The sequence below is a fragment of the Amycolatopsis sp. NPDC034160 genome (assembly GCF_055575355.1).
On sequence record NZ_JBVISU010000036.1, the window covers coordinates 1 to 40424 of the forward strand.

General features: G+C 68.4%; 36 protein-coding genes and 1 pseudogene. 15 read left to right on the top strand and 22 right to left on the bottom strand.

Features of this window, described 5'->3' with window-relative positions:
* Nucleotides 1-413 precede the first annotated feature (413 nt).
* Complete coding sequence (locus ACZ54P_RS39095) at nucleotides 414-1631, top strand: glycosyltransferase (RefSeq protein WP_465466661.1); 1218 nt, start codon at nucleotides 414-416, stop codon at nucleotides 1629-1631.
* A gap of 182 nt (nucleotides 1632-1813) precedes the next feature.
* On the opposite strand, the gene ACZ54P_RS39100 is transcribed toward ACZ54P_RS39095, so the two are convergent.
* A complete protein-coding gene (locus ACZ54P_RS39100) occupies nucleotides 1814-2395 on the bottom strand; it encodes a TetR/AcrR family transcriptional regulator (RefSeq protein ID WP_465466662.1) in 582 nt (193 codons plus the stop codon).
* Nucleotides 2396-2481: 86 nt separating this feature from the next.
* Here ACZ54P_RS39100 and ACZ54P_RS39105 point away from each other — a divergent pair, with 86 nt between their 5' ends.
* Together ACZ54P_RS39105 and ACZ54P_RS39110 are read left to right on the top strand one after the other, a co-directional pair.
* Nucleotides 2482-4059 carry an MDR family MFS transporter gene (locus ACZ54P_RS39105; protein WP_465466663.1) on the top strand — a complete coding sequence of 526 codons (1578 nt, stop codon included), beginning with the start codon at nucleotides 2482-2484 and terminating at the stop codon, nucleotides 4057-4059.
* Between the two features lie 7 nt (nucleotides 4060-4066).
* Nucleotides 4067-4552, top strand: a complete 486-nt coding sequence (locus ACZ54P_RS39110; RefSeq protein ID WP_465466664.1) for a universal stress protein — start codon at nucleotides 4067-4069, stop codon at nucleotides 4550-4552.
* Between the two features lie 313 nt (nucleotides 4553-4865).
* Here the strand turns inward: ACZ54P_RS39110 and ACZ54P_RS39115 are convergent, their stop codons facing one another.
* On the bottom strand, nucleotides 4866-5990 hold the full coding sequence (locus ACZ54P_RS39115; protein WP_465466665.1) for a serine hydrolase domain-containing protein: 1125 nt from the start codon (nucleotides 5988-5990) through the stop codon (nucleotides 4866-4868).
* A gap of 121 nt (nucleotides 5991-6111) precedes the next feature.
* Between ACZ54P_RS39115 and ACZ54P_RS39120 the strand changes: the two genes are divergently transcribed.
* Nucleotides 6112-6552: a hypothetical protein gene (locus ACZ54P_RS39120; RefSeq protein WP_465466666.1), complete on the top strand. Its 441-nt coding sequence runs from the start codon at nucleotides 6112-6114 to the stop codon at nucleotides 6550-6552.
* Nucleotides 6553-6632: 80 nt separating this feature from the next.
* On the opposite strand, the gene ACZ54P_RS39125 is transcribed toward ACZ54P_RS39120, so the two are convergent.
* Nucleotides 6633-7514: a manganese catalase gene (locus ACZ54P_RS39125; RefSeq protein WP_465466667.1), complete on the bottom strand. Its 882-nt coding sequence runs from the start codon at nucleotides 7512-7514 to the stop codon at nucleotides 6633-6635.
* Nucleotides 7515-7684: 170 nt separating this feature from the next.
* Nucleotides 7685-8488, bottom strand: a pseudogene (locus ACZ54P_RS39130) (isocitrate/isopropylmalate family dehydrogenase).
* Between ACZ54P_RS39130 and ACZ54P_RS39135 the strand changes: the two are divergent.
* Nucleotides 8478-8966, top strand: a complete 489-nt coding sequence (locus ACZ54P_RS39135; RefSeq protein ID WP_465466668.1) for a GntT/GntP/DsdX family permease — start codon at nucleotides 8478-8480, stop codon at nucleotides 8964-8966. The pseudogene ACZ54P_RS39130 and the gene ACZ54P_RS39135 overlap by 11 nt on opposite strands.
* Nucleotides 8967-8970: 4 nt before the next feature.
* Here ACZ54P_RS39135 and ACZ54P_RS39140 read toward each other — a convergent pair whose 3' ends face one another.
* The 6 genes from ACZ54P_RS39140 to ACZ54P_RS39165 all read right to left on the bottom strand — a co-directional run bounded on the left by ACZ54P_RS39140 (nucleotide 8971) and on the right by ACZ54P_RS39165 (nucleotide 15357).
* Entirely contained in the window at nucleotides 8971-9372 is a 402-nt protein-coding gene (locus ACZ54P_RS39140; RefSeq protein WP_465466669.1) for a hypothetical protein, read from the bottom strand.
* 20 nt (nucleotides 9373-9392) lie between these two features.
* A complete protein-coding gene (locus ACZ54P_RS39145; protein ID WP_465466670.1) occupies nucleotides 9393-12236 on the bottom strand; it encodes a WXG100 family type VII secretion target in 2844 nt (947 codons plus the stop codon).
* Nucleotides 12236-12547, bottom strand: coding sequence for a hypothetical protein (locus tag ACZ54P_RS39150; protein ID WP_465466671.1), 312 nt, complete (start codon nucleotides 12545-12547; stop codon nucleotides 12236-12238). The genes ACZ54P_RS39145 and ACZ54P_RS39150 overlap by 1 nt, the downstream gene beginning before the upstream one ends.
* A 5-nt stretch (nucleotides 12548-12552) precedes the next feature.
* The gene (locus ACZ54P_RS39155; RefSeq protein WP_465466672.1) at nucleotides 12553-12816 is read right to left on the bottom strand and encodes an acyl carrier protein; all 264 of its coding nucleotides are present in this window, start codon (nucleotides 12814-12816) and stop codon (nucleotides 12553-12555) included.
* Nucleotides 12809-14443, bottom strand: coding sequence for a fatty acyl-AMP ligase (locus ACZ54P_RS39160; RefSeq protein ID WP_465466673.1), 1635 nt, complete (start codon nucleotides 14441-14443; stop codon nucleotides 12809-12811). The genes ACZ54P_RS39155 and ACZ54P_RS39160 overlap by 8 nt, the downstream gene beginning before the upstream one ends.
* Before the next feature lie 653 nt (nucleotides 14444-15096).
* Nucleotides 15097-15357 (bottom strand): hypothetical protein, encoded by a 261-nt coding sequence (locus ACZ54P_RS39165; RefSeq protein ID WP_465466674.1) that lies wholly within the window; start codon nucleotides 15355-15357, stop codon nucleotides 15097-15099.
* 814 nt (nucleotides 15358-16171) lie between these two features.
* On the opposite strand from ACZ54P_RS39165, the gene ACZ54P_RS39170 reads away from it, so the two are divergent.
* Together ACZ54P_RS39170 and ACZ54P_RS39175 are read left to right on the top strand one after the other, a co-directional pair.
* Nucleotides 16172-16522, top strand: coding sequence for a helix-turn-helix domain-containing protein (locus ACZ54P_RS39170; RefSeq protein ID WP_465466675.1), 351 nt, complete (start codon nucleotides 16172-16174; stop codon nucleotides 16520-16522).
* A 206-nt stretch (nucleotides 16523-16728) separates the two neighbouring features.
* Nucleotides 16729-17670, top strand: coding sequence for a hypothetical protein (locus tag ACZ54P_RS39175; protein ID WP_465466676.1), 942 nt, complete (start codon nucleotides 16729-16731; stop codon nucleotides 17668-17670).
* A 6-nt stretch (nucleotides 17671-17676) separates the two neighbouring features.
* On the opposite strand, the gene ACZ54P_RS39180 is transcribed toward ACZ54P_RS39175, so the two are convergent.
* Nucleotides 17677-17913 carry a hypothetical protein gene (locus tag ACZ54P_RS39180; protein ID WP_465466677.1) on the bottom strand — a complete coding sequence of 79 codons (237 nt, stop codon included), beginning with the start codon at nucleotides 17911-17913 and terminating at the stop codon, nucleotides 17677-17679.
* Nucleotides 17914-18119: 206 nt separating this feature from the next.
* Here ACZ54P_RS39180 and ACZ54P_RS39185 point away from each other — a divergent pair, with 206 nt between their 5' ends.
* Nucleotides 18120-18818 carry an esterase/lipase family protein gene (locus ACZ54P_RS39185; protein ID WP_465466678.1) on the top strand — a complete coding sequence of 233 codons (699 nt, stop codon included), beginning with the start codon at nucleotides 18120-18122 and terminating at the stop codon, nucleotides 18816-18818.
* Nucleotides 18819-18840: 22 nt separating this feature from the next.
* Here ACZ54P_RS39185 and ACZ54P_RS39190 read toward each other — a convergent pair whose 3' ends face one another.
* From ACZ54P_RS39190 to ACZ54P_RS39205, 4 genes are all read right to left on the bottom strand, one after another.
* Nucleotides 18841-21138 (bottom strand): ATP-binding protein, encoded by a 2298-nt coding sequence (locus ACZ54P_RS39190; RefSeq protein WP_465466679.1) that lies wholly within the window; start codon nucleotides 21136-21138, stop codon nucleotides 18841-18843.
* 6 nt (nucleotides 21139-21144) lie between these two features.
* Entirely contained in the window at nucleotides 21145-21771 is a 627-nt protein-coding gene (locus tag ACZ54P_RS39195) for a TetR/AcrR family transcriptional regulator (RefSeq protein ID WP_465466680.1), read from the bottom strand.
* 70 nt (nucleotides 21772-21841) lie between these two features.
* Nucleotides 21842-22693, bottom strand: a complete 852-nt coding sequence (locus ACZ54P_RS39200) for a poly(ethylene terephthalate) hydrolase family protein (RefSeq protein ID WP_465466681.1) — start codon at nucleotides 22691-22693, stop codon at nucleotides 21842-21844.
* 875 nt (nucleotides 22694-23568) lie between these two features.
* Nucleotides 23569-24330 carry an SAM-dependent methyltransferase gene (locus ACZ54P_RS39205; RefSeq protein WP_465466682.1) on the bottom strand — a complete coding sequence of 254 codons (762 nt, stop codon included), beginning with the start codon at nucleotides 24328-24330 and terminating at the stop codon, nucleotides 23569-23571.
* An 86-nt stretch (nucleotides 24331-24416) separates the two neighbouring features.
* Between ACZ54P_RS39205 and ACZ54P_RS39210 the strand changes: the two genes are divergently transcribed.
* Nucleotides 24417-24854, top strand: a complete 438-nt coding sequence (locus tag ACZ54P_RS39210; RefSeq protein WP_465466683.1) for a hypothetical protein — start codon at nucleotides 24417-24419, stop codon at nucleotides 24852-24854.
* Here the strand turns inward: ACZ54P_RS39210 and ACZ54P_RS39215 are convergent.
* Nucleotides 24779-25399: a TetR/AcrR family transcriptional regulator gene (locus tag ACZ54P_RS39215; protein ID WP_465466684.1), complete on the bottom strand. Its 621-nt coding sequence runs from the start codon at nucleotides 25397-25399 to the stop codon at nucleotides 24779-24781. The genes ACZ54P_RS39210 and ACZ54P_RS39215 overlap by 76 nt on opposite strands.
* A gap of 204 nt (nucleotides 25400-25603) precedes the next feature.
* The gene (locus ACZ54P_RS39220; RefSeq protein WP_465466685.1) at nucleotides 25604-26959 is read right to left on the bottom strand and encodes a type I glutamate--ammonia ligase; all 1356 of its coding nucleotides are present in this window, start codon (nucleotides 26957-26959) and stop codon (nucleotides 25604-25606) included.
* A 183-nt stretch (nucleotides 26960-27142) separates the two neighbouring features.
* Between ACZ54P_RS39220 and ACZ54P_RS39225 the strand changes: the two genes are divergently transcribed.
* Nucleotides 27143-27574: an Ohr family peroxiredoxin gene (locus tag ACZ54P_RS39225; RefSeq protein WP_465466686.1), complete on the top strand. Its 432-nt coding sequence runs from the start codon at nucleotides 27143-27145 to the stop codon at nucleotides 27572-27574.
* 143 nt (nucleotides 27575-27717) lie between these two features.
* Nucleotides 27718-29046, top strand: a complete 1329-nt coding sequence (locus ACZ54P_RS39230; RefSeq protein ID WP_465466687.1) for an aldehyde dehydrogenase — start codon at nucleotides 27718-27720, stop codon at nucleotides 29044-29046.
* A 53-nt stretch (nucleotides 29047-29099) separates the two neighbouring features.
* Here ACZ54P_RS39230 and ACZ54P_RS39235 read toward each other — a convergent pair whose 3' ends face one another.
* Nucleotides 29100-30137: an alpha/beta fold hydrolase gene (locus ACZ54P_RS39235; protein ID WP_465466688.1), complete on the bottom strand. Its 1038-nt coding sequence runs from the start codon at nucleotides 30135-30137 to the stop codon at nucleotides 29100-29102.
* Between the two features lie 216 nt (nucleotides 30138-30353).
* On the opposite strand from ACZ54P_RS39235, the gene ACZ54P_RS39240 reads away from it, so the two are divergent.
* Nucleotides 30354-31988 (top strand): tannase/feruloyl esterase family alpha/beta hydrolase, encoded by a 1635-nt coding sequence (locus ACZ54P_RS39240; protein WP_465466689.1) that lies wholly within the window; start codon nucleotides 30354-30356, stop codon nucleotides 31986-31988.
* A gap of 157 nt (nucleotides 31989-32145) precedes the next feature.
* On the opposite strand, the gene ACZ54P_RS39245 is transcribed toward ACZ54P_RS39240, so the two are convergent.
* From ACZ54P_RS39245 to ACZ54P_RS39255, 3 genes are all read right to left on the bottom strand, one after another.
* Complete coding sequence (locus ACZ54P_RS39245; protein WP_465466690.1) at nucleotides 32146-33780, bottom strand: tannase/feruloyl esterase family alpha/beta hydrolase; 1635 nt, start codon at nucleotides 33778-33780, stop codon at nucleotides 32146-32148.
* 130 nt (nucleotides 33781-33910) lie between these two features.
* Nucleotides 33911-35785, bottom strand: a complete 1875-nt coding sequence (locus ACZ54P_RS39250) for a helix-turn-helix domain-containing protein (RefSeq protein WP_465466691.1) — start codon at nucleotides 35783-35785, stop codon at nucleotides 33911-33913.
* A 78-nt stretch (nucleotides 35786-35863) separates the two neighbouring features.
* Nucleotides 35864-36772, bottom strand: a complete 909-nt coding sequence (locus ACZ54P_RS39255; protein WP_465466692.1) for a 3-hydroxyacyl-CoA dehydrogenase family protein — start codon at nucleotides 36770-36772, stop codon at nucleotides 35864-35866.
* A 299-nt stretch (nucleotides 36773-37071) separates the two neighbouring features.
* On the opposite strand from ACZ54P_RS39255, the gene ACZ54P_RS39260 reads away from it, so the two are divergent.
* The 3 genes from ACZ54P_RS39260 (at nucleotide 37072) to ACZ54P_RS39270 (ending at nucleotide 39593) form a co-directional block, all read left to right on the top strand.
* The gene (locus tag ACZ54P_RS39260; RefSeq protein ID WP_465466693.1) at nucleotides 37072-38094 is read left to right on the top strand and encodes an esterase/lipase family protein; all 1023 of its coding nucleotides are present in this window, start codon (nucleotides 37072-37074) and stop codon (nucleotides 38092-38094) included.
* Between the two features lie 84 nt (nucleotides 38095-38178).
* Nucleotides 38179-38946 carry a CoA transferase subunit A gene (locus ACZ54P_RS39265; RefSeq protein WP_465466694.1) on the top strand — a complete coding sequence of 256 codons (768 nt, stop codon included), beginning with the start codon at nucleotides 38179-38181 and terminating at the stop codon, nucleotides 38944-38946.
* A complete protein-coding gene (locus tag ACZ54P_RS39270; protein ID WP_465466695.1) occupies nucleotides 38946-39593 on the top strand; it encodes a CoA transferase subunit B in 648 nt (215 codons plus the stop codon). Before ACZ54P_RS39265 ends, ACZ54P_RS39270 begins: the two co-directional genes overlap by 1 nt.
* A 130-nt stretch (nucleotides 39594-39723) precedes the next feature.
* Here the strand turns inward: ACZ54P_RS39270 and ACZ54P_RS39275 are convergent, their stop codons facing one another.
* Nucleotides 39724-40185 (bottom strand): hypothetical protein, encoded by a 462-nt coding sequence (locus tag ACZ54P_RS39275; RefSeq protein WP_465466696.1) that lies wholly within the window; start codon nucleotides 40183-40185, stop codon nucleotides 39724-39726.
* Nucleotides 40186-40424 lie beyond the last annotated feature (239 nt).

The window sequence follows — 40424 nt, forward strand, 5'->3', positions numbered from 1 at the left end:
CACCAAGCCTGACCCCAGGGCATGCCACCTATGCGGTGCGCGTTCCCGCGAAGGCGACGCCCGCTGCCCGTGTCGCGAAAGCCACTTTCAGGACACGTGATGTCCCGAAAGTGGCTTTCGCGACACCTTCGCCCTACCCCTCAACAAGAACGTCCTCCACCGGGTGATGACGCGCTACGGCCTGCACGCACGCGGTGGCTTTCGCGTTGCGCACCGGCTCCAGCCGAAAAGGAGAATTCGGGAGTTTTCGCGGCCTCCCGGAGCCGCTGCGCGTCCAAAATGGACATGGCAGGAAGAAGTGTTTTCCTCGCCCCCTTCAATTTATAGCGGACAGGGGGGCTTGCGGCAAGGCCGGGGTCATCACCCAGAATTGCCGCCCTGAAGCAGAAACCTGCGAAAAGGGGAGTCGCCAAGTGCGTGTTTTGATGACGTCGTGGGGATCACGCGGGGACGTCGAGCCTTTGGTCGGGCTCGCGATGGCCTTGCGGGAACTGGGCGCGGAAGCGCGGATAAGCGCGCCGCCGGACGACGAGTTCGTGGCCTTGCTGGAGCGGGCCGACGTGCCGCTGGTACCGCTCGGGCCGACGGTGCACTCGGTGGTCGCCGGCCCGAAGCCGCCGACGGGGGAAGACGCGCTGAAGCTCGCCCCGGCGCTGGTCGCCGCGAGGTTCGAAACGCTGACCACGGCGGCCGAGGGGTGTGACGTGCTCCTGGCGACCGGCCTGCTGCCCGCCGGCGCGCGGGACGTGGCCGAAAAACTGGGCATCCCGTACGCGTACGCGGCGTTCCACGTCTTCGGGCATCCGTCGCGGCATTTCCCGCCGGGGGCACGTCCCGGCACGCCGTCCCCGGAGGGCGAGACCGACAACCGGACGCTGTGGCGGCAGGACGCGGAACGGGTGAACGCCCTGTACGGCGGGGCGCTCAACACTCACCGGGCGGCGATCGGGCTGCCACCGGTGGACGACGTCCGCGGCCACGTCTTCACCGACCGGCCGTGGCTGGCGGCGGACGCGACGTTGTGTCCGTCGGAAGGGATGACGGACACCGAACTCGTCCAAACAGGAGCGTGGCTCCGGCCCGACGACCGCCCCCTCCCGGACGAGCTGGAGAAGTTCCTGGAGGCCGGTTCGCCGCCGGTCTACGTGGGCTTCGGCAGCATGGCCGCGCACGCGCCCAAGGACATCGCGCGGGTGGCCGTCGAGGCGATCCGGGCGCAGGGCAGGCGGATCCTGCTCGGCCGCGGGTGGGCCGGATTGGCCTCGATCGACGACGCCGACGACTGTTTCGTCGTCGGCGAGGTCAACCAGCAGGCCCTGTTCCGCCGGGTGGCCGCCGTCGTGCACCACGGCGGTGCGGGTACCACGACGACGGCCTCCCTGGCCGGCGCGCCACAGGTGGTAGTCCCCCGGATCGCGGACCAGCCGTACTGGGCCGCCCGGGTGGCCGAACTGAGAATCGGGGCGGCACATCAGGATCCGACGCCGACCGTCGAATCCCTGTCCGCCGCGCTCACGACTGCCCTGACCGACGAAACGCGCGACCGGGCGAAGGCCGTGGCCGGCACGATGCGGACCGACGGGGCGACCGTGGCCGCGAACATGCTCTTCGACCTGGCCAAGAAGGCGTGACGGCTCGTGAGTGGTAATGACGGTTCTAACCGTCATTACCACTCACGAGACGGCCGGTTTGAGCGGGCGGCTCCTTCAAGGCTTACCTGGTCGTCGACGACCTGGAGCCCACGACGTTCACCGGCCGTCGCCGCTTTCGTCCGCGCGGCCACCACGGTGGTGACGACGGCCTGCGCGATCGGTCAGCGGACCTGAACGCGGCTCAGCACCCGGTCCACGACATCGGGCAGCGGCTGATCTTCCGGGCCTTCCAGCCACAGCACGTTCGCCGTCCGCAAGGCGGCGAGGAACGTCGCCGCCGTGAGCCGGGCCAGCTCCTGATCGAGACCGTGTCCCCTGGCGAGCAGCACGGCCGTCAGGTCGCGCTCCAGCGCGAAGTGATCGCTGGCCTGCTGTGCGAGCAACGACGGATGTCGTCGCAGCAGCCGTAACTGCGCGACCCATTCACGGTCGGGGACGGGACGCGCCCGATACAGCTCGCGGCACGCCGCGCGCAGTGCCTGCCGCGGTTTGTCACCGGGCGGCCTGCCTTCGACCAGCGACACGAGCAGGCCGGTCCGCTCGCGGTCGGCGTGCAGGATCGCCTCCTCCTTGTTCGCGAAGTAGTTCGAGAACGTCCGCCGGGACACCCCGACCGCGTCGGCGATGTCCTCCACGGTCACGCCGTCGAGACCGTGCTCCATCGCCAGGCGCAGCGCGGCCTCGTGCAGTGAGTGCCGCGTCGCCGCCTTCTTGCGGGTACGGAGCGTGTCGAGGGTGTCCACCAGGACAGCGTAGCGAGGGGAATAAAGTTCCCACTGTGCAAGTTTGCACAGTGAGCAACAATTGTCCGCACGCCCGAAGGGACGCCATGAAGACCGAAGGAACGACAGCGACGGCGACGTCCGGCGCGATGGGGCACCGCCAGGTGCTCGAGTCGCTGTCCGGCCTGCTGCTGGCGCTGCTCGTGGCGATGATCAGCTCGACGGTCGTCTCGACCGCGCTGCCGTTGATCATCGGCTCGCTGAACGGCACGCAGACCCAGTACACCTGGGTGGTCACGGCCACCCTGCTGACGGCGACGGCCACCACCCCGGTCTGGGGCAAGCTCGCCGACCTGTTCAACAAGAAGACACTGGTCCAGGTCGCGATCGTGCTCTTCGTGATCGGGTCGATGATCAGCGGGTTCAGCCAGAACACCGGGCAGCTGATCGCCGCCCGCGCCTTCCAGGGCATCGGCGTCGGTGGTCTACAGGCCTTGGTCCAGGTCGTGATCGCCGCGATCATCCCGCCGCGGGAACGTGGCCGCTACAACGGCTACCTCGGCGCCGTCATGGCCGTCGCCACCGTCGGCGGCCCGCTGCTCGGCGGGCTGATCGTGGACGTGCCGTGGCTGGGCTGGCGGTGGTGCTTCTTCGTCGGTGTGCCGATCGCGGTGGCGGCGTTCATCGTGCTGCAGCGGACCCTGAAGCTGGGGACGGTGCGCCGGGAGAACGTTCAGGTCGACTACCTCGGCGCCGGTCTCATCGCCGCGGGCGTGAGTGTCCTGCTGATCTGGGTCTCGTTCGTCGGCAACGCCTTCGACTGGCTTTCGTGGCAGACAGCCGTCATGGTGGCGGGCGGTGTCGTGCTCCTCGTCCTCGCCGTGCTGGTGGAGCGGAAGGTCCGCGAACCCGTCGTCCCGGTGCACATCGTCACCCAGCGCACCCCCGCGCTGGCGATCATCGCGAGTCTCGCGGTCGGCATGGCGATGTTCGGCGGCGCGGTGTTCCTCGGCCAGTACTTCCAGGTCGGCCGCGGCTACTCCCCCACCGAGGCGGGTCTGCTGACCATCCCGCTGATGGCGGGTGTGCTCGTGTCCTCGACCGTGTCCGGCCGCCTGATCAGCCGCACCGGCCGGATCAAGCCGTACATCGTGGCGGGCACGATCATCCTGGTCGCCGGTTTCCTCGGGCTGGGCATGGTCGACCACGCCTCGCCGCTGTGGCTGGTCGGCGTCGCGATGGCCGTCGTCGGCATCGGTGTCGGCATGACGATGCAGAACCTCGTCCTCGCCGTGCAGAACACGGTGCCGTTGCGGGACCTCGGCGCGGCGAGCGCGTCGGTCACCTTCTTCCGGTCGCTCGGCGGCACCATCGGGGTTTCGGTGCTGGGCGCGGTGCTCGCGAACCGGGTCACCGCCGATCTGTCCACCGCGTTGCACGTGCCGGAAGGGCAGGCGTCGACGGGAAGTGTCAGCGCGCTGAACCTCAAGGCGCTGCCACCGGAGGTCCAGACGATCGTGCACACCGTGTACGGCGACGCGACCGCGCACATCTTCCTGATCTCCGCGGCAGTGGGCGTCGTCGGCGTGATCGCGGCGCTGCTGCTGAAGCCGCTCACCCTGCGCACCACCCTCGACGTGGAGCCGAAGACGGAAGCCCCGGCGTCCGACGCGGTCGCCGGGTAGGCGCGCGATGAACGGCGACGCGACCAGGGCCTTCGAGTCCACTGTGGAGCGTTTCGGCCCGCCCCGGCACCACTCGGGGCGGGCCATCCTGGCCGGGGTCGACGGCTCCGACACGGCGATGCGGGCGGCCGCCTTCGCCTTCGGCATGGCGCGGCGCGAGGGCGGCAGGCTGATCGTCGCCTTCGTCGTCTCCCGTACGGCGCTGACGAATCTCAGCCCGGCGGTGGCGGCGACCGTGGAACACGACACGACACTGCAGCTGTACGCCGAACTCCGCGAGCAAATCCGCGCCACCGCCGAAGAACTGGAAGTGCCGGTCAATTTCCTGAAGACCTACGGCGATCCGTATACCGTGCTCCGCGACACCGCCGACCGAGGCCAGGTCGACACGGTGGTGGTCGGCGCCTCACAAAAGGCGGGTCACCGGTTCGCGGGCTCGGTGGCGACGAAGCTCATCAAGGCCGGGCACTGGCCGGTGCTGGTGGTGCCCTGACGACCGCTCCGCCGTCGCCCGATTAGTGTCTCTATGCACGGTTCCGCGTGGGGTCGTGAGTGTTAGAACGACCCAAATCACTCACGACCCCCTCGCGAAACCGTGCGAGCCACCCAAATCGGGCGCTTTTGTGTTGGAGTGTCCCTTCTGGACTGTCAAGAGTCGGACTGAGCCTCCCGCGTGAGCCCGCTCGCGCCGGCTTCACCACGACACGTTTGCCTCGTCCCGCTCTGACCGGGGTGCCGAACGGCGGTTAGGCGACCTTGCCCGGCCCCTGACCTTTAAGGTGGGGAAAGAAGCCTTCGCGGAAAGATCAACCGCGGCCGCAGAGGGCATGGTCGATCACCGACGCGAAGGGGCCTCCCTCCGGCGGCTCGGCGCCGGGATTGTAGGGAGTGCTGCTGTTCAGCGACACCATCACGCTGCGCCGGCCGTCCTCGGTCACGCCGTTACCCGTCAGGAAGCCGGGCAGCGCGCCATGGTGGCCCCAGTAGTTGCCACAGGAGCCCGCCGTCCGGACGAGACCCAGCCCGTACGCGCCGAGTCCCGGCGCGGGCACGGTCTTCTTCATCTCGGCCAGCAAAGCGGGTTCGAGTACCTTGCCGCTCATCAACGCCCGGAGGAACTTGTTGCCGTCCTCGGTGGTGCTGTTGAGCGAACCGTCGGCACCGCCGCCCATCGCCGGATTCATCAGCGTGACGTCCACCCGCCGCCCGAGCCGCGGCGGATTCGAGCCCTCCACCACGAACCGAGCGTAGCCCCGCATTGACGGCGCGGGCAGGAACGGTGAGGTGTAAGGAAACGAGGTCTCCCGCAGGCCCAGCGGACGGATGATCCGCTCGGTGATCTCCTTCTGCCAGCTTCGGCCGGTCACCTTCTCGGTCACCATCCCGGCGAGCACGAAGTTGGTGTTGGAGTACCCCCAGTTCGTCCCAGGCGCGAAATCGGGTACCTTGCCGATCGCCAGCTTCACCGCGTCGGCGGCGCTGAGCCGGTCGAATCGGTGCCGCAGAAAGCCTCTCTCGGTGAAGATGTCGAGTTCCGCCATGTAGTCGTGCAGGCCACTGGTGTGCTGCAGCAACTGCCGGACGGTGATGGCGCGGCCGTCGTTGCCGTTGCCGCTCACCACCCCGGGCAGCCACCGATCCACCTTGTCCTCCAGGGAAAGCCGTCCCTCGCCGACGAGCTGGAGCATCGTCGCGGACAGGAAGGTCTTGCTGAAACTGGCGATCCGGAAGTGTCCGTTCCACGGCATCGGGGTCATGGCCCCCAGATCGCCGTGGCCGCCGCGCACCTTGACGCCGCCGTCGGTGGTGGTCAGTTCCACCAGCGCCCCCGGCGAACCGCCGGCCACCAATGCGTCGGCGTCACGCTGCAACGTCGTCCTCAGCGGATTCGCGGTGTTCGGGGCCGCGGTCGCGAGACCCGGGGAAGCCACCGTGGCCACGCAAAGAGCGGCTGCGATCACTGAAGTTCTTTTCATACCGGCAAAACTACGAAGCATCGCCTCATCCGGCATCAGTCTCAAGGACTATGCCCCTACCTCTGAAGGAGGAGCGATGGGCAGGGGCCGCCTCAGGGTTGCAGCTCGCGACCACGTCCATTCGCGTTCGCAGAAGCTCCTTGGCGTCACCGAGTGCCTTCGCCCGACAAGCCGCGAGGGCACGATCTCCTCCTGTGACTTCCGCACCGAGCCCCGCGAACTCGCCGAATTCGCCGAGCGGGCGCGGACCTGGCCGGCGGACTCCCCGTTCGCCAGGGTACTGGTGGCGCAGCACCATCGCGACGGCCGCGAACTGGCCCTTCGCGCGCGCTCGGTGACGCGCGGCGGCACCGAGCGCCGCACACTGTCTACTTTGGACGATTTCGCCGAGACACTGCTGGACTTCCGTGTCCCCTTGGCGGACATCGGCACCGACGGGTTGGCGGAGCTCTGGGCCAAAACGGCCGGACAGCACGAGATCTGGCTGGCCATGCGATCGAGGACCGCGCGAACCTGAAAAGTATGGCGGTCCGTGAAGGCCTCCTTCCCTACGCTCAAGGTAGGGAAGGAGGCCTTCACGGCCTTCCTGGTTCAAGGCTAGCGGCTGCTCTTCTTGGTGACCTTCTTCTTCGCCTCCTTGGCCTTCCCCTTGACGGTGCCGACGGCGTCCTGGATCGGCGCGTAGGTGCCGTAAAGGGCCGGATCGGGCTTGGGCGCCGTGCCCGGACCGCCGAGCGGCTCTGGATCGTGCAGGTATTCGATCCCTTCCTCGCCGAAGCTCCAGCCACCCTTGTCCCCGTCCGGACCGTCGGACAGATGCCAGATGGTGTTGTTGTGGTCCTGGTTCTCTTCGTCGAACAACGCCGTCGGCGCGATGTCACTCTCCAGACCGTCGGCCTTCAATTCCTCGATCGCGGCCAGCCACTGCTTCTGGTGCACGGTGTCGCGGGCGAGGTTGAACTGCAGCATCGCCTTCACGCCGGGATCGTCGGTCATGTTGTACAACCGCGCCGTCTGCAGCCGGCCCTGTGCCTCGGCCGCCGCGTTGGCGCGGAAGTCGGCCAGCAGATTGCCGCTGGCCACCACGTACCGGCCGTTCCACGGATACCCCTGGCTGTCGCTCGGGGTCGCCCCGCCACCGGAAATGATCGCCTGCTGCGGGTCCATCCCGCCGAGGATCGCCGCCGTCGCGGGATCCTTCACCGCCTCGGCCATCGTCGTCGCCGGAGCACCCTCCAGCAACCGGGCGACCATCGTCGCGAGCATCTCGACGTGCCCGATCTCCTCGGTCGCCGTGTCCATGATCAAGTCCTTGTACTTGCCCTCGATCCGGCAGTTCCAGCCTTGGAACAGGTACTGCATCGTCACGGTCATCTCGCCGTACGCGCCGCCGATCAGCTCCTGAAGCTTGCGCGCGTACAACGCGTCGGGCTTCTCGGGCTTGGCTTCGAACTGGAGAAGCTTGGTATGGCGAAACATGAACACCTCCATGAGAGCCCGCCGGAGCGCCGCCTGGCGACGAAGGGGTTTCTCCGGAACGAGCGCAACGGATTGGGTCGGGTAAGGTTCCGGGACGGTTTTCTCCAGCCCGCAACCAACGAACAGTCCGCCGGGTACCCAGGGCTCACCCCTTCACACGAAGGCGTTCATCATTCATCCAACCGGTCCAGCACCGCCCGGGTGAACCCGGCGGTGTCGGCGATTCCGCCGAGGTCGGCGGTGCGGATGCTGTCGGCCAAGGCGCCGAACGCGGCGGCCAGCAGATCGGCCTTGTCCTGCCCCGCGATGTCGGGGCGGAACCGTGCACCGGCTCGGACATCGACGGGAACTCCCGCTCCGGATTGAGGTTCGCCGCAGGCGCGACGCCGATGCTCCCAGCCACCGCGGCGGCCAGATCGCTGAGGATGTCCTGATGCCGCTGGGCCGCTTCTTCCACCAGTTCGTCCCAGAACCGCATGGTGTGGACGATCCCGTTGCTCTTCGTCGCCGACGTCACGTGATGCCCGCGCTCCCCGGCCAGCGCGTAGGCGTACTCGACGACCCGAGTGACCCCCTTACGAGTGAACACCGCCCCTGCACCACCACCAGGTCGACGTCTCCGGTGCCGCGCAACGGGCCGGTCACCCCGTCGAGCACTTTCACCGGACGCAGGTTGACGTACTGCCGCGCCGGATGGGGATCAGCAGCCCCCACAGCGACACGTGGTCCGGCACACCGGGCCTGCCGACCGCGCCCAGCAGGACCGCGTCGTGCCGCCGGATCCGGTCGAGGCCGTCGGCGGGCATCATCGCGCCCTCGGCCAGGTAGCGCTCGCAGGACCAGTCGAAGGAGTCAGAGATGAACTCGATCCCGTGCCGCCTGCCGACGGCGGCGAGCGATCCTCGGCGCGCTCGCCAAAGCCTTCCGGTTCCCGCTGGGGCCGTCTCGCTGCTGAGCGAGCCGATGATCACCATGGCGATCGGCGCCGGGCTCGCGTTTCCGCTCGCCCGGCGCGTCCTTTCCCGTCAGCAGGCCGACGCCGCCGTCGGCAAGGCGCTGGCGATGACAGGGCCCATCCTCGTGCTGTCCGGGCTCTGTGGCTCGGTCGCCGAGGTGATCGGGAAATCGGTACTGCGAGACGTGCTGGCGAGCTCGTTCAGCACCGGTTTCCTGCCGCCTTGGTCCTCGTCTGGCTGGCTCTCCGCCATCCTGCACATCGCGGGCATCCTCGCACCGATCGCGAGCTCACTGGGCGTCCCGGTGGTGCTGGTCGCCCTCACGGCCTGCTCCGGCGCGCTGTTCCTTCCTCACGTCAGCAGCAACTTCTTTTGGATGTTCCCATCGCTGCTCGGACTGAGCGCCCGGGGCACGTTCAAGACCCACACCGTCGCCATGTCGCTGGCCTCGGTGACCTCCCTGCCGATCTCCCTGCTGCTCGACATCGCCCTCTGACGGGTCACTCGCGCCAACGGTTGTTGAGGAAGGCGTCGTCTTCGTCGTCCGCCGGCATCGGCCGGGGCCGGGAAGCCCGCCGGGGTGTGTCCCGTCCGGTGCGGGCGGGAGGCGGCTCCGCGGTGAACGGAGCGTCGTCGAACCTCGGCGTCTCACCGAACGCCGACCCGGCGCCAGGCTCCGCGTGCGACCGGTCGGTGCTCCAGCCGGACTTCGTCTTGCGCTGCCCCAGTTCCCGCCGGTGCTCGACGTAACGCTGGGCGGTCTGGACCTGTTTGGTCATGAACTCCTGCGAGCGGGCCTTGATCTCTTCGGCTCGTTGATCCCGCAGTGCCCGGCGCTCCGCCTGCTCACGGACGAGACCGTCGAGGGTCGCCTTCATCCCGGAGGTGTCATCGGCGCTCATCTGTTCTCCCCTGCTCCGGCTCACCGCTTGCGGGCGGCAGGCTGATCCTCGTCGTCCAGCAGCGAACCGGTGATCCGGCCGGTGGGCTCGTTGATCTGGTCGAACACCTCGCCCTCGATCCGGTACGCGCGGTTGGTGCGCTCCTGGTCACCGCCTCCGCCGCCCGAGCCACCGCCGCCCATGCCGCCCATCGGCGGCATCGCACCGCCGCCGAACGGCTGCCCGGCCGTCGCGCCCGCCGCGGCGGGCGCGGCGGCCGAAGCCACGTGATGCGGCTGCTGTGTCCCGCCGCCGGTGTGCACGCCTTCGGTCAACGGCTGGGCCGCCGCGGGGGTCCCGGTTTCGAACGGGGTCGCGACCGCGGAGCCACCGACGCCGCCACCCCCGCTTCCGGCACCACCGCCGCCACTGGCGATGCTGTCACCATCGAGATCTCCGGAGGGGGTGACGCCGTGCGGGGCGAGCCCCGGACGAGGCTCCGGCTGCGCTGTCCCGGTCATGGGGGTGAGCGGATGCGCGGCCTTGTCCGTGCGGGGATTGTCCTCGCCGAGGGTGTACGTGGTCGGTTTGCCGGTGCCGTCGTCGACGGTGACGACCGTCGGACCGGACGGACCCTCGGGACGTTCGGCGGTGATCTTCACGTCGCCGTCCTGGATGTGGATCTTGCCGTCCGGACCGGGGCGGTGCACACCGTCCTTGTCCGGTTTCCCGTCGTCGGACCCGGGAGCGGAGCCCAGCTTGGACTCGTCGCCGTCGCCGGTCCAGTCGAGCTTGAAGTCCTTGGCCGGCCCGGAACCGTCGCCGACCTTGATCTCCATCTCGCCGTCTTCGTCCGGCTCGGTCATCTCGAAGGTCTTGTCGCCCTGTTTGACCTTGAGGGTTTCGCGTTCGCCGTCTTCGGCCTTGTCGCCGTCCGCACCGGGTTTGTCGCCGGCCAGCTTGTCGCCGTCCGCGCCGGGCAGGTCGTCACCGAGCTTGTCCAGCGCCTCGGAAGCCTTCTTCTTCGCGTCGTCGGCGGCCTTTTCGGCGGGCTCCTTGGCGTCGTTGTCGCCCATACCGCCGGGGGCGTCACCGAGTTCGCCGAGTGCCTCGGACGCCTGCTTCTTCGCCTCTTCGGTGGCCTTCTCGGCTGCCGCCTTGGCTTCGGCGGCCGCGTCCGTACTTCCACCGACCCCGCCGAGGCCCCCGCCAGCGGGACCGTCGCCGAGCTTGCCCAGCGCCTCGGAAGCCTGCTTCTTCGCGTTTTCGGCAGCTGCCGCCGCCTGTTTCTTCGCCTCTTCGGCGGCCGCTTTCTGCTCGTCGCCGGATGACGACGGCGGCGGGGCCGAACTCGAGGGCGACGTCTCGTCCTTGGGCGCGTCCGGTCCGGAACCGGATCCGCCACCGCCCGGTGTTGCACCGCCGGGGCCGCCGCCCTGCGGAAGGTTCACTTCCGGGATCGGCGGAGGCTTGGGTTGGCCTCCCGAACCGGTGCCATCGCCCGGTCCACCACCGGAGCCGCCCGCGCCGCCACCGGTGAGGTCCGGGCCACCGCCGGTTCCGCCGCCGGGCTCCCCTCCCCGGCCGCCGCCCTGGCCGGACCCACCCGGACCGCCGCCGGTACCACCGGTGAACTCGGGACCGCCGGTGAAGTCGGGACCGCCGTCACCCGATCCGCCGCCGGGGCCACCAGTGCCGCCGGAACCACCCGCGCCGCCCTTGTCCCCGCCTTCGAATTCGTTCTTGACCTTGCCCATGACCTTGTCGAGCTCGTCGTAGGCCTGGTTGACGAAATCCTTGGTTTCCTTGCAGGAATTGGCGAATCCCTGGTAGATGATGTCCCACATCTCCGGGATGAACTGCCTCTGGATCCACTGCTTGGCGAGGTTCTGGCCCGCCTTCTTGAACTCGTCGTCGTCGCAGCAGCCGTCGTTGTTGAGCTGCTGGACCAGGTTGGAGCCGAAGTTGACGTCCATCCAGCCCGCGATCGCGCCGAGGTCCTCCTTGCCGCTCTTCTCCCCGGCGGCGATGGCGATGACCTTCTGCGCCATCGGGAAGTCCGCTTTGCCGACGATCTCCTTGTAGAGGTCGATGACCGTGTCGGCCTTGCCTTTGCACAGTTTGAACACCGTGGCGGTGGTGTGCAGTGTCGCTTCGCTCGCGTTGTTCAGCGTCTCGGAGAGTTTCTTGGCCTTGGGGAGGATCTTCTCGTTGTAGTTGTCCGACGAAGCGTCCGCGGCCGCCCCGGTCCAGGTCCCGTAAAGGGTGTTCAGCTGGGAACCGGTGTCGTCGATGGCTTTCTGGACGGTCTTCGACCCGGTCTTGAAGTGGGCGGCGTCGTCGACGAAGTTCTTGAAGCTGATACCGCGCTGCTCGTCGAAGGGCTTCTTGATGTCCTTCTCGAAATCAAGCGCGCGAGTCGTGCCCCGGCAGTCCTCCGGGAGCTTCGCCAGCAGCGAACCGAAGGTCTCGAAGACCTTGAGCGCGGGCGCGGCGGCGTCGAAGATCTCGTCCGACGTCTTGGTCCCGGCGCCCTCCGCGGTGGGTTCCTTGGCGCTGTCGAGCTTCTTGTTGCCTTCGTCGACGGCCTTCTTCTCCGCCTTGCGGTTGAAGCTGGCCTGATCGCCCGCGCCTTTCGCGTCCTTGAAGACCTTGTCGACGTCATCGTCGTAAGGCAGGAACGGATGGGCGTTGTAGGAGGCCATGTACTTCTCGGCTTCCTTGCGCTTCTGCTTGATGTCCTCCGGCTCCTGGTCCGCCGTCCAGGGCGGGGGCGCCGGATGCGTCCGCATCCACGAGCCGATGAGCTGGGTCTTCTTCTCGGCGGGAACGGCCGGGTCGTCGAGGACGGCTTTGACGTCGGTCCAGGAGGTTTCGATGGCCACTAGCGCATCCCCGTCTTGGTGATCTTGTCCCGCTGCTCGTCTTCGTTGGTGCCGTAGGTGGTGCCGGCGGTGCCGAGATTCGTGCCGAACGAACCGAGCGTGGTGCTGTACCCCTGGACCGACGCCCACAACGCCGCCACGCCGTCGGTGTACTTCTTCGCGTGATCGCCGTGCGCCTGGCCGAAACCGGCCGCGTTCACCGGTGTGCTCGACAGATCCGGGTTGTCTTCCAACAACTGTTCCGTCAGCTTTCCGATGTTCTTCGACGCCGATGAAAGCGCATCGGTCGCCGCGGTGAAGCCCCCGCTCATTCTTTTCAGCGCCTTTCGTCGGATCCGTCGGCCTTGTCGCCGAGTGCCTCGGCGAGCACTTCGGCCACCGACCCGATGTCGGTGAACCGGTCCAGCTGGTCGAGGTCGATTCTCACGTCGTGGTAGATCTCCAGCGCCGACAGGAGTTTTATCCGTCCCTTGGAGTCGACGCCCAGTTCTTCCAGCGGTGCGTCGAGCTCGATCTCGGCGGGATCAATCCGAAAAGTCTCGCTGACGACCTTCACGACCTCCGCGCGGTGATCAACCACGGCGCCGACTATAACGTGCCTTCGCCGCCGCACGCGCGACCTTGCCACTGGACGTGCGCGGGAGGTCACCGGAGGGAACCAGCCGGACAGAACGCAACGTCAGATCATATTCGCGGGACACTTCCCGCAGTACCGTCCTGGTGACTTCTTTGACCTCGACTTCGGCGTTTTTTGCCCATTCGGCCACCACCATTGCCCCTTCGCCCATTTCGTCCGACACTCCGAAAGCGGCGACGCGGTCTCGGCGGATCGCTGGATGTGCTTCGCCGACGACGGCCTCGATGTCCTGCGGGTGGAAATTGCGTCCGTCGATGACGATGAGATCCTTGAGCCTGCCGGTGATGTAGAGGTCGCCGCGGTGAAAGACGCCCAAGTCCCCGGTCCGCAGCCAGCCGCGGATCCCTTCGAGTCCGGCTTCGAACGCGGCGGCGTCGCCGCGTCCCCAGTAGCCTGCCGCGACGTTCGGACCGTGGATCCAGATCTCCCCTGCCGTCCCGTCCGGTTGCGCCACCCCGTCGCGGACGATCCGGACCCGCTGTCCGAGCGGACGGCCGACCGAAACGAGTTCCTTGCCGTCCGGCGCCTCGATCGCCCGGCCTTGCGCGAGGGCATCGCGGTCGAACACCGCGCTCCGGGGTCCCGTCTCGTCCGCGCTCGCGACGTACACGGTCGCCTCGGCCAGGCCGTAGGACGGGCGATGGGCTTCAGGCCGGAACCCACGCGGTCCGAAGACCTCGTGGAACCGGGCGACCGTGCGTGGCCGGACCGGCTCGCTGCCGTTGAGCGCGACACGCACGTCCGAAAGATCGAGGTCGTCACCGGCCTCCACGGCCGCGTCGGCGGCGAGGTCGAACGCGAAGTTCGGCGCCGCGGTGAACACGGCCGGATGGTCCGCCAGCTGACGCAGCCATCTCCCGGGCTTGTGCACGAATTCCGCGGGTGCCATGAAAACCGACCGCGCCCCGGCGAAGACCGGCAGGCACAGAAGCTGGATCAACCCCATGTCGTGAAAGAAGGGGATCCAGCCGGCGCAGGTCGTGTCCTCGTCGACGGCGTAGGCCCGGCTCGCCTGCCAGCAGGCCGCGGCGACCGCGCGGTGCGGGATCACCGCGCCGGCGGGCTCCCGCGTCGACCCGGACGTGTACTGCAGATAGGCGGGGCTTTCGGGCGTGATCGGGAGCGGATCGGCGCCGGGCCCGGAGAGTTCGTCGACCACCACGAGATGTTCGGGTGTCCCGGCCTCCCGCGTTTTCGCGGCGGCTGCCGAGGAAGTCAGCCAGACCCGCGCGTCGCAGTCGGCCAGGACCCCGGTGAGCCTGCCCCGTTGAGCGCGGCTGCCCGGCGCCATCAACGGCACGGCCACCAGCCCGGCGGCGAGTGCCCCGTAGAACGCGAGGGGGTAGTTCAGGTCCTGTCCGGTGAGCACGGCGACGCGGTCACCCGGCCGCGTGATCCGGCGCAGTGCCCCCGAGACCTCCCGGACCCGGGACACGAATTCGGTCCAGGTGAGCGTGGTGTCCACGCCGGCGCTGTGGTCCTGATGCGTGAACAGCGGACGCGGATCGGCGGCGCGCGCGAACAACCGCTCGATGATCGAGGTGCGCAGGACCTGCTCCGGAACATCCACCGACGGCAACCTACTCGTGAGCGATCCGGGTCGTTCCGGTGAGGGTAGGCGACCCCTCGTGCCGTGAAGGGCTCCTTGAAGGGCTCGTATTTGTTTACCCACTGGTGTGGAGCGTGTGCGGGTTGCCGGTGCGGTCCGGTGGGGAGGATTTCGGCCGTTGGACGTCCGGAATCCTCCCCACTCGGTTGCCGGTCCACCGGTCGTGATCGGCACGAGCTTGGTCAACGGAAGATCGGGGACGTTGAGTGTCCCGAATCTCCCCTTGATCAAGGTGTGAGACCGGGCAAACCACCACCCTCGCGCAGGTCAGGCGCAGGTACACCACTGCGGGTCCGCCTTGAGGGTCGCAAACGGCGGCGCGTGAAGGCCCCCTTCACGTAGTTATTGAGAAAAAGACAAGCGTGTCGTGGTTGCGGGCGGGCCTGGTCGCCGGGGTGAGGGGCAGGCCGGAAGGCGTAACACGCGTGCTCAGAGACGGAACTCGCGTGCCTGGACCCCGCACTCGGGTGTTACGCCTCCAAGCACGCGAGACCCGGCTCCAAGCACGCGAGTACGGCGCCACGTCACCCAAGCCACCATCCCGCCCCAACACACCACGTATGCCTTAACCCTCTATAGAACACCACTTGGCACTCACGACCCGAAGCCGCCGTTCAGGCGCCGAGACGGCTGTAGAGGCGGCTCGCCAGCGACGCGGCCAGCTGGTTCAGCGCTCCACGGGGTTCGACTTGCGCGAAGCGGCCCAGCAGCTCCGCCGCCGCGTAGGCCTCGGCCTCCGACAGCAACGCCGCGAACCGCTCCCGGCGCCCCCGCTCCAGCAGCCGGGTCAGGGCCTCGGCGTACTCGTCCAGGTCACGCACCTCGACCAGGCCGTAGCGCTCGTCGAGCGGATCCCGCATGACCTCGTCACTCATGCCCGTGAGCCCCTCTTCCCGTACTCCGTCCGACACGCCTCAGAAAATCTATGCTGACCGGAGTAGACATTCAACGACGGGTGTGTGTAGAGTTCTCTTCGTACCGAGAGAGACAACGTCAAGCAGGCGCGGGAGAGAACGTAACTACCCGCGAGGTGAGACAAGGCGGTCAGGCAGGACGGAGCCGATCAAGGAACAGGTTCCGACTGGTGACCGGGAGCAGTACCCCAGGACCGTGTTGTGAAGAGGTTTTACCAGGTAGTACCGGTCCTGGAGCAGTATCGAAGTGTGGCAGTACCGAAGTTCAGCAGTATGAAGTAGCAGCACCCGAAGTGCAGTACCCGAAGTTGAGCAGTATCAGCAGTTGGCAAGTGCAGTTCGCAGAACCGGTCAGGTGCCCGGAGTCGATCAGTGAACGGGGCTCCGGGCAGTGACCAGCGGCGTCAGCGTGCTGGGACCGATCAGTGAAAGGGTTCCAGCAGTGACGTTCGCAGTAGGTGAAGTCGCAGTATCAGTAGTTGCAGTACCGGTAAGTGAAGTCGCAGTACCCAGTAAGTGGAAAACACAGGAAAGAAGGGAACGGAGTCATCATTGGATCGCCCGCAGCGGCCAGGTAGTGCTGCGCGGGTGCCGCAGTTCCATCGAGTTCGGAGGTGGTTCTCGGTCACGAATGAGCGATCCCCGCAAGGTCCGGCTTTCCGCCGGACGCGGGTGCAGGAAGCCGGGCAACACGCCGGTTGACAATGGTGAAACCCAACCCTGAGGGCCCCGGGTGCCGTTCGGCACCCGGGGCCCTTCGTGATGTGGAGGTGGAATGATCCCTGACCAAGAAGGACCGGCCACGCCCAGCGGGGCCGACAGGTTCGACGACGAGCACTACCCCGCGTACACCATGGGCCGGGCCGCCGACATGCTCGGCACGACCCAAGGTTTTCTGCGCAGCCTCGACGAGGCCGGCCTGATCACCCCGCAACGGTCCGCCGGCGGGCACCGTCGCTACTCCCGGCACCAGCTGCGCCTGGCCGCCAGGGTGCGGGAAATGGTCGACCAGGGCACCGCCATCGACGCCGCCTGCCGCATCGTCACCCTCGAAGACCAGCTCCACGAAGCCCAGAACCTCAACCGATCCCGAGGCCTCGCCAACGAGGGCAACACGCGCGACTGACGAACCTCTCTCTCCGCCCCTTCGGCACGCGGCTTCAGCGCCGCGTGCCGTTCGCATGTCCGGAGCGGGAGTTCGCTCCTCCGTACGCCGCCGTAACACCTAGGCTGTCCAGTCGTATGCGAAGCGATATCATTGAGACGACGGTGCGGAGTAGGGGACACTTTCCGTCTTGACCCACGGAAGTCCTACCGTGAACCGAGGTCCTCATGCGCCGCAAATTCCGCGTTTCACTGCTGTCCGCTTGCCTCGCCTTGTCCCTCGTCCAGTTTCCCGTCGCCGCCGCACAACCCGCTTCGGACCCAGGTGGGACGCGCGCCGCGTTCTGCTACGAAGAACCTGTGCAGCCCAAAGCCGATGTAAGCGACATCAAGGCCGCTTTCCAGTCTTCGAAGTGGTTGCAGACGATCCAAGCCGTGTACAAACGACGGTGGCCCAGCGGCGAAGGCCTCGCGATCGCTCAAGCCAACGACAAGTATTTCAGCCAGTTCGTCGAAAAATCCAGTTTCAACGCCCTCGCCGAATCCCTGATGGTGGCCATTCACGAGGAAACCCACATGTGGGACCTGGATCCGTCGAGAACGTCGTGGGACGTCTACATGTCCGCGTGGATCAACGCGTCCCGGAAGGCGATGAAGGTGCCGCTGCACGGCGGATTCCACCGCCGCGAAATCCTGCCGCTGATCACGGACAAGCTCACCGCCTCCATGGACGAGATCTACCTGCGGGACGCGCAGCAGGGAACGTATCGCCTCCAGGGAGTCCTCGCGGAACTCAACGCCGGACTCATGGGACTGCCCGCGGCGACGGTCGTCGCGGAGTACATCCAGGGCGTGGGAGCGAGCAATTCCCGGGACATCGTCGCCACCAACATGCGCTATCTCCTGCTCTACCTGCGCACGGCCAAGGCGAAGCACGCCGGCTACTGGACCAAGATCAAAGCCGAACCCGCGTTGCGCGAACTGGTGCTCGTCGAGTTTCTCCGGTCGGCGTACTGGCTCGACCAATCCGCGTCCTATGCCGCCAAACTCGGCAGTGCGGACGTGGACAAGATCGTCGCCAAGAACTACGCGCCGGAGAACATCGCGATAATCGAGGAGTTCACCGGAGCCAAGGTCAACGTGAGTTCACCGAGGAACTGCACGGCCTGAGTTCACTCAGCTGTCCTGTTGGCGGTCGCGGGCCGTCCTGGCCGCCGCCTTCTCGCCCCGGCGGCGCAGTTCGGCCCGCTCGAACCAGTCGTTGATCATCTCGTACCCCGCCATGGAGAGCGCGATCAGGCCGACGATACCGGTGATCACCGAGGCCGGGATCAGGTCGAGCACCGAGCACAGCACGGCGACGGCCATGAGCAAGAGGCCGATACCGAGAGTCCACTTCGCGAAGCCGCTCATTCCGCTACCACCCTCCGGGCCGCACGCGCCGCCCTGTCGAAGTACATGATGGCCCCCTTCCTTGCGCCTAGGTACAGGAAGGGGGCCTTCACGTACGTAGGGACAACTCCGTAGTTCTGGCGATGTCCCGGCGGCGCGATCACGAGACGGTGTGTGCCTGTCACCGAGACCGCGAGGGTCTCGGCCAGGTGCGAGGAGAACATCTCATGAAGCGTGCGCGCCGCAGTGTGGCGGCCATCGCGGTGGCCGCCATGGCCACCGTCGGGGTCCTTGTCCAGTCCTGGGTTCCCGCCGCGGCGGATTCGCCGGTGGCCGCCGAACGCGATCCGGTGATCTTGATCCACGGGTTGTTCGGCAGCCCGGGCAACTGGACCGAGTTGACTGCCTCGTTGAAGCAGGCCGGGTACCGCGACGATCAGGTCTTCACGTTCGGCTACAACACCACGACGCAGTCCAACGTCGTCACCGCGGAACAACTCGGCGCGAAGGTCGATGAGGTGCTGAGCCGCACCGGTGCGTCGAAAGTGGACTTGGTCGGCCATTCGATGGGCAGCCTCAACAGCCGCTACTGCGTCAAGTACGGCGCGTGCGCCGGCAAGGTGGACGACTGGGTCTCGCTGGCCGGACCGAACAACGGCACCGCCAACGCGGGTCTCTGCGGGTGGCAGGTCACCTGCCGCGAAATGCGGCCGGGCTCCGCATTCCTCACGAAACTCAACGCGGGCGAGGCATTGCCCGGTGCCGTGGCGGGCACCGTCATCTGGTCGCCGAACGACGGCGTGGTCACCCCGGCCACCAGTTCGAAACTGGACGGCGTGCGCAACATCGAGGTGCCCGGAGTCAGTCACCTCGCGATGCTGCGCGACGACGGGGTCGCCGAGTTGGTGATGCAGGCGCTGGCGTGACCGGACGCCGCAGCCCACGGGATCAGTTCTCGTGGGCCGCGCGGCGTTCGATGACCCAGACCGTGAGCTGAGTGCGGTTCGCGAAACCCAGCTTCGTCAGGATGTGCTGGACGTGCGTGTCGGCGGTGCGCTGGGCGATGACCAGACGGCGTGCGATTTCCCGGTTCGTCATTCCCTCGGCGACCAGATCCGCGACCTCGGCTTCCCGGCGGGTGAGCGGGGACGACGAACGCGTGAGCCGCGAGGTCTCCTCGATGCGGTCGTCACCGGTATCGCCGTCGGCTTCGGCCGGGGTCATCGACCTTCCGTCGGCGAACGCGCGCTCGAACCGCTCGACGCCGAGGGCGTCGCGAGTGGCGTCGCGGAAGCATCGGTGCGGAATCGCCACGGCGACATCGGGAGTCGCTCCGCAGCGCTCCCACATGGTCGCCGCCGCGCCGAAAAGCCGGGCGGCTCTCGTGTGCCCGCCCTGCCGCGACGCGACCCAGGCCAGCCCATCGACCCGGTACGCGGCCGAGAGCTTGTCGCCGGCACGCAGGTCGATCCGCAGTGCCTCACGCATCGCCGCCTCGGCGACATCGACGTCACCGAACCACACCTCCACGACACCGATTCCGAAGAGGGCCATCGAACGGTAGTGGGTGTCCCCCGCGTCTTCGCACAGCGAAAGCATCCAGCGCAGCAGTGCCCGCGCGAGGTCGAGGTCGCCGCGGTAAGCCACCGAGATGCCGAGGATGAACAGCGGATGCATCTGCCTGCGGACTTCACCCCGTTCGGCGAAGGCTCTCACCGCCTTCGCGGCCAGTTCCACCGTCGGCTCGGTGCACAACATCGCGGCGAAGCTCCGCACATAGCTGATGTGCGCGTCGGCCTCGGCGGTGCCGAGGGCCGCCGCTTCGTCCAGCCGGGCGCGGGCCAGGGGCAGGTCGGAATGAAACACCGCGCACAACGCCGAGGTGCTCAACGCGAGCGCCCGCCCAGGATCGTCCTCGTCCACGGCCGCCAGCGCGCGTTCGATCCACTCACGGGCTTCGCGCGCTGCGCCGCTCATTACGAAGAACTCGGAAACACGGGTCGCCATGCGCAGCGCCACAGCGGCCTCGCCGGGTTCGGTGAGGGACCACGTCAGTGCGACGCGGAGGTTCGCGTGCTCGGCGCGCAGCCGGTTTCTCCATTCCGGCTGGCGTGGCCCGAACCATTCGGTGTCGGCTTCGCGGGTCAGCCGGTCATAGTGGTCGCGGTGCTTACGAGCGGCCTCGCGATCCGCGTTCCGGGCCACCAGCTGCTCGTGACCGTAGCCGCGCAGCGTCTCCAGCATCCGGTAACGCACGGTCGTACCGGCGTCTTCTCGCTGCAGCACCGACATGTCGATAAGACCGTCGACGGCGGCGAGGACGTCCTCACCGCGTACGCCGCCCGCGCAAACGTGCTCTGCCGCGGCCAAGTCGAAGGATCCGGCGAACACCGAGCACCGCGCCCAGACCACCCGCTCGGCCTCGGCGCACAACGCGAAGCTCCAGTCCGCCGTCGCCCGCAGGGTGCGCTGCCGTTCGGGCACGGTGCGTGAGCCGGTGCTCAGCACCGCGAGGCGGTCTTCGAGCCGCCGCGCGATCTGGTGCGGCGACAACGCCCGGATCCGGGCCGCGGCGAGTTCGATGCCCAGTGGCAGCCCGTCCACCTGACGGCACACCTCGGCCACGTCCGGCCCGTTGTCGTCGGTGAGCCGGAACGATGGCAATACCGAGCAGGCCCGATCGACGAACAGCTGGACGGCCTCGCTGGCCGCCAGCTCCCGCGCGGAAGTGGTGTGTCCGGAGGGGACGGTCAGCGGCGGCACGGCGTGAACGTGTTCACCGGCAACGCCGAGGGACCGCCGGCTGGTGCACAACACCACCAGCCGCGGGCAGTGGCGCAAGAGGGTGGTGACCAGCTCGGCGCAGCCCGCGACGAGGTGCTCGCAGTTGTCGAGCACGAGCAGAAGCTGTTTCCCGCGCAGGTAGTCGGCGACCGTGTGCAGGGTGGGCTGGAGCGACCGGTCGTGCAGCCCGAGCCGGTGCGCGATCAGCCCGGCGAGCAGGCGCTCGTCGCGCGCTTCGGCGAGCGGCACGCCGATCACGCCGTCGGCGAACGCCCGGCAGATCCTGGCCGCGACCTGTTCGGCGAGGCGGGTCTTCCCCACCCCGCCCGGGCCGGTCAACGTGACCAAGCGCGCGGACCCGAGCAGCCTGCGTACCTCGGCGTCCTCCGCCTGCCTGCCGACGTAGGTGGCCAGTTCCGTCCAGGCAGGGGGCGCGTCCGCGGTGTGGGAATCAGTCCACATGGCCGGTCACCTCGATCGGTCCGGCCCCGCGGGGTCCCCGGGCCGCAGCATTCGGATGGCCAGCTCGGCATAGGCGTCGGCGAGGTCGGCGGGCCCGTAGCCGGGGGTGGGCACGAACCAGTACGGCGCCCGGACACCCATGCTCGCGATCGCCGCCGTGGTCGCGACGAGCTCCGAGCCGTCGAACAATCCTTGTTCGACACCACGGATGCCCGCCTGGATGGCGATCTGTTCGGTCCGTTGCCGCAAGGCGAGGACCTCCCCGGCGCGCGCCGGGGAGAGGTGGTGCAGTTCGTCGTTGGTGACGATGGCCAGCAGCGGGTACGTGACGTGGTTGAGCACATGGGTGCGCACCAGTTCCCGGAGCTGGCTCACCGGGTCCGGGGCACATTCGGCGATCGTCCGCTCGAACGACGTCAGCAAAGCACTGTGTCCGATGTGGACTATCCGCGTGAGGATGTCCTCCTTGGCGGAGAAATGCTCGTACAGACTGGGTGCCTTGATCCCGATCGCGGTGGCGATCTTCCGCACGCTGGTGGCCGGATAGCCGTGGTAGGCGAACAGACGCAGCGACTCCAGGAGGATCCGCAGCTCGGTACCCGTGCTCGTCCCCGGTGGCAACCGCGGCTCCACCGCACGGACCCTGGTCAGCGCGGTGAGGTCGCGGGTCTGCGGGTTCTCGTTCAGTGTGCTGGCCCTTTCCTCAGGCCTGGCCGCTCTCGGCCTTGCCGTTGCGCCGCACGTCGCTCCACTCCGGATCCCCGCACAGCCCGCAGGAAGGACCGGTGAACTCGGCCTTGGCACGCTCGTCTCCCTTGAGACGATAGGCGAACCAGGCCGTGAGGACGCCACGGAACCCGCCACCGTCGAGCGCCGGTTCGAAGTGGCCGGCGCCCTTCAATTCGGCGTAAACCGCGGGAATCTGGTCGGCGGCCTCATAGAACGGAAGCACGATCATGCCGGGTTTGACGATGGTGTCCTTCTGCCCGGCGAGGAAGAGCGTGGGTCCGTGCAGCCTGCCCGCGTCGGCCAGCGGTCCGGGTTGCAGCGCGATCGTCGTGGTGACGAGCGGATCGGCCCCGGCGTTGATCGCGCCGGCACCGCCCTGCGAATGCCCCGCCGACCCGACCGCCGTCGTGTCGACCTTGCGGTAGTAGCGACTCCCCGGTCGCTGGTCCTCTCCGATGAGCCATCGCGCACCGGCCAGCATCGCCTTGCCGTCATTGGCGAACGGGGTGTTGGCCGCCGCGACGATGAACCCGTACGAGGCCCAGTGCCGCAGCAGACCGTCGTAGGCGGCCGGGGTCGCCCCGGTGCCGTTCCCCCAGACGATCACCGGATGCGGAGCGCCCTGGTCGAGCACCGCCGGCCGGTAGAACGTGTGACTCAGTCCAGTGTCGACCGCGACGGCGAACGGCCCGGGATCCGCCCAACGCGGGTCGACCGAGGAAGCCGCCGGATCGGCGGTCTCGGCGGCGTGCGTGGCCGGCGCGACCAGAACCGCAGCGACCGCGACCACGGCAGCGAGAAATACGCGACCAGGGAACAACGTCATTGTTTCCTCCCTAACGATTGTTAGGGAGAATCGCAGCACCTCCGGTCGCTGTCAACCCGCCACTTGTGAGATGCGCGGACGGACCGCCAATTTGTAATGGACGTGCCAAGTCAGCGAGGGTGACCATGCCCCGATGCTGTCGAAGTCCGTGAAGGCCTCCTTAGCTGCTCTCTCAGGTAGGAAAGGAGGCCTGCACGACATGGTTGCGACCACGGGCGCGGAAATGCCGCAACTCCGCGCGCTAATCGGCTACCCCGTCGCACCGGACCGCTGTCCCCGGCCGTGTCGGGCGAATCGAGGAGCCGAAGGACTCGGGATGGCCCAGCCGGGCACGTTCGACGAGCACGCCGCTTCCGCGACACTGATCCCTTGGACCGTTTGAGCACCACCGGAGCACGTGACCTGACTGGAGACCATGCACGGCCGCGCGGCGGTCATCAGCGCGCAACCCGGTGAATCGGTCCCCTACTACCTCGCCGCGGGCGAAGGCGCGCGGTTCGAAACCGGCGGTCTCTTGTGGACGGTCATCGCCCGTATCGAGGACACTGGCGGCCTTTTCGACGCAGCGGTCGTACTCGGCCCGCGAGGGGCGGCAATCCCGTTCCGCACCTTCGCCGACCATCGGCGTTCTTTCCATTCATCAGCGGCACACCGAGAATTTCCTGTGCCTTTCCAGCCGGATCTGGTCGTGGGTCAACGGAGAGAAACCCTGCTCACCCCAGGAAACTTCCGGCACGCCCCACCCGGAACTGTGCACAGCTTCACCGTCATCGCGCACAGCACCCAGCTACTCGGCCTGCTCACCTCCGACATCTTCGAGCCCTTCTTCGACGTGACCGGTGTGCCGACCGAGGACCGGCGGGTATCTGAGCCGCTCACCCCGTCTGGTCTTCGACCTCTGAAGAGGGGGCCGGCCGGAGGACGAGGCAGACGAATCCGAAGTTGTCCCGATAGACGCGCAGCCATTCCTCCCGATGGGTGGCGGCCGCGGCGAGTGCGTGGGAGCTGTCCGGATCGTCGGGGTGATCAAGGGCCCACGACGCCAACGTCCCCGTCCAGTCCCATTCGTAGGCGTCGAGCTCGTGGCGAGTGCTGACATGCCCGTAGACGGGAACCCATCCGTCGGCGACGACACGGTCGACCGTGGTGGCCAGATCGGTGAAGTCGCCAAGCATCTCCACCGCTTCCGGCGAGGGATCACGCTCCCAGAAACCGTCACCGACCAGGACTCGCCCAGCGGGAGCGAGATGTTCGCGGGCGGCGGCGAGGCTGGGGAGAAGGCCACCGAAAGCATGGGCGGCTCCGACACTGAGGACCAGATCGAATCGTTCCGTGGAGGTGAAGTCCGCGGCGTTGACGTGGCGGAGGTCGAGCCGGTCCGCGACGCCGAGGGTCTCCGCCGTATCGCGCGCACGTGTCAGCGCGCTCTCGGAGAGGTCGACGCCCACGGCCCGCGCTCCCGGATCGGCGACCAAAGCCCGCAGCAGCCACTCACCTCCGCCGCAGCCGAGATCGAGAACACGTCCGCCGCCGTCTCCCATCCCGCGCTCCAGCAGTTGTCGTACCGATTCGTCGTCCAGTGGGGAGGCCACCGGATGGCGCGCATGGGCAAGCAGGGAGATCCGTTCACGGTGCATCCGGAGACCATGGCACCGGCACCTGCGGCGAGCAATCGGTTATTCGGCCACGCAACCGGAGAGGGGTCCGGCTACGTCTCAGGCACATGAGATGGATAGCGGCGTGTCTTGTGCTGGTGCTGGCGGGCTGTGGCGCGGTCGGCGACGGGAAGGCGCGCCGCGAGGCCTTCATGGGCCTCAACAACCTGCACAAGAGGTCTGCGGACCTACGCCCCGTGGAACTGGGCACAGCCGAGGCGCAGACGTTCCGGCAAGCACTGGAGCGTGCCGAGATCACGAACCTGGATGAGGTCCGCGCGGCTTTGTCGTTCGTTCCACCGGCCGATCGGCGTGCTTTCGCCTTCGCCCTACCGGGTTGCGCCGAGGACGGCGCCGAGCTGACCGTGGCGCACGGCGCACTGACTGTGCGGCTCACCGGTGGGGAGAACGTTCGCTGCGCTCAAGCGAACTACTTCCTCGCCGTCTTTTCGCTCGACCGTGGTTCGATACCGCCGACGCCGACGTTGTCGACATCGCCGCGCTGATGCTCGCCCGCGCCGAAACCGCGCAGGAACGTGTCGACGATGACGTCGGCGGCGCGCGCGTCGCTCAGGTCGGAGAGCTCCCGGGACGCCAGGTGCAGCAGCTGCCCGAGCACGTGACCCGCCCAGCGGTCCGGCCGTCCGGGGCGGAGCAGGCCGTCCTCGGTGGCCCGCCGGAGAAACAGTTCGACCTCGTCGATCGCCCGCAGCCGCCGCGCCCAGATCTCCGGTTCCGCCCGCATCCTGCTGAGTTCGACGGGCCACTTGCGGTTCACCCCGACGATGCCCTCGACGTACCGGTGCAGCGCGACCGGTACCGGCGCCTCGCGGAGCCGAGCGGCTTCGATCGCCGCCTCGATCGCGTCCAGCCTGGCCTCGTACACCGCTGTCAGCAGTTCGTCCCGTCCAGCGAACCGCCGGTACACGGTGCGGCGGTCCACACCGGCCTCTGCCGCGATCGCGGCGACGGTGGTCGCGGGGTCGTCGGCGAGCATGCGGGCGCCCGTGGTCAGCACGAGCTCCAAATTCCGCGCGGCATCGGCTCTCACCTCGCCAACATACCCACACGTGTAGCGCTTCGTGCGGGTATCCGCTACATCGTCGGGGCGTAGCCGGAGCGGTTCAGTCCCCCTCGCGGAGGAACAGATCCGGCCTGCGGTCCAGTCCGCGCGGCTCCGCACATCGAGAACATAGGCCTGCCATAACGGCCCTCGCGAGCGCCACGGGACGCCGTGCTGGCACGTCAACCGTGGTCAGTACAACCAACGGTGTCCCGCGACCACCTCCTCGGGCGACCGCGGCGCCGCCCACGCGGCGTCGGATTCCCGCACGGCACGGAAAGCGTCGGCCAGCTCCGCGCCGAGGACCGCGGAGATCCGCGCGTCGTCCGCCAGTGCAGCGAGCTGTTCGTCCACTGTGGAGGGAAGGAGGCGGATGCCCGCGTCCGCCCGCTCGGCGTCGGTCCACGTGCCGGGGTCCTGCTGCACCGGGTCCGGCGGGGTCAGGCCGTCCTCGATGCCGGCCAGCCCGGCCGCGATGACGACCGCCAGCGCGAGGTACGGGTTGGCCGAGGCGTCCGACGGTTTGAGTTCGACGTTGGCGTGCCCGGCGCCAAGGAATTCCGAGCCCGGGACCAGCCGCAGCGCCGCTTCCCGGTTCTCGGCACCCCAGAATCCATAGGCGCCGGACCAGAACCCGGGACGCCGACGCGACAGCGATACGACGCTCGGTGCGGTGACGGCGACGACAGCGGGCAGGTCGCGCAACAACCCGGCCAGGTAGGCGGCGCCGTCCGCGGTGAGGCCGTGCGGTCCGGTGCCGCCTTCGAGCAGGTTGACGCCGTCGCGGAGGACGGAGGTGTGCAGATGCCAGCCGTTGCCGACGGTGCCGGTCTCCACGAGCGGCGAGAAACTCGCCCGCAGACCGTGTGTGCGGGCGGCGGCGTGGATGGTCTGGCGGGCGAGCAGCTGGTGATCGGCAGCCGTGAGCGGGTCCTGGGCCACGATGCTGAGCTCGAACTGCCCTGGCCCGTACTCACCGTGGAACTGGTGCACCCCGACACCGTTTCGATCCAGGTCTCGCAGCAGCTGCTCGGCGAACCCGTCGACGGCCAAGGTGCGGACGGGCCCGTAGGAGGGACCGTCGTGCACCGGGCGGAACCCGTCCGCGTCCACGGTCGTGAGCTGGAACTCCATCTCGTAGCCCGCGCGCACGGTCAGGCCCGCGCTCGCGGCCCGCTCCACCTGCCGCTCGAGCACGCGCCGCGGATCGTAGGGCCAGGCCGAACCGTCGGCGGCGACCTGGTGCCCCGGCGCCCAGGCGAATCCGGGCTGGCCGGACAGGCGCACGAGACGGTCCATCTCGGGCACGAGCCGGATGTCCCCGGAGGGGGTGGCGAGACCCTTGTGCCCGAAGGTGATCGCGTCGTGGGAGTCGAAGACGGCGAACAGCGGCGTGATGCCGATCCCGGTGCGCGCGGCCGGCGCCAGCCCGCGCACGGGGACGACGCGCGACCGGGTGATGCCGTTGTTGTCGGCCCAGGCGACGATGACGCCGACGACACCCTGATCCGCGAGCTCCGCCACCGTGTCCTGTACGTCCTTGTCCACCGGGTACCCCTCATCCGTCGCGTTTTCCCGTCAGCACACCATTCCTACTGCAATGGCGCAGACAACCGGTAGACATCCGATCCGCGCGATGACGTACACCGGTGACGTCGTCCGACGGTCGCCGCGGCGAGTCCCGCGTTCGTAACGTGATCGGCACAAACCACGGAACGCAAAGGAAAGCCGATGTCTGAAGTCACCTACACCGCGGTCGCCTCCTCCACCGCGGAGGGCCGCAACGGGGGCCACGCGAGGTCCGACGACGGCGCGCTCGACGTCGTCCTCGGCGTGCCGAAGGCCTTCGGCGGCGCGGGCGACGGCACCAACCCGGAACAGCTGTTCGCCGCGGGCTGGGCGTCTTGCTTCGTCGGCGCGGTACGCCGGGTCGCCGCCGCGAAGAAGGTCACGCCGACCGACCTCGCCGTCGTCGCGGAAATCACCCTGCACCACGACACGGAAGCCAACGACTTCAACCTGAGCGCGGCGCTGCACCTCGAAGCCTCCGGCGTCGACCAGGCCACCGCCGACGAGCTGGTCCAGGGCGCGCACCGGCTGTGCCCGTACTCGAAGGCCACGCGCGGCAACATCGAGGTCTCCCTCGACGCCACTGTTGCCTGACACCCGAGCGTGACAAGTCCGTGAAGGTTCCTGCTCACGGGCTGTGCGGACACCCCCACCTCTCTGCCTTCTGGCTCACTTACGGGCCACTACATCGTCACAAACGCTACACTAGTGTGACACTTTAGTTCAGGGAGTCCTTGGTGATCACCTACGAGCAGCTCTTCATCGGCGGCGAGTGGATCGACCCGAGCAGCACGGAACTGCTGGAAATCCGGTCCCCGCACGACCAAGCGCCGCTGGGCCGGGCCGCGCAGGCACTGCCCGCCGACATCGACCTGGCCGTCGCCGCCGCCCGGAGGGCTTTCGACGAGGGGCCGTGGCCGCGCACCTCGCCCGCGGAGCGGATCGCGGTCATCCGCAGGCTCCTCAAGCTCCGCGAGGAGCGCGCCGACGAGATAGCGGCCCTCATCTCGGCCGAGAACGGTTCGGCGCTGTGGTTCACCAAGGCGGGCCAACCCGGCCTCACCCCTCAGGCCAACGCCTATCTGAAGGCGGCGGAGGAGTTCGGCTGGGAGGAGACGCTCGAACCGTCCGATCCGGTCGCGCCGTTCCGCTCGGTCGTACGCCGCGAGGCGATCGGTGTCGTCGCCGCGATCATCCCGTGGAACTCGCCGTTTTCTTCGGCCATGGCGAAGATCTTGCCCGCGCTGCTGGCAGGCAACACGGTCGCCCTCAAGGTCTCACCGGAGAACACGCTCAGCATGAACCTGCTCGCGCGGCTGCTGGAGGAGACCGGGCTGCCCCAGGGCGTGTTCAGCGTGCTGCCCGCCGATCCTGAGACCAGCGAGTACCTGGTCAAGCACGCGGACGCCGACCTCGACGGGGCGATCCAAGGCGTCAAGTTCGCTTCCCTGCTGAACAACGCCGAATCGTGCATCGCGCAGACCCGCGTCCTCGCCCCCCGCGGCCGCTACGACGAGGTGGTCGCCGGGCTCGAGAAGCTCATCGAGTCCTTGAGCGTCGGCGACCCGGCCGACGAGAAGACCTTCATCGGCCCGATGGTCCGCCGCGATCAGCAGCAGCGGGTGCTCGATTACATCCGGATCGGTGTCTCCGAAGGTGCCAGGCTCGTCACCGGAGGCCCGGAAGTCCCTGCGGGGCTGGAGAACGGTTTCTACGTCACGCCGACGCTGTTCGCCGACGTGGACAACTCCATGCGCATCGCGCAGGAGGAGATCTTCGGCCCGGTCCTGGTCGTCATCGCCTATGACGACCAGGACGACGCCGTCCGCATCGCCAACGACTCCGAGTACGGCCTGTCCGGCGGTGTGTGGTCGGCCGATCCGTCGCATGCCATGGAGATCGCGCGCCGGATGCGCACCGGAACCATCACCGTGAACGGCGCCCCCATCGGGTTCGACGGCCCGTTCGGCGGCTTCAAGGCCAGCGGTATGGGCCGCGAGTACGGCGCGGTCGGGCTCGGCACCTACACCGAATACAAGACTGTCACGCTTCCCGCGACGACATGACGGCGAACGCACCGATCCGGGCTTCCCGCCCGGGAAGCCCGGATCGATATGCCTCAGAAGTGGTCCACGTCGACGATCGCCTGGGTGAACGGCTGGGGCGCCTCCTGCGGCACGTTGTGCCCGATGCCGGCGAACACCCGGTGGGCGTACTTGCCGGTGAACTTGCCCCGGTAGGCCATGCCGTCGGCCGCGGCGCCGTCGAAGTCGCTGCCGATCGTGATCGTCGGCACCGCGATGGCAGGCGCGGTCTGGAGCTTCCGCTCGTAGGGCTCGTACTGCGGCTCACCCGCCGCCAAGCTCAGCCGCCAACGGTAGTTGTGCACCACGATCGCCACGTGGTCCGGGTTGTCGAACGCCGCCGCGCTTCGGTCGAAGGTGGCGTCGTCGAAATTCCACGCCGGGGAGGCGTTCTTCCAGATCAGCTTGGCGAAATCGTGGCGGTTCTTCGTGTAGCCGAGAACACCGCGCTCGGTGGCGAAGTAGTACTGGTACCACCAGCCCTGCTCGGCGGCCGGGGCCAGCGGCTGCTGGTTCGCCACCAGGTTCGTGATCAGGTACCCGCTCACCGCGACCAGCGCCTTGACGCGCTCCGGCCACAGCACGGCGATGGCGGCGGCGGTGCGCGAACCCCAGTCGTAGCCGCCGAAGATCGCCTTGTCGATCTTGAGCGCGTCCAGGAGCGCGATCACGTCGAGCGCGATCGCCGACTGCTGCCCGTTGCGCACGGTCTGCGCCGAGGTGAACCTGGTGGTGCCGTAACCGCGCAGGAACGGCACGATCACCCGGTAGCCCCGCGCGGCCAGCAGCGGCGCGACGTCGACGTAGCTGTAGGGGTCGTAGGGCCAGCCGTGCAGCAGCACCACCGCCTGCCCGGTCACGGGCCCGAACTCGAAGTAGCCCATGTCCACCGCTCCGGCGGTGAGCTGTTTGACGGGGCCGAGCGAGGTGTTCTCGCCGGAGCCGGCTCGCAGCTCCGACCCGGGCGGAGCCGCCGCGGCCGGTGCCGCGCCTGGTTCCGGCGAGCAGGCGGCCAACGACGTCGCCGCCACCCCCGCCACCACCGTCTGCCCGAACAGTCTCCTGCTGATCATCTGAAAACTCCCGTTCGAGATGTCCTTGACGTCGACGACGCTAGGTACCGCGCGCGGGGTTCCGCGCCCGTCGGATGACGCTGCGGGTGTACGTCACTCGGATCTTCGGCCGTCAGAACAGCAGCGAGCCGGGTTCCGGCCCCAGTCGCGCGCCGGCGACTCCTGCATGTCGATTTCCGGCGCTTACGGTCTCGATGAACAACGAAAGGTAAGGGAATGACGGAAAAACGAAAACACGGAGCCGGACGTCGCCTGACGAAACTCCTGGCGGTGGCCGCGCCCCTCGCCGCGCTGATCCCGCTCGCCGCGAGCGTCTCGACCCAGCTCGCGCCCGCACAGGCCACGACTTCGGCCTGCGCGCCGGTGCCGGTCACCGCCCCGCAGGGCGCGAAGATCGAATCCGTGCTGGCCGAACGCCACGAGGGCGGGACCCTCTCGTTCCCGGCGACGGAACTTTCGCCGGCGACCGTGCTCACCGGTGTCCCGGCGTACTGCCAGATCACCGTGTCCGTCACCCACCCTGGGGCGGGCGATCACGTGAAGGTCGGCATCGCTCTCCCGGAGACCGGCTGGACCGGACGGCTGCAGGGCATCGGCGGCAGCGCCTACGCCGCCGGCAACTTCGGCGCGCCGCTGGTGCAGGCGGTCAAGGACGGCTACACCGGTGTCACCACCGACGCCGGTGTCCTCGGTGGACTCGACACCAGCTGGGCGGTGACCGGCGACGGCAAGGTCGACCAGGCGTTGCTGACCGACTTCGCGTCCCGGTCGGTGCACGAGTCGGCCTTGATCGGCAAGGACGTGGTGCGCGAGCACTACGGCCGCGCGGTGTCGTACTCGTACTGGAACGGCTGCTCGACCGGTGGCCGCCAGGGCTACGAGGAAGCACAGGATCACGCGGACGACTTCGACGGCATCCTGGCCGACGCGCCCGCGGTGAACTGGACCCGGTTCGCGGTGGCGACCCTGTGGCCGCAGGTCGTGATGAACAACGACCACCACTTCGTCGGCAACTGCGTCCTCGGCGCGTTCCAGCAGGCCGCGATCCAAGCCTGTGACGCACGGGACGGGGTCACCAGCGGCATCATCGACCGGCCGGACGAGTGCGGTTACGACCCGCGCTCACTCGTGGGCACCAAGGTGCTCTGCGACGGTAGGGAGATCACCGTGACCACCGCGGACGCGGACGTCATGCGCAAGATCTGGACCGGCCCGACCGACGAGCGCGGCGGGAGACTGTGGGCAGGGCTGCCCAAGGGCGCGGATTACAGCTGGCTGGCCGGCACGCGGCCCGACGCGAACGGCAACCTCTTCGCTCCCGGGTTCCCGGTGGCCGTCCAGTGGGTGCAGAGCTTCCTGAAGAAGCAGCCGGGTTTCGACACCTCGAAGCTCACCTACGCCCAGTACCGTGACCTGTTCCGCCAGTCGGTGCGGGAGTACGACCGGGTCATCGGCACCTCCGACCCGAACCTGTCGGACTTCCGGCGCGCCGGCGGCAAGCTGATCACCGTCGTCGGCACGGCGGACCAGCTGATCCCGCCGGGCGGCACGCTCGCCTACCGCGAGCAGGTCGAACGGCGGATGGGTGGAGCGGCACGGGTGAACGACTTCTACCGCTTGTTCCTGGCACCCGGTGTGCAGCACTGTGGCGGCGGCGCGGGTGCGCAACCGGTCAACGCGTTGCGCGCGCTGGTCGATTGGGTCGAGCACGGCAAGGCCCCGGCCACACTGGCCGCGACCACCCTGGACGGCTCGGCCTCGCGGGACCTGTGCCCGCTGCCGCAGAAGTCGCGCTACACCGGGCACGGTGACCCGGCACAGGCTTCGAGCTACCGCTGCACGAGCTTCTGAGTTCGCGAGTAGCGACCGGGTTGGTGGCCTGGGGCTGACGTGGCACAGGCACGCGAGTTACGCGTCTGAGCACGCGAGTTGCGCGTTTAACCACGACTCGGTGGCGCTGGTCGTGGTGACTCACGAGATCAGTTTATTCCACTGTGGACGGTGGAGGTTATCTCCGGCAGGTGAAGCTGCTTGCGTCGTTCGGATCGCCGTGGAGGTAGCGCGGCCAGGTGGGGTACTGGCAAAGCGGGCGAGTCCGGTTTCCGTGCGCCGGATTGACGTCGGTGACTACCGGTCGCCGCGGCGCGGTGGCGCGCTCGGTCCAGTTCTCCAGTGCGGTGAGGGAATCCCAACCGGCGGCGAAGGCGGCGCCGACGTTGACGTGGTTGGCACCGGGCACGACGTAGAAGCGCGCGAACCAGTCGGTGGCCTGACGGCCCACGGTCTGCCGCACCCGGTCGAAGTACTCGGCGGTGGAGCGCGGGCTGACCAGTTCGTCGGCGGCGCCGTGCAGAAGCAGCAGCTTTCCCCCGGCTCGGGCGAAGGGCCGCAGGTCCGGATCATTGACGTCCTGCATGGCGGAAAGCGCGCTGATGCGGTGGTGCCACTGTCCGGGGTGGCGAGGGTCCAGGGTCAGGGAGTTGTATCCCGGGTCGCGCGTGACGAAGTACCGCACCCACTGGTCCCAGAACTGGGGGCCGTAACCGGCTGTCGTCGGCATCGGCGAGGCCGGGGCATGGACACCCATGCCGAGCAGCGCGGTGGTCATGGTGGCACCGGACAGGAACGGGAATCCCGGATAACCGCGCTCGCCGCTGCGGATCGGGTAATTCCAGCGCAGGGGCGAGGAAATCCGGATGACGGCGTCGATCTGGGCGTCGGACAGGCAAGTGTCCGCGGTGTCGTTCCCGCCGGGGCAGCGCAGGACCCAGGGCGTGAAGCGGCAATCGTCCGGATTGGACACCACACCGTCGGCGAGTCCGTCCTCGGGGTCGCAGGCGGCGACGACCCTGCGGTAAAGCAGGTCCTGCTTTACCGGACCGGGGAAGGCGCCGGGCCGGGACAGCACCTGGGTTTCGTAGCCGAAGAACAGGTTCAGGCTGGCGGCGTTCCACGCCGGATAGGCGGAAATGACGCCGTCGAAGTCGGTCGGCCAGCGCTGCGCGACGGCGAGCGCTTCCCGTCCACCACTGGAGCCGCCGGCGAAGAAACTGTGGACGGGCCGGGCTCCGCCATAGTGCCGACCGATGAGGTGGAGGGCGGCGTCGCGGGTCTTCTTCAAGGCGTCGCCCGCGAAGTTGCGGACCGCTTCGTCGTTGAGGCCGAACGAGCCGTCGAGGGTGGTGGTCGGCGGGAATCCGGGTGTGGCCTGATGACCGGAATCGCTGCCGAAGGTGACGTAGCCGCGGGCGAGCGGTGCGGGCTGATCGACCGGTCCGAACGGGACGTTGCCCGCGAGGTCGGGCACGGTGCCGTCGTAGCCGCCGCCACCGAACATGAGGGCCTTGTGGTTCCACCGCGTCGGCATCGCGACCCGCAGCTTGATGACCGGCGCGGCCTGGTCGACCGGCCGGACGACGGCCTCGGCGAGGCAGTACTCGCCGAGCGCGGCGGTCGCTTCGATCAGCCGGGCCGCAGTGACCTGCCCGCCGGAAGTGGGCAGTCCGAGCGCCCGGGCCGGAATCGTGGTGCCGGTGAGATCGGCGCACCGGGAGGCCATCGGCCCGGCGTGGGCCGAGGCGGGGGTGATGATCGCGGCGAGCAGCGGGGCGACCAGCACGGCTGCCCGCGAGACCTTCCTCATGATGACCTCCATCGGGTCCGCGTCGATGCGGGGTCTCAGGCTAGGCAGCGGATCCGGCCAGTGGCGATGTGTGGGCGGCACACTGGATCGAGCGGGTACCCGGACATCGGCACATACCGGCGGGGTGGTGTCAGAAGCCGCCGAGTTTGTTCAGCCGCAAGGCGATCTGGATCTCCAGGAGGCGCTCGGCCTGACGCCAGTCCTCCCCCAGCAGCCGCGCGACCCTGGTCAGGCGCTGGGACACGGTGTTGTGGTGGACGTGCAGTTCCTGTGCCGTGGTTCGGGCGTTCTGGTTGCTCGCACAGAACACCTCCAGTGTCCGCACCAGATCGGAACCGTGATCACGGTCGTAGGCCAGTACCGGTCCGAGCGTGGCCTCGACGAAGCTCGTAATGTCCGGGCGGCCGTTGAACAACGCCCCGACGAAACCGAGGTCGGCGGTCTGGGCCGTGTCACCGTGGCGGCCGAGGGCCAGCAGCGCACGCAAGCACTTCTCGGCCTCGTCGTGCGCGGCGGTGACGGCCGTGGGATGCGGCACGCGCGCCACCCCGGCGGTGACCTGATCGCGAGCGGTGCGCGCGAGCTCCCGTGACACGGCGCGGCCGACCGCGCGCGGCTCGTCGCCGGGCGCCAGAAGGACGACCGTGTCGTGATGGTGGGTGGCCAGTCCGCGGAACCGGCGGGCCAGCGCGGCCAGTGCCGGGTAGATCCGCTCGCGTACCGGCCCGTGCAGATGAGCGACGATCAGGACGGTGCAGGCGTCGAGGTCGACGCCGAGGATGGACGCGCGATGTCGCAGCAGGTCGACGTCCTGCGCCTTCCGGGTGAGCAGTTCGCCGAGCAGTTCGCCCCGGACCTGCGCTTCGGCTTCGGCCATCCTGCGCCGGGTGACCAGCACCAGCGCGGCCACCAGCGCCGCACGCTCCAGGATCCGCCGGTCGGTGTCGCTGACGGTGCTCGTACCGACGTGCACCAAGGTGCCGAGCGGCTCAGACTCGGTGATCATCGGCACCACGCACAGCTGGTCCCGGACCAGGGTGTGGCCGGACCGCCGCGCCTCGACGCCGATCTCGGCGATCGGCAGCGGGGGCTGCCCGTCCTCGGGACCGGAGCCGGCGACGACGGTGCCGTGCTCGTCGACGATCAGCACATGCCCGGACACCGCCCCGGCGGTGGCGTGCGCGACCTCGTCGACGCCCTTGCCCTGGATGACCAGCTTGGTGAGCCGCTCGTGGACGTCGGCGGTGCGTTCCAGGTCGTCCACATGCGAGCCGATGGTGGCGTTGGCGACCCGGAGATCCCCGACGGCGGTCTGCGCCGCGGCCAGCAGCCGGGCGTTCTCGATCGCCACCGCGGCGTGGTTGGCGAGCATGCTCAACGCGGTGATGTCGCGGCTGCTGAAGGAGCGCACGGCGCGGTGGGCGGCCAGCAGGACGCCGATGACCTCCTGTTTGAGTTTCACCGGCACACCAAGCAGCGACTCGATCCGTTCCGCGGCCACGGTCCGGTCGATCGGCTCGGTGTGGTGCAGCGTCGTGTCGTGCAGGTAGGCCTCGACACTGCAGGGCTCCCCCGTACGGGCGACCATGCCACCGAGCCCGCTGCCGGGGGCCAGCCGGAGCCCGACCAGCATTCCGGAGATGTTGCCGGCCGCGGCCCTGATGTAGCAGTCACCGCGGTCGCTGTCGCTGAGGCTGATGTAAGCCAGGTCGCATTCCACCAGACGGCGGGCACGGTCCGCGATGGCCTGCAGAATCGAGTCGAGATCCCGCATCGCCGCCAGATCGTTGGCGGTGTCGTTGAGCAGCTGCAGCTCGGCTTCGTTGCGCCGGTGCCGGATGAGGGTGTCCCGCAGCCGCAACGCGATCGCCCGGTCGCGTTCGAGCGCCATCAGCTCCCGCGCGGGCGGGTTCATCGCGCGCGCCTGTGCCACCGCGGCGTCGAAAGCGTCGGCGTCGGCGTCCTCGACGAGCAGTTGCAGCAGCGATCTGGCGTCAGCGCCCATCGTTCCTCCTCAGGGCCGCCCGCCACCGTCACGGACAGCCGCCGCGAGCACCCCATCCACCAGTGTGTCCTCGCGTGCTCAGGATCGCAGGTTGTGGCGGATGCCGTCCTCAAGACGCTCGGCCACCTCGGCGTCGTGCCCGGCGGGCCAGGTGAGCAGCCCTCGGCCGGTGGCGCGGCCGGTGGCATCGCCCGCCACGAGCTGGTCCAGGGTGGGGAAGGTGTGCGTGCGCGTGGACAGGGTCGGTGCGAGGCTGCCCATGATCGCCCTCGTCAGATCGAGTCCGATGTAGTCGGCGTTCTCCATCGGCCCGACCGCCGCCCAGCGCAGTCCCAGGCTCGACCGGACGACGGTATCGATGGTCCCCGGCTCGCACACCCCCTCATCGAGCAGGTGCAGTGCCTCCCGCACCAAGGCGAACTGGAGACGGTTCCCGATGAACCCGGGTACGTCCCGGTGCAGCCGGACCGTGGTCTTGCCCAGCGCCGTGATCAGGTCGCAGGCGTGGGTGACCGAAGCGGGGTCGGTGTCGGCGCCGGGCGCGATCTCCACGAGAGGGATCAGGTAAGGAGGGTTCCACCAGTGGACGCCGACCAGCCTTCGCGGGTGAAGCATCGCCTTCGCGATCGCACTGATCGACAGCACCGAGGTGTTCGTCCACACCGGAATCTCCGGCCCGATGTGCGCTTCCAGAACCGCGAGCACGTCATGTTTGACCGCGAGCCGCTCCGACACCGCCTCGACCAGGACGTCGGCGTGTTCGGCGAGCTCGGGAAGCGACCCCACCGCTGTGATCCGGTCGCGCACGTCCCCTGCTTCGTGCGGCGGGACGGCCAGCCGCGACAGGGACCGGCTCACCCGGCTCTCGAGGCTGGACAGCACGGCCGGATCGTTGTCGAAGACGTCGGCGCGATATCCCGCTCGTGCCAGAGCCACGGCGATACCGTGGCCCATGAGCCCTCCGCCGATGATGCCGAAACGGGTCACTGACGACTTCCCTTCGTGAATACGGATGACCGGACAGTAGGGATCTGTCGGAGGCGGCGGCAATGTGCGCGCGACACACACCGGACGCGGTGTCGATGTCGCGGTGTCATCGTGAATCTCGAAGGCAGTCTCTTCCGCCACGGTCACAACCGACCGGGAAAAGAGTGTGATCGTCGCACATATCCACCGGGGGGTATGCCGTACCTACAGTGTTGCCACTCGGATCCCCATTCCTTCACGTACCGAGGGCGCGAAAGTCACGTCGATGACTTTCCGCAGTGGCGAGCAAGGAGGCAACGATGCCTGCGAATCTCCGAACTTCTCCCGCGGGGAAGGGTTCCGCGCGCGGTGAACGGCGCGCACGATGGGTGGCGGCCGCGTCCGCCGCACTGGTCGCGCTGGCCACGACGGTGGTCGCGTTGACGTCGTATTCGGCCAGCGCGGAGACCACCGCCGCCGCGACCCACGACCCGGTGATCATGGTCCCCGGCATGACCGGCACACCGTCCAATATGGACCCGATGAAGGCGAATCTGCAGTCCAACGGGTGGGCGGCGAACCGCCTGTTCACCTGGACCGACAGCAGCAACATGACCCAGGACCTGGCCAAGGCCGCCCAGGAACTCGGCACGAAGGTCGATCAGGTACGCGCACAGACCGGGGCGTCGAAGGTCGTGCTCGCGACCTGGTCGGCCTCGACCTTGGCGGCCCGCTACTACATCAAGAACCTCGGCGGCGCGGACAAAGTGTCGCAGTACATCGGTTACGCCGGTCCGCAGCACGGAACCACCAACAACGGCTGCCAGATCTATGTGTCCTGCCAGCAGTTCGGCTCCGCAAACTCCCCTTTCCTGCGTGAACTCAATTCCGGCACCGAGGTGCCGGGCCACCCCCCGGTCGCCTACATGACCATCCGGTCGGTCAACGACAAGAACGCGGCGCCGTACGACACCGCCAAACTCGCCGGCGCCGACGACAACCACCTGCTCTCCGGACCTGCGGCACCGACGCACTTCACCATCATCAGCGACGCCACCGCCCTCGCCGCGATGCGCGCGTTCATCATCGCGCACGAGAACCCGCCGACCAGCACGCCCACCCCCACCACCGGCACGACGGCGCCGCCCACCAGCACGCCGTCCGGTCAGTGCTTCTCCTCCTCCAACTACGGCCACGTGGTCGCCGGGCGGGCGCACAACAGCCACGGCTACGCACTGGCCAACGGCTCCAACCAGAACATGGGCCTCAACTCCCTCTACGTGGCAACAAAACTGCGGCAAACCGGCACGAACCACTACGTCATCGACCGCACCTGCCCGTAGCGATCTCACCGACCACCCTTCCCGGCCGGGACACGAGCGTGTCCCGGCCGGGAAGCACCATGACCCCCCAGGAGCGGTTTCTCCATGAACAAGCACGTCGCCACCGCCGCCCAGGCCGTAGCCGACCTTCCCAACGGTGCCTCGATCGCCGTCGGCGGCTTCGGGCTCTGCGGCGTCCCCCAGACCCTGATCCGCGCCGTCCACGACACCGGCGTGTCCGGGCTGAGGGTCGTGTCGAACAACTGCGGCACCGACGGCCGCGGCCTGGGAATCCTGCTCGAAGCGGGACGCATCGCACGCGTCGTCGCCTCCTACGTGGGTGAGAACAAGGAGTTCGCCCGCCAGTACCTCGCCGGTGAACTCGAAGTCGAGCTCATCCCCCAGGGCACCCTCGCCGAACGGCTGCGCGCCGGCGGAGCGGGCATCCCCGCCTTCTACACCCCCGCCGGAGTGGGCACCCAGATCGCCGACGGCGGCCTGCCGTGGCGCTACCGCGCCGACGGATCCGTCGCCGTGGCGTCACCGGCCCGCGAAACCCGCGAGTTCCAAGGCCGCGACTACGTCCTGGAACGCGCCATCACCTGCGACTTCGCCCTCGTGCACGCCGCGGTCGGCGACCGGCACGGAAACCTGATCCTCCGCCGCTCCGCCGCCAACTTCACCGCCCTCGCCGCGACCGCCGGACGCGTCACCATCGCCGAAGTCGACCAACTCGTCGAACCCGGCGAACTGGACCCCGACCAGATCCACGTGCCGGGTGTCTACGTCCAGCGCATCGTCGAACTCACCGCCGACCAAGCCACCGACAAACCCATCGAACGCCGCACCACCCTCGAAAGGACGACACGCTGATGCCGTGGACCCGCGACCAGATGGCCGCCCGTGCCGCCGCCGAACTCACCGACGGCAGCTACGTCAACCTCGGCATCGGCCTGCCGACCCTCGTCCCCAACCACATCCCCGACGACGTCCACGTCGTGTTGCACTCCGAGAACGGCATCCTCGGAACCGGCCCTTACCCCACGGAAGACGACGTCGACCCGGACCTCATCAACGCGGGCAAGGAAACCGTCACCACCCTCGCCGGGGCGAGTTTCTTCGACTCCGCCCAGTCGTTCGGCATGATCCGCGGCGGCCACCTCGACCTCGCGATCCTCGGCGCCATGCAGGTTTCCGCCCGCGGCGACATCGCCAACTGGACGATCCCCGGCAAGATGATCAAAGGCATGGGCGGGGCGATGGACCTCGTCCACGGCGCCCGCCGCGTCCTCGCCCTCACCGAACACACCGCCCGCGACGGCAGCCCCAAGATCGTCGACGACTGCACCCTGCCGCTCACCGGCCGCCGATGCGTCAGCCGCGTCATCACCGACCTCGCCGTCCTCGACATCACCCCCGACGGCCTTCGACTGGTCGAAACCGCACCTGGGGTCACCGTCGCCGACCTCAAGGAGGCCACCGGCGCACCCGTCTCCATCCGCGTCGGTTCGTTCGCCTGACCGGATCTGCCGGAGACCCGCGGCGGAGGCGGCGTCCATCCGGATGATCCTCTTGGGCTCCGACTGCGGCGCAGCGAAGCCAGGGCCGGGCGTCGAACCCGAGGTGACCGGGCCGCCTGGTCCAGCGGGGTCAGCGTCGACGCGGACGGCGAAGCGCGTGGCCACTGCGCCGAGGCAGCCGCACCCCGTCGTAGAAGTACGAACCGACGATTCCGACAGTGCCGACGGCGAAGAGGGCGACTATGCCGAGGCCGCCCGGGAGGTAGGACAGCGTCGACTCGGGTGGTGCGCTGCCGTGTGGAGGCTCGTCCGATCCCATGAGCAGTACGGCGACCAGCACCGTCGCGACCAGTGCCCCGACGCCGACCAGCAACAACAGCAGCCGGCTGATCCTGGTGTGCTGGGCGCTGTAGACCCGTACGTCGAATTCGGTTTCACAGGCGCCGCACCGCACGGGGGCGGTCTTCACTCCCTTGGCCGGCCGTGACACCGGGATCGGATGCAGCGAGTAGGTGAGGATTCCCTGTGCTCCTTCGAGCCGCCAGTCGTGGTTGTGCTGGAGGTGCATCCGTGGATATCCGCCAGCCCGCATCACGCCTCCACGGCACATCGTCGTCCAGGGCGGTCCGAGCTTAACGACCAGGATCAGGCCCCCCTTCCTTGCGCCTGGCGCAAGGAAGGGGGCCATCACGTACTTCACGACAAGCAAGGCCAGAAGGGCGCGGGTCCAGTGGGTCGTGGGGGGGGGGCTGGGGTGGGAACCCGAGCGCTCACCCCGAACCCCCCCCCAAAAACCACTGGAGCCCCCCCTTCCCAGTATCCCCCCGGGGT

Coding starts and splice junctions, on each gene's coding strand:
- ACZ54P_RS39180 (WP_465466677.1), bottom strand. CDS start 17,913: ATGAGCGGCTTCGCGAAGTGGACTCTCGGTATCGGCCTCTTGCTCATG.
- ACZ54P_RS39125 (WP_465466667.1), bottom strand. CDS start 7,514: ATGTTTCGCCATACCAAGCTTCTCCAGTTCGAAGCCAAGCCCGAGAAG.
- ACZ54P_RS39105 (WP_465466663.1), top strand. CDS start 2,482: ATGAAGACCGAAGGAACGACAGCGACGGCGACGTCCGGCGCGATGGGG.
- ACZ54P_RS39135 (WP_465466668.1), top strand. CDS start 8,478: ATGATCACCATGGCGATCGGCGCCGGGCTCGCGTTTCCGCTCGCCCGG.
- ACZ54P_RS39275 (WP_465466696.1), bottom strand. CDS start 40,185: ATGCGGGCTGGCGGATATCCACGGATGCACCTCCAGCACAACCACGAC.
- ACZ54P_RS39205 (WP_465466682.1), bottom strand. CDS start 24,330: ATGCACCGTGAACGGATCTCCCTGCTTGCCCATGCGCGCCATCCGGTG.
- ACZ54P_RS39170 (WP_465466675.1), top strand. CDS start 16,172: ATGATCCCTGACCAAGAAGGACCGGCCACGCCCAGCGGGGCCGACAGG.
- ACZ54P_RS39120 (WP_465466666.1), top strand. CDS start 6,112: ATGGGCAGGGGCCGCCTCAGGGTTGCAGCTCGCGACCACGTCCATTCG.
- ACZ54P_RS39250 (WP_465466691.1), bottom strand. CDS start 35,785: ATGGGCGCTGACGCCAGATCGCTGCTGCAACTGCTCGTCGAGGACGCC.
- ACZ54P_RS39265 (WP_465466694.1), top strand. CDS start 38,179: ATGAACAAGCACGTCGCCACCGCCGCCCAGGCCGTAGCCGACCTTCCC.
- ACZ54P_RS39175 (WP_465466676.1), top strand. CDS start 16,729: ATGCGCCGCAAATTCCGCGTTTCACTGCTGTCCGCTTGCCTCGCCTTG.
- ACZ54P_RS39150 (WP_465466671.1), bottom strand. CDS start 12,547: ATGAGCGGGGGCTTCACCGCGGCGACCGATGCGCTTTCATCGGCGTCG.
- ACZ54P_RS39140 (WP_465466669.1), bottom strand. CDS start 9,372: ATGAGCGCCGATGACACCTCCGGGATGAAGGCGACCCTCGACGGTCTC.
- ACZ54P_RS39200 (WP_465466681.1), bottom strand. CDS start 22,693: ATGACGTTGTTCCCTGGTCGCGTATTTCTCGCTGCCGTGGTCGCGGTC.
- ACZ54P_RS39110 (WP_465466664.1), top strand. CDS start 4,067: ATGAACGGCGACGCGACCAGGGCCTTCGAGTCCACTGTGGAGCGTTTC.
- ACZ54P_RS39235 (WP_465466688.1), bottom strand. CDS start 30,137: ATGATCAGCAGGAGACTGTTCGGGCAGACGGTGGTGGCGGGGGTGGCG.
- ACZ54P_RS39225 (WP_465466686.1), top strand. CDS start 27,143: ATGTCTGAAGTCACCTACACCGCGGTCGCCTCCTCCACCGCGGAGGGC.
- ACZ54P_RS39210 (WP_465466683.1), top strand. CDS start 24,417: ATGAGATGGATAGCGGCGTGTCTTGTGCTGGTGCTGGCGGGCTGTGGC.
- ACZ54P_RS39240 (WP_465466689.1), top strand. CDS start 30,354: ATGACGGAAAAACGAAAACACGGAGCCGGACGTCGCCTGACGAAACTC.
- ACZ54P_RS39245 (WP_465466690.1), bottom strand. CDS start 33,780: ATGAGGAAGGTCTCGCGGGCAGCCGTGCTGGTCGCCCCGCTGCTCGCC.
- ACZ54P_RS39165 (WP_465466674.1), bottom strand. CDS start 15,357: ATGAGTGACGAGGTCATGCGGGATCCGCTCGACGAGCGCTACGGCCTG.
- ACZ54P_RS39190 (WP_465466679.1), bottom strand. CDS start 21,138: ATGTGGACTGATTCCCACACCGCGGACGCGCCCCCTGCCTGGACGGAA.
- ACZ54P_RS39185 (WP_465466678.1), top strand. CDS start 18,120: ATGAAGCGTGCGCGCCGCAGTGTGGCGGCCATCGCGGTGGCCGCCATG.
- ACZ54P_RS39270 (WP_465466695.1), top strand. CDS start 38,946: ATGCCGTGGACCCGCGACCAGATGGCCGCCCGTGCCGCCGCCGAACTC.
- ACZ54P_RS39260 (WP_465466693.1), top strand. CDS start 37,072: ATGCCTGCGAATCTCCGAACTTCTCCCGCGGGGAAGGGTTCCGCGCGC.